Origin of the sequence: uncultured Microbulbifer sp. (assembly GCF_947504145.1) — a bacterium.
GTDB lineage: Bacteria > Pseudomonadota > Gammaproteobacteria > Pseudomonadales > Cellvibrionaceae > Microbulbifer.
In genome coordinates this window covers 230,686-288,356 of record NZ_CANNGQ010000005.1, presented here as the reverse complement: position 1 = coordinate 288,356, position 57,671 = coordinate 230,686, and the positions used below count along the sequence as shown (strand labels likewise).

Annotated in this window: 46 protein-coding genes and 2 pseudogenes (2 of these 48 only partly in view); 24 read left to right on the top strand and 24 right to left on the bottom strand. The window is 52.8% G+C overall.

The window, feature by feature from the left end; translation table 11 throughout:
• Positions 1-1,038, top strand: the 3' portion of a protein-coding gene (gene selD / locus Q1A74_RS16985; RefSeq protein ID WP_299599132.1) for a selenide, water dikinase SelD. It extends 24 nt beyond the left edge of the window; only the last 1,038 of its 1,062 coding nucleotides appear in the window; its start codon lies beyond the left edge, outside the window; its stop codon occupies positions 1,036-1,038.
• Positions 1,035-2,144, top strand: coding sequence for a tRNA 2-selenouridine(34) synthase MnmH (gene mnmH / locus Q1A74_RS16980; protein ID WP_299599130.1), 1,110 nt, complete (start codon positions 1,035-1,037; stop codon positions 2,142-2,144). Before selD ends, mnmH begins: the two co-directional genes overlap by 4 nt.
• A 658-nt stretch (positions 2,145-2,802) precedes the next feature.
• Here the strand turns inward: mnmH and sucD are convergent.
• The 9 genes from sucD to sdhC form a co-directional block, all read right to left on the bottom strand.
• A complete protein-coding gene (sucD, locus tag Q1A74_RS16975) occupies positions 2,803-3,675 on the bottom strand; it encodes a succinate--CoA ligase subunit alpha (RefSeq protein WP_299599127.1) in 873 nt (290 codons plus the stop codon).
• Positions 3,676-3,677: 2 nt separating this feature from the next.
• The gene (sucC, locus tag Q1A74_RS16970; RefSeq protein WP_299599125.1) at positions 3,678-4,844 is read right to left on the bottom strand and encodes an ADP-forming succinate--CoA ligase subunit beta; all 1,167 of its coding nucleotides are present in this window, start codon (positions 4,842-4,844) and stop codon (positions 3,678-3,680) included.
• Between the two features lie 153 nt (positions 4,845-4,997).
• Positions 4,998-6,440, bottom strand: a complete 1,443-nt coding sequence (gene lpdA / locus Q1A74_RS16965; protein ID WP_299599122.1) for a dihydrolipoyl dehydrogenase — start codon at positions 6,438-6,440, stop codon at positions 4,998-5,000.
• A 173-nt stretch (positions 6,441-6,613) separates the two neighbouring features.
• The gene (gene odhB, locus Q1A74_RS16960; protein WP_299599120.1) at positions 6,614-7,813 is read right to left on the bottom strand and encodes a 2-oxoglutarate dehydrogenase complex dihydrolipoyllysine-residue succinyltransferase; all 1,200 of its coding nucleotides are present in this window, start codon (positions 7,811-7,813) and stop codon (positions 6,614-6,616) included.
• Between the two features lie 43 nt (positions 7,814-7,856).
• On the bottom strand, positions 7,857-10,682 hold the full coding sequence (locus tag Q1A74_RS16955; protein WP_299599117.1) for a 2-oxoglutarate dehydrogenase E1 component: 2,826 nt from the start codon (positions 10,680-10,682) through the stop codon (positions 7,857-7,859).
• 189 nt (positions 10,683-10,871) lie between these two features.
• Positions 10,872-11,576, bottom strand: a complete 705-nt coding sequence (locus tag Q1A74_RS16950; protein ID WP_299599114.1) for a succinate dehydrogenase iron-sulfur subunit — start codon at positions 11,574-11,576, stop codon at positions 10,872-10,874.
• An 18-nt stretch (positions 11,577-11,594) separates the two neighbouring features.
• On the bottom strand, positions 11,595-13,367 hold the full coding sequence (gene sdhA, locus Q1A74_RS16945) for a succinate dehydrogenase flavoprotein subunit (protein ID WP_299599111.1): 1,773 nt from the start codon (positions 13,365-13,367) through the stop codon (positions 11,595-11,597).
• A 3-nt stretch (positions 13,368-13,370) separates the two neighbouring features.
• The gene (gene sdhD / locus Q1A74_RS16940) at positions 13,371-13,739 is read right to left on the bottom strand and encodes a succinate dehydrogenase, hydrophobic membrane anchor protein (protein ID WP_105101608.1); all 369 of its coding nucleotides are present in this window, start codon (positions 13,737-13,739) and stop codon (positions 13,371-13,373) included.
• Positions 13,733-14,107, bottom strand: coding sequence for a succinate dehydrogenase, cytochrome b556 subunit (gene sdhC, locus Q1A74_RS16935; RefSeq protein ID WP_299599097.1), 375 nt, complete (start codon positions 14,105-14,107; stop codon positions 13,733-13,735). Before sdhC ends, sdhD begins: the two co-directional genes overlap by 7 nt.
• A 659-nt stretch (positions 14,108-14,766) precedes the next feature.
• On the opposite strand from sdhC, the gene gltA reads away from it, so the two are divergent.
• From gltA to Q1A74_RS16885, 11 genes and pseudogenes are all read left to right on the top strand, one after another.
• Positions 14,767-16,056 carry a citrate synthase gene (gltA, locus tag Q1A74_RS16930; RefSeq protein WP_299599094.1) on the top strand — a complete coding sequence of 430 codons (1,290 nt, stop codon included), beginning with the start codon at positions 14,767-14,769 and terminating at the stop codon, positions 16,054-16,056.
• A 449-nt stretch (positions 16,057-16,505) separates the two neighbouring features.
• The gene (locus tag Q1A74_RS16925) at positions 16,506-17,015 is read left to right on the top strand and encodes a hemerythrin domain-containing protein (RefSeq protein ID WP_299599091.1); all 510 of its coding nucleotides are present in this window, start codon (positions 16,506-16,508) and stop codon (positions 17,013-17,015) included.
• Positions 17,016-17,216: 201 nt separating this feature from the next.
• Complete coding sequence (locus tag Q1A74_RS16920) at positions 17,217-19,235, top strand: FAD-dependent oxidoreductase (protein ID WP_299599089.1); 2,019 nt, start codon at positions 17,217-17,219, stop codon at positions 19,233-19,235.
• Positions 19,236-20,579: a cytochrome c3 family protein gene (locus tag Q1A74_RS16915; protein ID WP_299599086.1), complete on the top strand. Its 1,344-nt coding sequence runs from the start codon at positions 19,236-19,238 to the stop codon at positions 20,577-20,579.
• 20 nt (positions 20,580-20,599) lie between these two features.
• Positions 20,600-21,148: a DUF3365 domain-containing protein gene (locus tag Q1A74_RS16910; protein WP_299599083.1), complete on the top strand. Its 549-nt coding sequence runs from the start codon at positions 20,600-20,602 to the stop codon at positions 21,146-21,148.
• 227 nt (positions 21,149-21,375) lie between these two features.
• A pseudogene (locus Q1A74_RS18440) lies at positions 21,376-21,528 on the top strand (DUF6538 domain-containing protein); the annotation flags it as partial.
• A gap of 81 nt (positions 21,529-21,609) precedes the next feature.
• The gene (locus tag Q1A74_RS16905; RefSeq protein WP_299599080.1) at positions 21,610-22,626 is read left to right on the top strand and encodes a tyrosine-type recombinase/integrase; all 1,017 of its coding nucleotides are present in this window, start codon (positions 21,610-21,612) and stop codon (positions 22,624-22,626) included.
• 1,062 nt (positions 22,627-23,688) lie between these two features.
• Positions 23,689-23,955 carry a hypothetical protein gene (locus tag Q1A74_RS16900; RefSeq protein ID WP_299599077.1) on the top strand — a complete coding sequence of 89 codons (267 nt, stop codon included), beginning with the start codon at positions 23,689-23,691 and terminating at the stop codon, positions 23,953-23,955.
• A 73-nt stretch (positions 23,956-24,028) separates the two neighbouring features.
• Positions 24,029-25,417 carry a DUF6161 domain-containing protein gene (locus Q1A74_RS16895; protein WP_299599075.1) on the top strand — a complete coding sequence of 463 codons (1,389 nt, stop codon included), beginning with the start codon at positions 24,029-24,031 and terminating at the stop codon, positions 25,415-25,417.
• 75 nt (positions 25,418-25,492) lie between these two features.
• Positions 25,493-26,331: pseudogene (locus tag Q1A74_RS16890) on the top strand (endonuclease).
• Between the two features lie 176 nt (positions 26,332-26,507).
• Positions 26,508-27,314 (top strand): hypothetical protein, encoded by an 807-nt coding sequence (locus Q1A74_RS16885; RefSeq protein WP_299599069.1) that lies wholly within the window; start codon positions 26,508-26,510, stop codon positions 27,312-27,314.
• Between the two features lie 402 nt (positions 27,315-27,716).
• On the opposite strand, the gene Q1A74_RS16880 is transcribed toward Q1A74_RS16885, so the two are convergent.
• Entirely contained in the window at positions 27,717-28,259 is a 543-nt protein-coding gene (locus Q1A74_RS16880; RefSeq protein WP_299599066.1) for a recombinase family protein, read from the bottom strand.
• A 683-nt stretch (positions 28,260-28,942) separates the two neighbouring features.
• Between Q1A74_RS16880 and Q1A74_RS16875 the strand changes: the two genes are divergently transcribed.
• Positions 28,943-29,350: a hypothetical protein gene (locus tag Q1A74_RS16875; protein ID WP_299599063.1), complete on the top strand. Its 408-nt coding sequence runs from the start codon at positions 28,943-28,945 to the stop codon at positions 29,348-29,350.
• Positions 29,351-29,545: 195 nt separating this feature from the next.
• Here Q1A74_RS16875 and Q1A74_RS16870 read toward each other — a convergent pair whose 3' ends face one another.
• The 5 genes from Q1A74_RS16870 to Q1A74_RS16850 form a co-directional block, all read right to left on the bottom strand.
• Positions 29,546-30,964 (bottom strand): hypothetical protein, encoded by a 1,419-nt coding sequence (locus Q1A74_RS16870; RefSeq protein ID WP_299599061.1) that lies wholly within the window; start codon positions 30,962-30,964, stop codon positions 29,546-29,548.
• 592 nt (positions 30,965-31,556) lie between these two features.
• Positions 31,557-32,009 (bottom strand): hypothetical protein, encoded by a 453-nt coding sequence (locus tag Q1A74_RS16865; RefSeq protein ID WP_299599058.1) that lies wholly within the window; start codon positions 32,007-32,009, stop codon positions 31,557-31,559.
• Positions 32,010-32,097: 88 nt separating this feature from the next.
• The gene (locus Q1A74_RS16860) at positions 32,098-32,433 is read right to left on the bottom strand and encodes a hypothetical protein (RefSeq protein ID WP_299599055.1); all 336 of its coding nucleotides are present in this window, start codon (positions 32,431-32,433) and stop codon (positions 32,098-32,100) included.
• A 24-nt stretch (positions 32,434-32,457) separates the two neighbouring features.
• Positions 32,458-32,763 carry a hypothetical protein gene (locus Q1A74_RS16855; RefSeq protein WP_299599052.1) on the bottom strand — a complete coding sequence of 102 codons (306 nt, stop codon included), beginning with the start codon at positions 32,761-32,763 and terminating at the stop codon, positions 32,458-32,460.
• Positions 32,738-32,977: a hypothetical protein gene (locus tag Q1A74_RS16850; RefSeq protein WP_299599049.1), complete on the bottom strand. Its 240-nt coding sequence runs from the start codon at positions 32,975-32,977 to the stop codon at positions 32,738-32,740. The genes Q1A74_RS16855 and Q1A74_RS16850 overlap by 26 nt, the downstream gene beginning before the upstream one ends.
• A gap of 1,726 nt (positions 32,978-34,703) precedes the next feature.
• Between Q1A74_RS16850 and Q1A74_RS16845 the strand changes: the two genes are divergently transcribed.
• Both Q1A74_RS16845 and Q1A74_RS16840 read left to right on the top strand, forming a co-directional pair.
• Positions 34,704-35,048 carry a hypothetical protein gene (locus tag Q1A74_RS16845; RefSeq protein WP_299599046.1) on the top strand — a complete coding sequence of 115 codons (345 nt, stop codon included), beginning with the start codon at positions 34,704-34,706 and terminating at the stop codon, positions 35,046-35,048.
• On the top strand, positions 35,049-35,534 hold the full coding sequence (locus Q1A74_RS16840) for a hypothetical protein (RefSeq protein ID WP_299599043.1): 486 nt from the start codon (positions 35,049-35,051) through the stop codon (positions 35,532-35,534).
• Between the two features lie 78 nt (positions 35,535-35,612).
• Here Q1A74_RS16840 and Q1A74_RS16835 read toward each other — a convergent pair whose 3' ends face one another.
• From Q1A74_RS16835 to Q1A74_RS16825, 3 genes are all read right to left on the bottom strand, one after another.
• Positions 35,613-36,266, bottom strand: a complete 654-nt coding sequence (locus Q1A74_RS16835; RefSeq protein ID WP_299599038.1) for an SOS response-associated peptidase family protein — start codon at positions 36,264-36,266, stop codon at positions 35,613-35,615.
• Between the two features lie 226 nt (positions 36,267-36,492).
• A complete protein-coding gene (locus Q1A74_RS16830) occupies positions 36,493-38,061 on the bottom strand; it encodes a glycosyl hydrolase family 18 protein (RefSeq protein WP_299599035.1) in 1,569 nt (522 codons plus the stop codon).
• A 92-nt stretch (positions 38,062-38,153) separates the two neighbouring features.
• On the bottom strand, positions 38,154-41,024 hold the full coding sequence (locus Q1A74_RS16825; protein ID WP_299599032.1) for a glycosyl hydrolase family 18 protein: 2,871 nt from the start codon (positions 41,022-41,024) through the stop codon (positions 38,154-38,156).
• A 782-nt stretch (positions 41,025-41,806) separates the two neighbouring features.
• On the opposite strand from Q1A74_RS16825, the gene chaB reads away from it, so the two are divergent.
• Positions 41,807-42,037 (top strand): putative cation transport regulator ChaB, encoded by a 231-nt coding sequence (gene chaB / locus Q1A74_RS16820; protein WP_299599029.1) that lies wholly within the window; start codon positions 41,807-41,809, stop codon positions 42,035-42,037.
• A gap of 87 nt (positions 42,038-42,124) precedes the next feature.
• Positions 42,125-42,391 (top strand): glycine zipper domain-containing protein, encoded by a 267-nt coding sequence (locus Q1A74_RS16815; RefSeq protein WP_299599026.1) that lies wholly within the window; start codon positions 42,125-42,127, stop codon positions 42,389-42,391.
• 40 nt (positions 42,392-42,431) lie between these two features.
• Here the strand turns inward: Q1A74_RS16815 and Q1A74_RS16810 are convergent, their stop codons facing one another.
• Positions 42,432-42,647, bottom strand: coding sequence for a DUF3820 family protein (locus Q1A74_RS16810; protein WP_367275422.1), 216 nt, complete (start codon positions 42,645-42,647; stop codon positions 42,432-42,434).
• Between the two features lie 208 nt (positions 42,648-42,855).
• Here Q1A74_RS16810 and Q1A74_RS16805 point away from each other — a divergent pair, with 208 nt between their 5' ends.
• The 3 genes from Q1A74_RS16805 (at position 42,856) to Q1A74_RS16795 (ending at position 47,584) form a co-directional block, all read left to right on the top strand.
• Entirely contained in the window at positions 42,856-45,156 is a 2,301-nt protein-coding gene (locus tag Q1A74_RS16805; RefSeq protein WP_299599023.1) for a S46 family peptidase, read from the top strand.
• A gap of 175 nt (positions 45,157-45,331) precedes the next feature.
• Complete coding sequence (locus tag Q1A74_RS16800) at positions 45,332-47,107, top strand: IlvD/Edd family dehydratase (protein WP_299599020.1); 1,776 nt, start codon at positions 45,332-45,334, stop codon at positions 47,105-47,107.
• A gap of 279 nt (positions 47,108-47,386) precedes the next feature.
• Positions 47,387-47,584 (top strand): hypothetical protein, encoded by a 198-nt coding sequence (locus tag Q1A74_RS16795; protein WP_299599018.1) that lies wholly within the window; start codon positions 47,387-47,389, stop codon positions 47,582-47,584.
• A gap of 103 nt (positions 47,585-47,687) precedes the next feature.
• Here Q1A74_RS16795 and Q1A74_RS16790 read toward each other — a convergent pair whose 3' ends face one another.
• The 3 genes from Q1A74_RS16790 to dcd are packed head-to-tail and all read right to left on the bottom strand — an operon-like array spanning position 47,688 to position 49,670.
• On the bottom strand, positions 47,688-47,873 hold the full coding sequence (locus tag Q1A74_RS16790) for a hypothetical protein (protein WP_299599015.1): 186 nt from the start codon (positions 47,871-47,873) through the stop codon (positions 47,688-47,690).
• 9 nt (positions 47,874-47,882) lie between these two features.
• Positions 47,883-49,079 carry an NAD(P)/FAD-dependent oxidoreductase gene (locus tag Q1A74_RS16785; protein ID WP_299599012.1) on the bottom strand — a complete coding sequence of 399 codons (1,197 nt, stop codon included), beginning with the start codon at positions 49,077-49,079 and terminating at the stop codon, positions 47,883-47,885.
• A 21-nt stretch (positions 49,080-49,100) separates the two neighbouring features.
• Entirely contained in the window at positions 49,101-49,670 is a 570-nt protein-coding gene (gene dcd, locus Q1A74_RS16780; protein WP_299599009.1) for a dCTP deaminase, read from the bottom strand.
• Between the two features lie 196 nt (positions 49,671-49,866).
• On the opposite strand from dcd, the gene imuA reads away from it, so the two are divergent.
• Genes imuA through Q1A74_RS16765 form a run of 3 tightly spaced genes read left to right on the top strand, consistent with a single transcriptional unit; the run spans position 49,867 to position 55,285 of the window.
• Positions 49,867-50,604: a translesion DNA synthesis-associated protein ImuA gene (gene imuA / locus Q1A74_RS16775; RefSeq protein ID WP_299599006.1), complete on the top strand. Its 738-nt coding sequence runs from the start codon at positions 49,867-49,869 to the stop codon at positions 50,602-50,604.
• 41 nt (positions 50,605-50,645) lie between these two features.
• Entirely contained in the window at positions 50,646-52,151 is a 1,506-nt protein-coding gene (locus Q1A74_RS16770) for a DNA polymerase Y family protein (protein WP_299599002.1), read from the top strand.
• A 32-nt stretch (positions 52,152-52,183) separates the two neighbouring features.
• The gene (locus Q1A74_RS16765; protein WP_299598999.1) at positions 52,184-55,285 is read left to right on the top strand and encodes an error-prone DNA polymerase; all 3,102 of its coding nucleotides are present in this window, start codon (positions 52,184-52,186) and stop codon (positions 55,283-55,285) included.
• A gap of 23 nt (positions 55,286-55,308) precedes the next feature.
• On the opposite strand, the gene Q1A74_RS16760 is transcribed toward Q1A74_RS16765, so the two are convergent.
• Together Q1A74_RS16760 and Q1A74_RS16755 are read right to left on the bottom strand one after the other, a co-directional pair.
• Positions 55,309-56,508: a pyridoxal phosphate-dependent aminotransferase gene (locus tag Q1A74_RS16760; RefSeq protein WP_299598996.1), complete on the bottom strand. Its 1,200-nt coding sequence runs from the start codon at positions 56,506-56,508 to the stop codon at positions 55,309-55,311.
• On the bottom strand, positions 56,505-57,671 hold the 3' portion of the coding sequence (locus Q1A74_RS16755; RefSeq protein ID WP_299598993.1) for an amidase. It continues 288 nt past the right edge of the window; the window shows 1,167 of its 1,455 coding nt (coding positions 289-1,455); its start codon lies beyond the right edge, outside the window; the stop codon is at positions 56,505-56,507. The genes Q1A74_RS16760 and Q1A74_RS16755 overlap by 4 nt, the downstream gene beginning before the upstream one ends.

The following is a 57,671-nucleotide window of genomic DNA, read 5'->3' as shown; positions in this document are numbered from 1 at the left end:
CCCGTCCGCCTCACCCAATACAGTCATGGAGCTGGCTGCGGCTGCAAGATCTCCCCCGCGGTACTGGACCAAATCCTCACCGACAGCGGTAGCCCACTGGCAGACCCGAAACTCTGGGTAGGCAATAGCACCCGGGACGATGCCGCGGTATATGCACTGGACGAATCACGCGGTGTGGTTTCCACCACCGACTTTTTCATGCCGATCGTCGACGACCCCTTTGACTTCGGCCGGATTGCCGCCACCAACGCCATCAGTGATATCTACGCCATGGGCGCCGACCCACTGATGGCCATTGCAATACTGGGCTGGCCAGTCAATCTATTGGCCCCGGAGGTGGCGCGAGAAGTCATTCGCGGTGGACGTACCGCCTGTAGTGACGCTGGCATTCCCCTCGCCGGGGGACACTCTATCGACGCCCCGGAACCCATTTTCGGGCTGGCGGTGACCGGGGTGGTAGAGCGGCAGTACATGAAACGAAATGACACCGCCACCGAGGGCTGCAAGCTGTATCTCACCAAACCGCTGGGTATAGGTGTGCTTACCACCGCAGAAAAACAGGGTAAGCTCCATGCCAACGATGTCGGGATCGCCAGAGACCTGATGTGCACACTGAACAAACCTGGCACTCGTTTTTCCCGCCTTTCCGCAGTCAAAGCCATGACCGACGTCACGGGCTTCGGCCTGCTTGGCCACCTTGTCGAAATGGCCGATGGCAGCGGGCTCACCGCAAGACTCTGTTTTGAGGTGGTGCCGCGTATCGCTGGTATCGAATCCTACTTGGAGCAAGGCTGTATCCCCGGTGGCACTGGCCGCAACTTTGATAGTTACGGCCACCGGGTACAGGTGGAATCTGAGCGCCAGAAACAGCTTCTCGCCGATCCGCAAACCAGTGGCGGGTTACTTGTCGCGGTCGCCCCCGAAGGAGAAAACGAATTCCTTGCCGCCGCCAATGAGGAAGGTTTAACCCTGCACGCTATCGGCGAACTGGTCGCCAGAGGGAATCAGAAAGACGGGCCCGCGGTTATCGTGTCATGAAGACCCGCTCTACTCACCGGCCCGACACCGCCGATTATCGCGAAATTTTTCTTAGTGGCCGGCCACTGATCGATACGCGCGCACCGGTGGAGTTTGGCAAAGGGTCCTTCCCCAGGGCCGTGAACTTACCGCTGATGACCGACAGCGAGCGCCAGCAAGTAGGTACCTGCTACAAACAGAGAGGACAACAGGCAGCCATTGACCTCGGCCACCAGCTGGTAAGTGGGGACACCAAAGCAGTCCGTGTAGATGCATGGGCGCAGTTCGCAAAAGCCAACCCGGAAGGGTACCTTTTTTGCTTTCGCGGAGGACTGCGTTCACTGATCAGCCAACAATGGCTGAGGGAAGCTGGTGTTCACTACCCCCGAGTTTCGGGTGGATACAAATCAATGCGCAATTTCCTGATCGAGGAGATTGAATGCGCGGTACGCGACTGTCAATTTACTCTCATCGGAGGCATGACCGGTACCGGAAAAACCGAAGCACTTGTGCAACTGGACAATGCGATTGATCTGGAGGGCCACGCCAATCACCGAGGCTCAAGCTTCGGCAAGCGGGCGACCGCACAACCACCCCAGATCGGATTTGAGAACGCACTGGCAATTGACATTTTGAAGCAGCGTGCAGCAGGTCAGCAAAGTTTTGTACTGGAAGATGAAAGCCGTCTTATTGGAAGGTGTTCAGTACCACTGATACTGCACAAAGCCATGCCTACCTACCCCATGGTATGGCTCGAAGATGACCTGAACAATCGTGTAGAGAGAATACTTAAGGACTACGTTGTAGACCTTTGTCACGAGTTCTCCGACATATTTGGAATTGAAGAAGGTACACAGAAATTTTCCAACAACCTCCTCCAAAACCTGGAAAAAATATCCAGGCGACTTGGGGGAGTGCGATACCAGAAACTGCACACCATCATGAAAAACGCGCTGGAGAGGCAACAATCTTGTGGCGAGGTACACCTCCACCGCGAATGGATAAGTGCCCTACTCAGTGAGTATTACGATCCGATGTATGACTACCAACTGAAACAGAATTCAGGCCGTATTTTGTTTCGAGGCAATCAGAGGGACGTTGTAGATTTTCTGAGCACCAAGCGCTGACAAGATGAAAGTACCAGGTCACGCAGTCAACCCGACCACCTCGCATAAGCCAACGCTAAAAGTCGTATCCAAACATCTGAATATCTTTTCGATAAATTGCTGCGACCTTGTTCGCCAGGTCACCGGAATAATACTGCTTGTATGAAGTTTCAGCGGAAGTAACGTTCCGGCTTACCATCTCTTTTTCGGGCAAACCGAGCTTCTTAAAAATATATCCGGTATCGGCTTAAATTGTATCGAGCACTTGTAGGTATCAGAGGCATTTTTGCAACACCCCTGTAAAAAAGCTGCATTGAAATGCTTTTAGCATCCAGACGGCTAGGCTTGCCGGGTACAGTTTTCACGATTCAGTCTCCCTTCTGACTATCTCGACTTTCCATTCAAATTGAAACTGCGTACTGCCAGTCAAATACACGGATGTGCAATCGCCCCACAATAAGGCCCGAACAAAACCTTCCCATTGGGTTCGAAGACGGTATTAAAATTACACTGGCAGGACACACGTTAGAATACGTGCCTGCCGAATTTATCAGCAAACGCACATCGAGGCAATCGAGAGAAATACCGGCGCTCAACAAATACAGCCGAAACCTCCAGGGGGCAGGCATAAAAAAAGCTGCCCGAAGGCAGCTTTTTTTATGCGCGAAAGTAACAGCCATTACCAGCCGGTTACTTCCTTCAGTGCATTACCGATTTCCGCCAGGGAGCGGACGGTTTTCACACCAGCGTCTTCCAGCGCAGCAAACTTCTCGTCCGCTGTACCTTTACCACCAGAAATGATGGCACCGGCGTGGCCCATACGCTTTCCGGGAGGCGCAGTTACGCCCGCGATGTAGGAGACCACCGGCTTGGTGACGTTTTCCTTGATGTACGCAGCCGCTTCTTCTTCCGCGGAACCGCCGATCTCACCGATCATTACGATCGCTTCGGTCTGCGGGTCGTTCTGGAACATTTCCAGAATATCGATGAAGTTGGAGCCCGGGATAGGGTCGCCGCCGATGCCCACACAGGTGGACTGGCCGAAGCCGTGGTCGGTAGTCTGCTTTACGGCTTCGTAAGTCAGAGTACCAGAGCGGGAAACGATGCCCACTTTGCCCGGCTTGTGAATGTGACCTGGCATGATGCCGATTTTGCACTCACCGGGAGTGATCACGCCCGGGCAGTTCGGGCCGATCAGGCGCACGCCCAGCTCGTCGCACTTAACCTTGGCATCCAGCATATCCATGGTAGGAATGCCTTCGGTGATGCACACGATCAGCTTGATGCCGCCGTTCGCCGCTTCCAGGATAGAGTCCTTACAGAAAGGCGCCGGAACGTAGATTACAGACGCTTCTGCGCCAGTAGCCTCTACGGCTTCTTTCACGGTATCGAATACCGGCAGGCCCAGGTGAGTCTGGCCGCCTTTGCCCGGCGTTACACCACCGACCATTTTTGTACCGTACTCAATCGCTTGCTCGGAGTGGAAAGTGCCCTGAGAGCCGGTGAAGCCCTGACAGATGACTTTGGTATCTTTGTTAATCAGTACTGACATGATTATTTACCCTCCGCAGCTTTAACCACTTGCTCTGCAGCATCGGTCAGGCTGGTTGCAGCGATGATGTTCAGGCCGCTTTCGCTCAGAACCTTGGTACCCAGCTCTGCATTGTTACCTTCCAGACGCACTACAACCGGCACTTTTACGCCGACTTCTTTTACTGCGCCGATGACGCCTTCAGCGATCATGTCACAGCGCACGATACCACCGAAGATGTTGATCAGAACGGCTTTGACGTTTTCGTCGGACAGGATGATTTTGAACGCTTCAACAACACGCTCTTTGGTTGCGCCGCCACCAACGTCCAGGAAGTTGGCCGGGCTGCCGCCGTGCAGATTGACGATGTCCATAGTACCCATGGCCAGGCCAGCGCCATTTACCATGCAGCCGATGTTGCCATCCAGCGCTACGTAGTTAAGGTCCCACTTGGCTGCGTGTGCTTCGCGCTCGTCTTCCTGAGACGGGTCGTGCATTTCACGCAGGTCTGGGTGACGGTACAGCGCGTTGCTGTCGATCACGATCTTGGCGTCCAGGCAGTGCAGGTTCTTCTCTGGAGTGATTACCAGCGGGTTGATTTCCAGCAGGGCCAGATCTTTTTCTTCAAACATTTTCGCCAGACCCAGGAAGATCTTGGTGAACTGCTTGATCTGATCGCCTTCGAGGCCCAGTTTGAACGCCAGCTCGCGGCCCTGGTAAGGCTGTGCGCCTACCAGCGGATCAACGGTGGCTTTCAGAATTTTTTCCGGAGTCTCTTCCGCAACTTTCTCGATCTCAACACCGCCTTCGGTGGAGGCCATGAAAACGATGCGACGGGTAGAACGGTCAACAACCGCGCCCAGGTACAGTTCCTGGTCGATGTCGGTGCAGGTTTCTACCAGGATGCGGGAAACCGGCTGGCCGTTTTCGTCTGTCTGATAAGTTACCAGGTTGTTACCCAGCCACTTTTTCGCGAATTCTTCAATTTCCGCTTTGGAGTCTACCAGCTTAACGCCGCCCGCTTTACCGCGGCCGCCAGCGTGTACCTGGGCCTTAACAACCCACTTGTCTCCGCCGATTTCGTCTGCTGCCGCTGCTGCTGCTGCCGGGGTTTCCGCTGCGATGCCTTTGGAAACCGGCAATCCGTATGCTGCAAACAGTTGTTTGCCCTGATACTCATGCAAGTTCATAGTCAATACCAATTCACATTTGAAATGTGTTTACCAATTGCAGATTACTCTGCACCTTTATACAAAAGCCTGACAATGCGTCGTTACAAATCAGGCTTCTGAAATGAAAGCGGGGCGAAAACCTTATGGCTTCGCCCCGACATTGCGAGTCGCTTACTTGCGCTTCTTACGGTTCGCCATATGGATGGCGTGACCGTTAACGGCAAGAGCCGCTTCCTTGACTGCTTCCGAGAAGGTCGGGTGACCGAATACAGTCATACCGATATCTTCTGCGCTGGAACCGAATTCCATCGCGATCGCTACCTGCTGCACCAGATCGGAGGCGCTTGGGCCAACGATGTGGGCACCCAGTACACGATCGGTTTCGGCGTGGGCGATCATTTTCACCATACCGCCGGATTCGTTCGCCGCTACCGCACGGCCAACGGCCAGGAACGGGAAAACGCCTACATTGTAGGGCTCCCCATCAGCCTTCACCTGCTCTTCGGTGCGGCCAACGGAAGCAATTTCCGGGTGGGTGTAGATGACGTTCGGGATCACGTCGTAGTTCATCATCGGCTTCTGGCCAGCGATACGCTCGGCAACCACTACGCCTTCTTCAGACGCTTTGTGGGCCAGCATCGGGCCGCGCACCACGTCACCGATCGCCCAGACGCCCGGTGCAGAAGTCATGCACAGGTCGTTGACGTAGATGAAGCCACGCTCGTCCAGCTTTACACCGGCATCTTCAGACAGCAGGCCTTCTGTGTACGGGCGACGGCCCACACTGACGATCAGCTTGTCGAAGGTTTCCTGATGCTCTTTACCGTCTTTGTCCTGATAGGTAACGACAACTTCTTTGCCTTTTACTTCGCTGCCGGTCACGCGGCAGGACAGGCGAATGTCGAGGCCCTGTTTCTTCAGGATTTTCTGGGATTCTTTAGCGATTTGCTGATCCATCACGGCGAGGAAGCTATCCAGCGCTTCCAGAACCACAACGTCAGAGCCCAGGCGATTCCAGACGGAACCCAGCTCAAGGCCGATCACACCAGCACCAATCACGCCGAGGCGCTTGGGCACTTCGGAGAACTCCAGCGCACCGGTGGAATCAACGATGACCTTGTTGTCAACGGGCGCCGGCGGAATGTTTACCGGTACGGAGCCAGAGGCCAGGATCACATTATCTGCTTCATAAGTCGCGGTTTTACCATCTTTGTCGGTAACTTCCACTTTCTTACCAGAGAGCAGCTTGCCGGTACCCTGAATAGAGGTGACTTTGTTCGCCATGAACAGGCCGGAAATACCGCCGGACATCTGCTTCACAACGCCGTCTTTGCGCTCGATCATTTTTTTCACGTCGATCTTTACCTTGCCGGTATCGATGCCGTGTACGTCGAGAGAGTCTTTTGCTTCGTGGTATTTCCAGGAGCTATCCAGCAGCGCCTTGGATGGGATACAGCCCACGTTCAGGCAGGTACCGCCATTCACGGTCTTGCCTTCTTTACTTACCCATTTTTCAACGCAGGCAGTTTTCAGACCCAGCTGCGCTGCACGAATTGCGGCCACATAACCACCGGGGCCGGAGCCGATTACGATTACGTCAAATTTTTCTGACATGGTCTGTTCCAAATTTGAGTGGATTCAACGTATGCGAATTCTTATCCGCATAACCGGGGATCTTCCCGGCATTCCCTGAGACGGTCTTGCTGCCGTTGATGCCAGCGCGAACGGCTGGCTCATTTGTTCAGGCAACCGCGCTAAGCGGCCACCTGATCTCCAAATTACTCTGCTTACACTTCCAACAGGATACGTGCAGGATCTTCGATCATTTCTTTGATCGCCACCAGGAAGCCAACCGCTTCCTTACCGTCGATCAGGCGGTGATCGTAAGACAGCGCCAGGTACATCATCGGCAGGATTTCCACCTTGCCGTCGACCGCCATCGGGCGTTCCTGAATCTTGTGCATACCCAGAATGGCCGTTTGCGGCGGATTCAGGATCGGCGTGGACAACAGGGAGCCAAACACACCACCGTTGGTGATGGTGAAGGTGCCGCCGGTCATCTCATCGATCGACAATTTTCCGTCGCGGGCACGCAGACCCAGGTCGCGGATATTGTTTTCCAGATCTGCCAGGCCCATGTTTTCCGCATTACGCAGAATCGGTACAACCAGGCCTTTCGGCGAGGAAACCGCCACACCGATGTCCTGATACCCGTGATACACGATATCGTTACCGTCGATGGAAGCGTTTACCGCGGAGTAACGCTTCAGCGCTTCTACCGCCGCTTTCACGAAGAAGCCCATAAAGCCCAGGCGGGTACCGTTGTGGGTTTTCTCGAACAGGTCTTTGTAGTTCTTACGCAGGTCCATGACCGGCTTCATGTTCACTTCGTTGAAGGTAGTGAGCATGGCGGTGGACTGAGACGCATCGAGCAGACGCTCGGCGATGCGCTTGCGCATGCGGGTCATGGGTACACGCTTTTCAACGCGCTCACCCGGCGCAACCGCAACTTCTGCGGCTGCGCCTGGTGCCGCCGCTGCGGCTGGCGCGGAGCCGGCTTTCATCACGTCTTCTTTCAGAACGCGACCGCCTTTACCAGAACCTTCAACACCGGCCAGGTCTACACCTTTTTCTGCCGCCATTTTTTTGGCAGATGGCATGGCGATCTTCTCACCGCCGGCAGCAGGCGCTTCGGCTTTTTCTTCCGCGGCCGGTGCTGCGTCAGAAGAGTCGCCCGCGCTACCGCCGGCACCTTCTTCAAACTTGGCAATGACTTCGTTGGAGAGAATGGTTTCACCCTCCCCTTTAATAATTTCACTAATGGCGCCGTCAGCGGGTGCAACGACTTCCAGCACCACTTTGTCGGTTTCAATATCCACGATCAGTTCATCGCGGGACACGGCTTCACCCGGTTGTTTGTGCCAGGTGGCGATAGTGCCATCCTGAACAGATTCCGGGAAAGTTGGCGCTTTAATCTCGATGGTCATTTTTCCTGTTTCCTGAGATTGCTCTTCGTTGTGTACTGCTGCCTTATTTGACAGTCAGCGCCTCATTGATGAACGTATTCTGTTCTTCCAAGTGGGTGGCCATATAGCCCGCCGCAGGTGCAGCAGAAGCTGCGCGACCGACATATTCCAGATCCAACTTGGGGTGTGCTTCATTCAGCAGACGACGCAGGTGATGCTGGCTGGAGTACCAGGCGCCCTGGTTCATGGGCTCTTCCTGACACCAGGCCACGCTCTTCACATTCTTGAATGCGGAAACCGCAGCCAGGAACTCGTCATCCGGGAACGGATACAACTGTTCGATGCGTACCAGGGCCACGTCGTCCTGCTCGCGCTCCATACGCGCTTCCAGCAGATGGTAGTAGACCTTGCCGGAACAGAGGATCAAGCGCTTCACCTTGGCGGGGTCAACACCGTCGTCCTGAATCACATTGTGGAATGTGCCCTTGGCCAGCTCGTCCAGGCTGGAGGTAGCCAGCTTGTGACGCAGAATCCATTTCGGGCTCATGATCACCAGCGGACGACGCATGGGGCGAACCGCCTGACGGCGCAGCAGGTGGAAGATCTGTGCCGGTGTGGTGGCATTACACACCTGGATGTTGTGCTCGGCACACAGCTGCATGAAACGCTCGAGACGCGCGGAGGAGTGCTCCGGGCCCTGGCCTTCGTAGCCGTGTGGCAACAACATCACCAGGCCACACATACGGCCCCACTTGTGCTCGCCGGAAGTGATGAACTGGTCGATCACCACCTGGGCGCCATTGGCGAAGTCGCCAAACTGGGCTTCCCAAACCACCAGGGATTTCGGCGTGGTCGTGGCGTAGCCGTATTCGAACGCCAGCACAGCTTCTTCAGACAGCAGTGAGTCGTATATATCAAACGCCGGCTGGCCTTCGAACATGTGCTGCAGGGGCACATAACTCTGGCCATCTTTCTGGCTGTGCAGAACCGCGTGGCGGTGCGAGAAGGTACCGCGGCCAACGTCTTCGCCGGTAAAGCGGACCATAAAGCCCTCTTCCAGCAAAGTACCGTAGGCCAGGGTTTCTGCCATGCCCCAGTTCAGGGGTAAGCCGCCGCCGGCCATCTTGCGACGATCGTCGTAAATTTTAGACACCTGACGCTGCAGCACCACACCATCGGGCACGGTGGTCATGCGGGTAGCAACATCTTTCAGCTTCTTCATGGGGAAGCTGGTGTCGCCCTCGGCGGTCCACTCGTGGTTCAGATAAGGGCGCCAGTCCACAAACATGGATTCGTCGGGCTTCTTCACCAGACCGGTGGCCACGTCTTCACCGCGATCCAATTTGTCGCGGTAGTCGTTGGCCAGCTTGTCGGCCTCGGTCTTGCTCACCACACCTTCAGCGATCAGACGATCAGCGTACAGGGTACGGGTGGTTTTGTGCTTACGGATGGTCTGGTACATCAGTGGCTGGGTACCGGACGGATCATCGGTCTCGTTGTGACCGCGACGGCGGTAACACACCAGGTCGATGACGATGTCTTTCTTGAACTCATAGCGGTAATCCACCGCCAGCAGGCCCGCGAGTACAACCGCTTCGGGGTCGTCGCCGTTTACATGCAGAACCGGGGCGTCGATCATCTTCGCCACGTCGGTGCAGTATTCGGTAGAGCGGGCATCTTCGCGCTTGCTGGTAGTGAAACCCACCTGGTTGTTCAGCACCAGGTGAATGGAGCCACCGGTGTAGTAGCCGCGGGTCTGGGACATCTGCAGGGTTTCCTGCACCACGCCCTGGCCGGCAAAGGCCGCGTCGCCGTGGATATTGATCGGCATTACCTTCTCGCCGGTGCTATCGCCTCGGCGGTCCTGACGGGCGCGCACGGAGCCCACCACTACCGGCGCACAGATTTCCAGGTGCGAGGGGTTGAAGGCCAGTGCCAGATGCACTTCACCGCCGGGCGTCATCACGTTGGAAGAGAAGCCCTGGTGGTATTTCACATCACCGGAAGTATCGAGAGTTTTCTTACCCTCGAACTCTTCGAACAGGTCGGCCGGATTTTTACCCAGAATATTGACCAGGGTGTTCAGGCGGCCGCGGTGCGCCATACCGATCACAATTTCTTTGACCGCATAGGTGCCGGAGCGACGGATCAGCGCATCCATCAGTGGGATCAGGCTCTCACCACCTTCCACGCCAAAACGCTTGGTACCCGGATATTTGGAATCCAGGTGGCGCTCCAGGCCTTCAGCGGCGGACAGGCGCTGCAGAATTTCAGTGCGAACTTCGTTGCCGAAATTGGGCTTGGACTGGCTGCGCTCCAGGCGCTGCTGGAACCAGTGCTGCTCGTCCAGGTTGGACAGGTGCATGATCTCTGCACCCAGATTGCGGCAGTAGGTGTTTTCCAGGCCTTCTACGATTTCGCGCAGGGTCGCTTCGCCGTTGCCGAAAAACAGGTCGCCGGTCTGAAAGGTGGTGTCGAAGTCACCTTCGGTCAGGCCGTGATAGTTCAGCTGCAGATCAGGCACCTGCTCACGGGCCATGATACCCAGCGGGTCCAGCGTGGCTTTTTTGTGTCCGCGGTGGCGGTAGGAATTGATCAGCTGCAGAACTTTGATCTGCTTGCGCTCGTGCTCTACATTCACAGAGCCGGCGCCGGGGGCGGAGAGAGGGCGGGTACGGTTCTTCGCCAACAGCTCGAAGTGCTGGCGAATGGCGGCATGGGAGACATCGCCGCCATTTACCCGCGGCAGGCTGTCAAAGTAGCTGCGCCATTCTTCCGGTACACCACTGGGGTCGTGCAGATAGGTCTCGTACAGATCTTCCACGTACCCGGCGTTGCCACCAGAGATATGTGAAGTCCGCCAGAGCGCCTCCATAGTGCTTTCGTGCATTAATGCCTACCTCAATTGACGGCGCACACCCTTGATCTTGCGCCGCTCTTTCCTGTCATTTCACTCACAAAAGGGGAGGTGCTAAAAAGACACCTCCCCTTTTTCGGATAAGCCTGACACCTGCGCTGCTGTCGACTTAATTGTGATTATTTTTGATGGGAACCCGCCGCTCCCTGTTGGGATCTTCCCCTACACGGCGCGGGTTATCAGCATATTGCGGATATGGCCGATTGCCCGCGTAGGATTCAAACCTTTCGGACAAACGTTCACACAGTTCTGAATACCGTGGCAGCGGAACACGCTGAACGGATCATCCAGATTGCTCAGGCGCTCATCGGTGGCGGTATCGCGGCTGTCTGCCAGGAAGCGATACGCTTGCAGCAGGCCGGCCGGGCCGATGAACTTGTCTGGGTTCCACCAGAAGGACGGGCAAGACGTGGAACAGCAGGCGCAGAGAATACACTCGTACAGGCCATCCAGTTTTTCGCGCTCTTCCGGAGACTGCAGGCGCTCGATGGCCGGAGCCGGCGTGCTGTTCTGCAGATACGGTTCAATTTTCTTGTACTGGTCGTAGAACTGCTCCATATCCACCACCAGGTCACGAATGACCGGCAGTCCGGGCAGCGGACGCAGTACCAGCTTGCCTTTCGGCGCCGCTTCAGAGATCGGCATGATACAGGCAAGACCGTTCTTACCGGAAATATTCATACCGTCTGAGCCGCAGACGCCTTCACGGCAGGAGCGGCGGAACGAGAGGCTGGAATCCTGAGCCTTCAACAGCTCCAGTACATCCAGCACCATCAGGTCCTTGCCCTGGATATCCAGTTCGTAATCCTGCATATACGGCGCAGAATCAGATTCCGGGTTGTAACGGTAGATGCTTACTTTCAACATGTTGCTTCCGCTCCCGAATTAGTAAGTACGCGCTTTCGGCTCGAAGGTGTCGACGGTTTTCGGTGCGAAGTTAACCGCACGCTTGCCGACACGCTTTTCAGCCGGGAAGTACATGGAGTGGCACAGCCAGTTTTCGTCGTCACGCTCCTGATAGTCTTCGCGGGCGTGAGCGCCGCGACTCTCAGTGCGGACTTCTGCGGCAATGGCCGTGGCTTCGGCAACTTCCAGCAGGTTCTGCAATTCCAGTGCTTCGATACGCGCGGTGTTGAACGCTTTGGACTTGTCATCCAGGCGGACATTGCTAATGCGCTCGCGCAGGCTTTCCAGCTTTTTCACGCCTTCGGCCATATAGTCGCCGCGACGGAATACACCAAAGTGGTTCTGCATAACGTTCTGCAGTTCAGTACGCAGCCCGGCTGCACCTTCACCATCATTGGTGGTCTCGATACGATTCAGGCGAGACATGGCCGCTTCGATATCGGATTCCGACGCTTCGCGGTTCTCAACACCTTCACGCAGGGCCTTTTCAATAAACAGGCCAGATGCGCGCCCGAACACCACCAGGTCCAGCAGTGAGTTACCGCCGAGACGGTTGGCGCCGTGTACAGATACACAGGCAACCTCACCACAAGCGTACAGGCCGTCAATGACCTGATCATTGCCGGAGGCGTCCTGAGTCAGGGCCTGACCGTGCACATTGGTAGGAATACCACCCATCATATAGTGACAGGTCGGAACAACCGGGATTGGAGTGTGGACCGGGTCCACGTGGGCAAAGGTCTTGGCCAGCTCACAGATACCCGGCAGACGGCTGTGTAGCAGCTCTTCACCCAGGTGATCCAGCTTCAGGTAGACGTGATCGCCATTCTCACCCGCGCCGCGGCCATCGAGAATCTCCAGAACCATGGAACGCGCAACCACATCGCGGCCAGCCAGGTCTTTGGCGTTGGGTGCATAGCGTTCCATGAAACGCTCACCGTCTTTATTGATCAGGTAGCCACCTTCACCGCGACACCCCTCGGTGACCAGCGTCCCCGCACCGTAAATACCGGTGGGGTGGAACTGCCACATCTCCATATCCTGCACCGGCACACCGGCACGCAGCGCCATGCCAACACCGTCACCGGTATTGATATGCGCATTGGTGGTGGATGCGAAGATACGACCCGCACCGCCAGTGGCAAATACCGTGGCCTTGGATTTGATGAAGACGACTTCGCCGTCTTCAATACAGATGGCGATAACACCGACAACCGCACCATCCTGGTTCTTCACCAGGTCTACCGCGAACCATTCGTTCAGGAATACGGTGTTGTGCTTGACGTTGTTCTGATAAAGGGTGTGCAGCAGGGCGTGACCAGTACGGTCCGCAGCAGCACAGGTACGCGCCGCCTGGCCACCACGGCCATAGTCCTTGGACTGGCCGCCGAACGGACGCTGATAGATGCGCCCTTCTTTTGTGCGGGAGAACGGCAGGCCCATGTGTTCCAGCTCGAACACAGCCTCCGGACCAACGGAACACATGTACTCGATCGCGTCCTGGTCACCGATATAGTCGGAACCTTTGACCGTGTCGTACATGTGCCAGCGCCAATCATCATTGGGATCGTCACTGGCGATCGCACAGGTGATACCGCCCTGGGCGGACACCGTGTGCGAACGGGTCGGGAATACTTTGGTGATCACCGCAGTCTTGAAACCGGACTGGGCCATCTGCAGGGCCGCGCGCATACCCGCGCCGCCGCCGCCAATTACGATACCGTCAAAGGTTATTGTTCGCATATTCGACATGACTTACACACCCCACAGAATTTCAATGCCCCACACCGCGTAAAACACGGCGACTGCACCCAGCAGCACTTCAACCAGGATGCGCAAAACAGTTGCTTTGCCGCCCATCATGCGGTTGGTGAGGTAGTCGGTTACCACGGACCAGAGACCGATCCAGGCATGCGCGATCGTGGAGATCAGAGCCACCAGGCTGAATACGCGTACCCAGCGCTGTTCAAACAGCGCGGACCAGCTGGCGTAGCCAAAATCTTTGGAGAGAAAAATGAAACCCACTATAAAGAGGGTGTAAGCCACCAGCACCACGGCACTGACGCGCTGAATGAACCAGTCGTACAGACCACTGCGGCCGAAACCAGTAACTGCCTTTACCATACCAGAACCCCCGCCAGCAGAATGAGAATGACTGAAAGCACGAGCACGATTACCGCACCGCGGCGACCACCTTCCAGGCTCTCACCCAGACCGATATCCATCAGCAGGTGACGCACACCCGCGATCAGGTGGTATATAAGTGCAGCCAGCGAGGCCCACAAAACCAGTTTGGCCGGCACACTTGTAAAGAAGTCGGCTACTTTGCGGAAACCCTGCTCGGACTCCAGACTGGAATCCAACATGCACAATAGAAGTGCGACCACAGCGAAGAGCACCACACCGGAGACCCGATGCAGAATAGAAACCAACGCTGGCGCAGGGAGCTTGATAGTAGAAATGTCTAAATTGACAGGTCTGTTCTTGTTCACAGGAAAAACACCTTGTTGCCCTGAAAGACGGGGCGCCCGTTAGTTCTATGTTTACCGGGCGAGCTTGCTGTTCACTTTATGCGCAACCTGTCGAGGTCTTGTACAAAGTGGCCTTACCAAGGCGCAAGCCGCGCGGATTATAGGCATTCAAATTTCAAAACACAACGAACGGAAAGCCTCAGAAGTCGGCTTTGTATCAGTTGCAAACCGCGCCACACACCAGACCAAGGTATGAAATGCGATTTTCCGCCCGATTGTTGCCAGCCCAAATTTACACGCCAAAAACCCTCTCCTGACAGGCAATATCCCTGCCACCTTTACGGCGCGCGGAAGATCCTGCGGCGGGCAAATTGGTCAACCAATTCGATTTGGTTTGACAATTTGAGGCGCGGCACTTAAGTTTGGCCGCGCTCAAAAGCCCGCTAGCCCCATATCCGCGTCCGGATACAGCCAATGAAGGCTCTCCGAACCCGCAGAATCCGGCACTTTCCGGGTTTTGCCTGTGCACAGAAACCACCTGGATAACGCCTTCTCATAAAAAGGTGATCACAGGTGAGCGCGGAGCGTGCCCCTACCCGGGCCGTGAAATCACTAATTTCATTCAGTGATTTGTGTGGAAATAAGAAAGCTGGCGAAAGAATAGTTTTTAGGAGTCCACAATGTCCGACAAGAAAGCTCAACTCACGGTCGACGGTATCGACGCCCCCTACGACCTGCCGGTTTACTCTGGCACTGCCGGCCCCGACGTTGTTGACGTCAGCAGCCTGGCAAGCAAAGGCCTGTTTACCTACGACCCGGGCTTTATGTCCACCGCCTCCTGCGAATCCAAGATTACCTATATCGATGGCGCCAAAGGCGTACTGCTGCACCGCGGCTACCCCATCGAGCAACTGGCAGAAAAATCTGACTACCTTGAAACCTGCTACCTGCTGATGAACGGCGAACTGCCGAACGCAGAGCAGAAGAAGGAATACGTCAACAGCATCATGAACCACACCATGGTGCATGAGTCTCTGGTTAACTTCTTCAAGGGTTTCCGTTACGACGCGCACCCGATGGCGATGATGTGCGGTGTAGTAGGCGCCCTCGCCTCCTTCTACCACGACTCCCTGGACATCACCGATCCGGAACACCGCAAGATCTCTGCGGATCGCCTGATCGCCAAGATGCCGACCCTGGCCGCCATGTGCTACAAGCACAGCAAAGGCCAGCCGTTCATGTACCCGGACAACAGCCTCAGCTACTCCGAGAACTTCCTGCACATGATGTTCGGCAACCCCTGTGAACCGAGCAAGATCGACCCGGTTGTGGCCAAGGCCATGGACGTGATCTTCCTGCTACACGCGGACCACGAGCAGAACGCTTCTACTTCTACCGTGCGTCTCGCCGGCTCCTCCGGTGCCAACCCCTTCGCCTGTATCTCCTCCGGTATTGCCACCCTGTGGGGCCCGGCACACGGCGGTGCCAACGAAGCGGTTCTGAACATGCTGGAAGAGATCGGCGACGAGAGCCGTATCGACGAGTATGTTGCCAAAGCCAAAGACAAGAACGATCCGTTCCGCCTGATGGGCTTCGGCCACCGCGTATACAAAAACTTCGACCCGCGCTCCCGCGTAATGCAGGGCATCTGCGACGAAGTGCTGGGTGCCATGGGTGCCGAAAACGATCCGCTGCTGCGCATCGCCAAGAAACTGGAAAAGATCGCCCTGGAGGACGAGTACTTCGTTGAGAAGAAACTCTACCCGAACGTGGACTTCTACTCCGGTATCATCATGAAGGCCATCGGTATTCCTACCGATATGTTCACCGTGATCTTCGCGACCGGCCGTACCGCAGGCTGGATCGCGCACTGGAACGAGATGATTTCCAATCCGTACAAGATTGGCCGTCCGCGTCAGCTGTACACCGGCTACACCCCGCGCGACTATGTTTCTGTGAACGATCGCTAAGCGATTATCCCAGATATAAAAAAACCCGGCTTCTGCCGGGTTTTTTTATGCGCGGAGGCCCGTCACATCGACGCAACTGGAGTTTTGAATACCTGGCGCAGAGATCTTCGCGCGAACACCCTGCCCGCAGGAGGGCACCCCTGACCACAACGACCCACCAACCAGAACATCCGTACCAACAAACACCCTCCAAAAACAACGCCCCTTCAATTTTCCAGAAGTGCTCACCTCATTTTTTCAAGTTGACGTGGATAGCTGGTCATATTTTCCTGTGGCGCTATTCTCCCCCGAAGAAAAGTGTGACAAAATCCCCAAAAATAACAATAACAAGGAATTATGTTTTAAAAACATGGTTTAAATCCCGCAATGGCGCGGCAAAATTCCTACCCCGTATTATCTGTAAAACCGCTACAACAAGATTCAGATAAGTCCCATAAAAGGCTCAGACTATGTTCCGCATTTTTTCCGGTAAATCTCGCAGCAATGCGTCATCCGGCAAGCAAGGCTCCCGAGACGCCGGTCCAGATCGCTCGATCAGCTACGACCCGACATTGATCAACACTCTAAAAGGCGATCACAAAGACCTGATCAACATCTACCAGCGAATCTGGTCCGAAGGTTATGAACAGCAGGATTTCCGCAAAATTGCCGAGCTTCTGAAAGCCTTCAAGTCCACTTTTCAGGCGCATCTCATCAAAGAGAATGTCAGTTTTTACGTGTACCTGGAGCAGTCCTTACACGAAGACGCACACACCCTGCAGATAGTGAAAGACTTCCGCACCGACATGAATGATATCGCCAACGCGGTAGTACAGTTCTGCAAGCGCTACTCCCGGGAAATATTTACCGGCCAGATGCTGATGGATTTCAAACAGGATTACGAAAAGATTGGCGAGGCATTGACCAGAAGAGTCTCACTGGAAGAGCGGGAGCTCTACACGCTTTATCGCTATTCCTGATGTGATCTGGGCTACTACTGGTAAAAAGTGGGGAGTAGTAGCAATCAGTACGCCGGAGTTTTGTACTCCGAAATGACTTTGCTCAGTAACTTCTGGGTGACCCCAAGAATTTCGACAATAAGAATAAAACGAAAACAGGCTTGATGATGACTCGAGGGAATATCCGCACTGCGGATGAACAGATGTACTCGGGGGGATTGCATGAGTGAAACTGCGATTGAGAAACAGCAGCTTTCGCTGCATTCCCGGAATTCTCAGACAGCGGCAGAGTATCCCGTTTATGTAGTAATTGGCGCGGGCCCTGTTGGTGTCCGCTGCGCAGAAAAGTTACTGGAATACACCAGTGACGCGCAGATCGTATTGATTGGGGCCGAAGATGAGCCTCCATACAACCGGGTTAGGCTCTCCCAGTATCTTTCGAGAGAGCTCTCACTCGAAGAACTCGCCAACCCCGTGCGCAGGCAGTCCAGCGACCGATTCGTAGAGTTCCACAACCGCCGCATCATCGATATTGATCGAAAAGCGCGGATTGTATTCGATGATTCTGGAGCGCCACAGCCATACACAAAGCTGATCCTGGCAACCGGCTCCCGCCCAACGGTTCCCGATCTTCCGGGCGCTAATCTCGATCGTATCATCCCATTCCGCAATCTCCGCAATGCGCGCGACCTCACTGAACTCCGCGACCGCAGCCAGACTATTCTGGTGGCCGGTGCGGGCGCATTGGGACTGGAAGCGGCAGCGGCCCTGAAGACTCAAAAAAACCGGGTCATACTGCTTGCAAGAGCAGGCCTACTCAGCGGAAAACTCAGCGAAACCACAGAAAAATATCTGACATCCGCACTGACTGCTCTTCAGGTCGAGCTGAAAACAGGTGTGCACATAGAAGCATTTTTCGGCGAAGAATCCGTTGAACATGTTCTCTTCTCAAGTGGAGAGACGCTCAATGTGGACGCCGTTGTATTGTGTACCGGCATCAGCCCTGAAGTCAGCCTGGGGCGTGATTGCGGGCTAAACACAGGCCGTGGCATCCAGGTTTCCGCCTTTATGGAGACCAGTGACCCGGATATCTATGCCATTGGCGAGTGCGCGGAACACGACGAGCGTGTGTACCAGCTGGTACGGCCAGGGTTTGAACAGGCAGACATATGCAGCCGACATATTTGCCGCGGCACAAAGAATGCCACTGCAATCCCGTACCAGGGCAGTCGCACGGATATTGAGCTCAAAATATCTCATATCCCCTGTGCACTGCTCGGAAATACAGAGCCTCACGGGTCCAACGATACCATCGCATACCGTTACGAGAATCGCTTTAAAGGCCTGTGCCGTGAGCTGTACCTCCAGGACGGCAAGCTTGTCGGTGCCAGTATTGTGGGCACCTGGAATGAACGCACTCGGATCGACAAGGCGATCACCGACGAGGAGCGCATTACAGAAAAGGCGTTAAAGCAGTTTGAACAGGAAGGTTTTCTCTGGCAAGCCCAGGAGCAGCAGGGCATCAAGCAACAACCAGATAGCTATCTGGTGTGCCAGTGCAATGGCGTCAGCAAGGGAGAGATTTGTACAGCGATTGGCAATGGTAAACGCTCACTCCACGACCTGGAGATGGAGACACAGGCCGGGTCCGTATGCGGAAGCTGCCGCCCGATCATGGCGGAACTGCTCGACACCCCGGCTCCCAACCTGGTAATGCGACACGCGACCAGTATCCTGGTGATATCGATACTGTCACTGGTACTGATTGCCATCGCCGTTCTACTGCCCGCACCAAACGCCAGCACAAGCGTGCAGGTCAACTGGTATCTCAAAAGCCTCTGGTACGACAATTTCTGGAAACAGGTGAGTGGCTACACTCTGCTTGTACTCTGCCTGCTGACCGCCAGCCTCAGCCTTCGAAAACGCTGGAAAAAAAGCAGTCTCGGTCACCTCGACCACTGGCGCTACTTCCACAGTATTGTTGGGTGCGCCGCGCTGGTTGTCCTGATTGTACATACCGGGTTTCGTCTGGGCGAAAACCTCAACCTTGTATTAATGCTGGTTTTTCTCGCCGCAACCTCTACCGGCTCACTGGTTGGTGTTTTTATGGCTCGCAACCACCACTGGACGGATCTGAAACTTCGCGAGCATCGAAAGTGGTGGTCCAGAATCCATTACGCTTTATTGTGGGCACTGCCAGTACTCATTTTCTTTCATATCCTCGCCGTGTATTACTTCTAGATGAATAATTACAAATTTAAATTCTGGCACTATGGCCTGATACTGACTCTGTGCGCGGCTGGACTGATTACCTATAACCTGGAAGCGTCAGACAAATCTTACTTTCTTGGCGGAGAAGCTACGCATGGTCACCACCAGCTAGAGCTCGCCTGTACTACTTGCCACGGTGACGGGTTTGCCGGAGAGGCATTCATCCAGCAGGCCTGTGTTGGCTGCCATAGTGAAGAGCTGGAAGATGCGAACGATAGCCACCCGCGCACAAAATTTCTCGATCCCAGAAATGCCAATTTATTGAAACAATTGGATGCGCGGCAATGCGTAGCCTGTCATACAGAGCACAAACCCGAAATCACGCATGACATGGGGGTTACCCTCGCGTCGGATTTTTGTGTTCACTGTCATAGCGATATTGCTGAAAACCGCCCGAATCACGCTGAATTCACCTTCGACAGCTGTGCCAGCGCTGGTTGCCACAACTACCACGACAACCGCTACCTGCACGAAGAATTCCTGGCCGCACGGATCGGGGCCTCTGACTTGGTGGCCAACGGGCAATTGCCGGTACGCAACCTGGTGGCGCGCTGGAAGCAGGCCAATCCACAGCGCCATAGCCTGAGCAGAAATGATGCGGATATGACATTTCCTGGCGTCCCAGAAGACACGTCTGCAGGCATTATCCAGCAGTGGGCCACAAGCACGCACGCACAGACCGATACCAACTGCAGCGGTTGCCATGTGGATGAGAAAATGACATTCACAAGTGCTGAAATCGTCGAGCTATGTGGGAGCTGCCACGTGGATCAGCGTGAAAACTTCACGCAAGGCAAACATGGCTTGCGCCTGTCGCCGGCAACACCAGAGACATTCCGCAAAATCACCGGCGCTATGACGCCCGCAGAAGCCGTGATTCCAATGAAGGAAACCTCAGGCAAACCCTTGAGCTGCACCAGCTGCCACTACGCGCATGAAACAGACACTCGTTACGCCGCCGTCGAAGCTTGCCTTGGTTGCCACAATGATGAGCACAGTCTCGCATACCGCTCATCGGCACACTTTAAAGCCTGGCAAGCCGACAGTGAAACTGGTGTGAGCTGTGCCAATTGTCATATGCCACGGGAGACCCACGGAGACAGGGTTGTGATCAACCACAATCAGAATCACAACCTGCGCCCCAATGAAAAAATGTTGCCCGTATGTCTCAACTGCCACGGTGTTGAATTTTCCGTATCCGCGCTGGCGGATGAGCAGCTACTAGAAAACAACTTCAGTCAATCGGTAACCAACCGACACGATACGTTTCGACTGATCCGGGAACGAATAACCAAGAAAACATCCAGCAAGTAGTCCCATCAGGAGGGGAAATCATGCGAAAGAGTGCCTTTATATTTGCTGCAATAGCAGCACTCGCCGGTTGTGGAGAAAAGTCGGGTATCGAACCTGAGCGAATGGCAGACGCCATTTTTTCAGTGATTGAGGCGGACAGGGCCAGCTATACAAACTTTGTCGTCAACCGCCTGGCAAACGAAGAACAGGTCATCAAAGCCGATGAGCACTGGAAGGACAACAAGGCGCTGCCGCTACCCGCACAGATGATGCGGATGGGCGCAGAGCGTGTTGCTGAGCAGGAAGCCGGTTTCAATTACGCACTGCTATCCCAGTGGGCCATCAACAAACAGAACAAACCGCGTACCGATCTGGAGCAGCAGGGTCTGCAGTTTATTAACGATAATCCCGGTAAAAACTTCTACGGCACCGAAACTCTGGGTGATACGGAGTATTTCACGGCCATTTATCCCGACGTAGCGGTATCCCCCGCTTGCGTCAGCTGCCACAACGAACACGTAGACAGCCCGCGCACAGATTTCGAACTGGGTGAAACCATGGGCGGGGTTGTCATTCGCTTCCCAATGTAATCATCCACGGTGTTCACGCACCCCAATTAAAAAAGCCCCGGATGTCCCGGGGCTTTTTTGTTGCTAACGCCGAATTAGTTACGGCAGATTGTGTACATGGCTACCCACCGGTCCGGAGAAAATTCCTCCGTCGTGCATGTCCCAGTTAATGGAGGAGGACTCTACCGGGCTACAAGCAAGTGTTTTCAATGGGTTCAACTAACCCTTAAAGCTTGGAAACATAAACAATGCCGCAAAAATTTCCATACCTACTCAAAAGAAATGGCAACTATTCGTTCCGTTACATCTTCCCAACGCATGTACAGAAAGCCCTTCCCCATCTCCCCCGCGAAGTAAGGCGTACACTCCGCACTGAGAGCCATTCTGAGGCTGTATCTCTTGCAAGTAGAGCAATCCCACTCACCCAACAGCTAAAGCGATACAGGGACGTACAAAGCTTGTCTACATTCAGTGAAGCGCTAATGTCATTTGATTTCTATGCCCCCTCCTCCTTGGTATCAACACCACAAAAACCACAAGTAGAAACTCTCAACAGTCCTGCCCCCATCCTGTCCGAAGCGTTCGAGCAGTTTGCCAAGTGGAGACAATGGAAACCTAAGGCTGAAGCAGGGTTTCGTAAGATGTTTGAAGATATTCTTCACTTCACTGGGGACAAACCAGTCAATGTTATTTCCAGAAGGGATATAAAAAATACTCTAAACAAGATTGCCCTACTCCCTCGTCGTAATAATCTGAAGTATGGCAATACCCATGTATCACAGTTGGCAAAGCTGGACGTTCCCGAGGATGAAAGAATATCCAGCAAAACGGTAAAGGGCTATCTGGCACTGCTACAGGGACTATTCAGCACGTTCTTAACTAATGAGCTGGAAATATTGACGGAATCACCAACTAACAAAGTTAAATGGGAAACTGACGTTGTACGCTATGCGTGCATCTCTAACGCACTGATCAAAGAATTATTACAAACAGCAGAATCTAAGCCTGAATGGTTCACTTGGTTTCTCAGGATAGCAGTGTATTCTGGTGCAAGACGCTCAGAGATAGCTCAATTGAAGGCGTCTGATTTTAAATTAGACCCAGACAGTAACAGGTACTATTTCATCATCCACACAGGTAAGACAGCAGCCGCAAGACGCTGTGTACCAGTGCACCCCAGATTGATTGAATATGGCCTTATGGAGTGGATAGAGGGCGTTGAAGGTGAACTATTCCCAATCCCAGCCAAACACCCATTCAGGGCAACGGATATATTCAGGCGTATGGTGCGGGAACACAGAAACGATACAGGCGAAAAGATCAGCCTTCACTCTGTAAGACACACATTCATCACTAAATCTCGTAGTGCTGGCATCTCTGAAGTGTTGATTCAACAGGTTGTAGGGCATGAAAAACGGGGAGCTGGGATCACTGACCGTTATACGCACACATTCCCGCTTTCAGCAGTGTTACCGGCGGTGGATTGCATTAAGTATTGAGTGCATGAGTAAGGGCGGGTTTCCCCGCCCACCTCTATCAACTAGTAGTCTCAGAGGCTACCGTTACAAGTGCAGTCAGGAAGTGGCCAAGCCTTTTTCCCCCTCTGCCTTGCATAGAGCCTTTCGCCGCTTTTAGTGGTGATGAATGCAACAAAACGAACGTTGCAGCTTTCCCCACAATGGGGACAGATAAATGGAGTACGCATCGCGCAAAATCTCCTCAATTCAAAATGATGATGAGAGATAGCTGCGCCAAGCAGAAACTAATTGCGACTGAGGCGACGAAATGGACAACTATGCTGGCAAATCCGACAAACTGTTTGACAGTCTGGTAAAATATTGCCAATACTATCCGCGCAAAATCCGCTTCCGCATTCACAAGTAGCACCTGCTAGGTTTAGCTACTTTTGTTCGTTGGAGCACCCGAAAGCCCTTTTGAAGCTGGTACCTTCATTTGGGCTTTCTTCTTTCCAACTGGCCAGAAGTACTGCCTGTCTCACCAACTAGTAGTTAAGCTCTCCGCAAACCGCTAGATATAGTGGTGACCCTTCGGTTACGAACCAAGATAATGCGGTTGAAGGGGTAATTCAAGGCGGATAACTGCGGGGTTACCTGTGGATAATTTGTGGGTATGCGCGACTGTAAGTGAGCACTTCGCCTGTAGACCTAGAAATTACTTAGGTGACCTGATATTTATACAGCAAAAGAATAGGGAAGCCGTTTTTACTATTTTTTTTAATTCTGAACAATAGTCTCATAGCTGTTTTGCATAACACTTCCGACCCGTTTGTTTTACGATCTTTACGGTCATTTATTAATCAGTCGCCCGGCCAACATACCCCGCTCAAGCGCTACTCCGCTCACAAACTACTGTATGTTTACACACCCCTAACACGACGCTACAATCGTGACGCTGTTCACATTTTCGAGCAGAGCCAACTCAGCCCGAATAGGTGGCCGATGTATGGGTATTGAGGTTCTCGTACTGATTGCATAGTACGTTAAGTAGCCAGCCCCCCCTATTCCTCTGAGATATTCAGTTATCTAACGAGGAAATTTCCCATGCCGTTCTACATTGTTAACCGCAACCCGAACCCCGCAACACTGACCAAGCCGGCTCATCACGAAGTTCATGACATAGGTCAAGATCAATTTCCGGGGTTGCTCGCCACTCTCAGAGACTGCCTTCCGTTACAAAACAATTGGCTTCATCTGGGATTTCATCTCAATTGTCAGTCAGCAGTAGAAGAAGCCATGAAGCGCCCCGAGCTCACTGGCAAGGCCGCTAATGGTTGCTATTACTGCGCCAATGGCTGCCACACAATGTAAAACAACCTGCCGCAAAAGGATTTGCGGATTTTTCTTTTAAAATTATTCAAAGTGGACAGAGAATTTCCCCAGCATGACTAACACTGAAGACAATATAAGTGAAGTAGAGAACGGGCCCTACGAAAGCCAAGAAACACTAACTCTCCCACTGGGTGAAAACAACTTTGAAATCAGGTTTGATTCTGCGCACCAGTTACAGGACTTTTATGATCGTGAAATTAAATTCTGGAGCTGGATAACGAGACTCGAGCACAACACTAATGCACAGGTTCTGGGCAATTTTCTTTACTCAAAAATAGTGTTGCCAATAATTGAGCCGATAAAAAAGATTGCTAAGCAGTGGGCTGAACTTGAGTACGATGCACGAGACACGCAAGTAGAGTCGCTTAAAAATGTCTTGGATCATGTAAATTTCCCATTTTCAAACAGATTGGTTGGGAAATACATCAACGAACACCATCAATCTGAACCATTGATTTGCATTCACATTCTTCATCTTTGCTGCGCAATAAAAGAGGGTAGTTACAATACCGCAACGACGCAGATAATGCATGCTTATAGCGACATATCAGTAACTCCCCCGAACGGCAGGTTTATAGGTCACCGAAAAGCATATTTCGATACCATCCCCTACAGCCAGAAGGCAAATAGAATTTTAGAAAGGATTGAAATTTTTGGCAGCGATGAAAACCTTGAAGGATTAGTCAAAGAGGCAAAACATACAAGAAATGAAATAGATAATATTTATTTCACTAGTACGGAAAGACAAAAAGCTTTTGTCGATTGGCAATCACAGAAAGAAATACAATACGATCAGTGGACAATAAAAGAGAAGCGAAAAGCAAAGCGATTGGGACTGAAAGTAATTCGAAAAATTCTAAACACCAAAAACGAATACCTAAAAGAGTGCTCAGAAATATTCGAAGATAGTCAACGAACAGTAGAGACAGCCAGAGACACTTACCTATCACAGGTGGAGCTAGATGCAGCTGTAACATATTGGAACACAAAGAAAACCGAACATAAATCATCCAAACAAACTTGGCTTGGATCAATTATTGTTTTACTAGTGATATTGGGCCTGTCTCCGCTACTATCATCTCTACTTTTTGAACAAGAGGATTTTCCAAAAGATGATTTGATCCTTCATGCATTCCAACCCGCCGTATTATTTTCTTCGTTTTTATTTATTTCTATCATCAGCTATTTAGTGAAAATTGCTTCCAAACAATATAGCACTCACACTCACTTATACTTGGAGGCAGTGGAAAGACAGACAATGCTTAAAACATACCTAGCCTTAATGAATGAAGGCAAGCTTAGTGAACAGGAAGATAGAAAAGTTGCTCTTGACTCACTATTTCGTTCCGCCCAAACAGGAATAGTTGCAGATCATGGCGGAATCTCACCTATCGAGTCCATTGTAAAAATTATAGAAAAGCAAGTTAAGCCGGCTCCATAGGGGCTCGAGATCTTCCCCATGGCTATGTAACTAGCAGCCACAATTGATGCCTACAATATAATCAAATTTCATAAGATGACTCATTACATCACGCGCTTAAAGATTGTTTCGCTTCTTACCCTAATACCCACGCTTTGCCTTGCCCATGGTGGCGGCCTCAATGCTGACGGTTGTCATAATGAACGCAAGACAGGGGGTTACCATTGCCATCGTGCCTCCGCGAAACAAGTTGGAGCAGTCGCGAAAGCTCCAACACCATCCAAAAAAGCTATCTCTACATTTTCACAAGCAAAACTAGCTCTGTCCGATCAAGTCTATAAAGAAGGTTTTACACAAGTAGCGTTCTACTCTGACTGCAACTACTCTCGGCAAGGAAAGAAGTTAATTCCAGATTGGGCAAGCTGTGGTTACAAGCCACGCAAAAATTCAAATCGAGGTTCTCGCATTGAGTGGGAACACGTTGTACCAGCCTGGGTTATTGGCCATCAGAGACAATGCTGGCAGAGCGGTGGAAGAAAAAACTGCAGCAGAAGCGATGACTTGTTTAGGATGGCTGAAGCTGATATGCATAATCTTGTTCCCACAATCGGGGAGATCAATGGAGACAGATCTAACTACAGATTCGCGGAAATTGGTGGTGGCTTCACTCAGTATGGCACTGTCAATTTCAAAGTGGATTTCAAGCAACACGCAGTAGAGCCGCCAGCCAGTAGAAAAGGTGAAATTGCTCGTGCATATTTTACATGAGTGAGACGTACGGACTGAACCTTTCTGACAGTCAACGTCGATTACTCGAAGCTTGGAACAAGATGGACCCGGTAGATATTTGGGAGTGTGAGAGAGACCGGAGAATTGCCAGTATTCAAGGAAACGCGAATCGATTTGTATTTAAAGAATGTAAAAATAAGTTTTAGCAATGCGCCAAATGTAGAAAAGTTTCTATCTAATCTAAAGTCTGAGCATTGGAAGTTAGATGCCAAGATCAAAGTATCGGATAGCCTCAATCTATAGACGACTATTCTGCAATCAAACTCTTTCGAAAAATAATGGTGAGCAAATGCCATCCTGGCCATCCACTAACGAAATGCCAATGTCTGAACTCATGGAACGTGAAATCATAATTTTAAGGAACTCCTACGACCATCTTAATGACCTTCTCAATCACTCACTTTTAGAAGTGCAAGGACCGTTTGGTAGACAGCACGTAATTTTTCATAGTCATGTTCATCGAAAGCTATTTTTCATATTGCTGGTGGATTTTCTATCCAAAACCGATAAGCGCGGCCCTGTTGGAAATATCAGTTTTCTGGAGGGCCTGAAGGATATTACTGAAAAACCTTTGTTTTCTACAGATAGATCAGAGTCACCTCTATGCGAGTCCGTACTTGGCTTTATTCAGTGGCTTAGACAAACAGTAGAAATAGAAATTTGGCTTCCATCTATCGGAGAAAACATAGCTTTAAAAGTACAGAGACTTACCTACTTGAAAATGTGCGGTGACATTTCTAAACATAATTATTTAAGATCTATTGGCGTAGTCAGCAATTTGCAAGAAGCATTGCTGGTGGCTGGAATTTCAGTCACTCAATCTCAAGCACTTTTAGTTCTCCGAGATTTTCAGGATAGATTTGACGAAGATATTCTAATCTACTTAGCAAGCCATATTTGCGAGATGCTCAATAAGATTTGCTGGGGAATTTACAAATATATACTTCCGGAATTCAACAGAAGCTATCAACCTAAACCTGTAGGTTTTTTGGGGAACGCATATCAAGTGCCACCATCTATATCTTCAGAGTATGCAATTGATTGTTACTGGTCCCTAATGAACGACATTAGACGTGGGCCTATTTTTGAGGAATTTGAAACCTCTTCTGGCTTCAAGGAATATTATTGAGTACCCGAAAGTGGAAAGGTCCCCGCATAAACCTCTTCTCTCTGGGCATTAACAAACGAGATACAGCTAACCGCTCTACTATGGCGGTATCTATAAAGGCTCATTAGAAGTTTCACCAAATTTTATAATTGATACCTTTATCTATCGCCCCTTTACTGGGGCTTTTTTATTTAAAATATCTCTATGATCCTCAAGGTATTAAGCACACTCCCCCTCCGCCCTCAGACGCTCCCTAACGATTTTGAAATATCGTATGAGGCCTTCTGTAAAGCCTTTAGAATCGTCTGAAACTGTCTCCCAATACCTCACTCTACAGTTTTTCAATCACCCCTTAGAAGCCCTTACAGGCACAAAAAAGGCCAGCGTAAAGCCAGCCCTTGATAGTGATGTGAGACAGTGAAATTAGTTAGCGTCGAGAATCCTATAAACACTGGCTCTACCAATCTTCAACTGTTTAGCAATAGCTGTAGCCCCTAAACCCTCTGATTTGAGCTGTAACACCTTCTGGGCGTCGATAGAGACAGGTCTTCCCATATGAGTCCCCTTGGCCTTAGCTACCTCTCTACCTTCTCTGGTGCGCTCTGCAATACGCTTTCTTTCCATCTCAGCTACAGCCGCTATCGTCGTATAAACCAAACGGCCTACATCTGAGTTCACATCTACTTTCAAATCTTCGAGGTGTAATCCAACACCCTTAGCTTGGAGGGCATCGGCAATCTTCAAGGCATCGATGGTGTTTCTGGCGAGCCTATCAAGTTTGGTGCAACAGACAAGATCACCTTCCCTCGCATAATCAATACAAGCCTGTAGTTGGTCACGGTTGTTAGTACTCTTCCCGCTCACTTTTTCAGCGAAGATCTTCTCACAGCCTAATGCTTTCAGTTGGTCTACCTGCAATTGGTATTCCTGTGAATCACTAGAACATCTTGCATATCCAATCTTCATAACTTTCCCCAAATCCGTCTCGTAAGATATGCAAACATTATAAGACGTACCGGAATGAGCAATCAAGACTTTTGAGACATCCAAACATCAGTATTTATAGGGCTTTGAATGTGTATCACTAGTTACAACTTTTGAGACAAATAGGCAGGATAAAAATCAACCAAAAACAGGCGATAACAGATAAATATCAACTTCACATGTAAGTACATCTGTATACCCGCCACCCGTAGCGCCACGTACTCTCCCGGCCATCGACCACGAATCATCCTGATCGTCTTCCCTGTTATTTCATAGGGTGTTATTGCTTTAAGCCCCTATTCTTGGGGGCTTCGAGAATTTGGGGTGATTTTTCATCATGGAGGGCTGTACCCGATAGGTCGAAGTGTTAAATCACCCCCCAATGATCTCAAGCAACAGTGCATCGGATTCCAACTTTTGAGGGTTCTCTCAAACTTAGATATGGCGGGGCCTCTAGCCATTTTCGTCTGTATATGGTGAGAGGGAGTAATAGTGTTTATCTCAATTTTTCTGATGCTACCCTTATACCATATTGCCCACATGCTGTTCGTTCCGAGCAATTTCGCTCAGATCCTATGTTTAATATAGTGCGCTAGTGCAATTGTTTGGTCAGTCCTTCGCCTACACGCTATTGTTACCGGTATTCGATGACCTTGGTGCACGAGATGGTAGAGACAGACTTCACTAAAGCTTATAGAAATTACATTGAAGAGGCTTCAGCTCTTGCGACTTCGCGGATTGATCCGGGAGAAAAAAGTATTAAGAGAGAAACAACTCTTAATGAGGCCCAGTCATTAGATATTTGCTCACATATTCATGATCTGGCAATGGAACTTTCAAGTGATCACGCAGTTATTGCGGTAGATAATGCGGTTTCCAAACTTGATCCCAGTTTACAAAGACAGCTCCTAATGGAATTAAGATTTTTCAATTCTTTAGTCGAAAAAACACCTGAAGACGTTGTTACTGTATCCAGCAGTCTAGAAGATTTACTCAAAGAGTTCTTACCTGAGTGGGTAGTTACAAGGTTTAAAATTCTTCTGGAGATACTTAGTCTCGGGAAAGTAGCTTGATGCTCTGGCGACAGAATATTGTTAGCGCATACATTAAAATGCATAGACTAACTGACTATCACTGAATAGCTGTGATAGTGAGCGTTAGAAAAGTTTAGATAAACCTACTAATCCAATCTCACCATATACAGACAAAAAAGGCTATAGCCCATACACTGCGGGGCCTGAGAGAACCCCGTCTTAGATAGAGTTATACTATTTAATATCTACCAGCTTATCAGGATACTTGAACTCCATGCCCAATCGCATAGAAATAGCTTGTCTATAGATGTCCGCAGCAAGTTCAGCATAGGGCGCCGGCACCATCACCGCATCATGAATTCCCAGAGCCAAAACTCCCTCATCCATTAGAGCTGCTTTAACATCAATCAAGATGTCACTCTCAATACGATTCAGTTCTTTCCAGCTATCTCCATCATTCAAAAACCAGGTGTCAGCCAAGATAGAGTTACGGTCATATAGTGCACTGATCACCATCTCGAGAGTTACACCGGGGATTGAATTTAGGGCTTCACTAATTATCTTCTCGTTAGCTTCCTTCAATGCCTGATCTACCCTCTTGCGCCTATCCTGTGGACTTGTGAGAGACTTTCTGACGCTATTTACACAACCAGCCTTACTTTTAGCTTTCACATTAAACAGACGTAGGAAGATGGACTTGGCTAGCGCCCTATGATAAGAGTTATTTGGATCGAGTAAGGAACAGTGATAGACAGACTCAGTGAAGGCAGTTATATCTATACCTGCTAGTGCGTACGCAATCAGTGGGTGCGTAGAGACGATGTCTACTGTAACCACAGGATGGCCCGAGATAAGCATAGTTTCCCGCTTCCAACTTTCAGTGTTCTCCCAAACAGCGCCATATTCCCGGCCATCATCTACACACTTTCCTGAGGCAAACTGCCGCTGTACAAATCTATCTGTTAAAGGCAGCTCTTCTCCATCAAGGATTATGCTAGCTTCCTTGCTCATCGTGTTTGCTCTATCTACCTGAAAGCCGCGCATAGATTTGGCTTTATTTGGAGGAGCAATACATCGATTGCCGTCTTTGTCTTTGTAAATAACGGGTGGAGGATTATCTGGGATAAACTCAGGCACCAATATACCTTCTAGTTTATCCATAAAGCTCTCTGACAGACGTATCTTCGAAGTGAGGTTATCCCCGTCTGCTACCCACACACCTTCCTTAAAATCGAATACAGAAGCCTGTGAGATCGTGTGCACCACTTCCCGCAAGATTGCTCCACTAATACCTAGAATATAATGCTGTTCCGTTCCTGATTTATTTGCATTGTTGTCTAAGGACACACGAACGCTCTCTCCCCGCGTCTGAGTCTGGGTGTAGTAGCAGTTTATGAACAGTTGGAGAATTGCTCTCTTGCGTTTGCCCTTGAGGCTTATACCAGATTCGCCTGCAATCAAGTCCAATACGTCAGAGTAGAATTGTGAGCCTTTGATAGACCACCTCACCATCCAGCGGGCGTAGTCCTCATTAAACCAGTACTGGGCTCTAGCTTCTTTGTTGGTTAGCTGGACCGGTTCAGACTTCTTTTTTTGGGGGCGGAATCCCTTACTTTCTTTAGTTGTTATTTCTTGTTGGGTATTTTCTGTCATTTATTTCCTCCATGCTCGTGGACTTGGTATATTCTTTTTCGATCAGATCATTAATAAGCTGTGACATAGTTGCGTCTCTGTCGAATTTAAGTTTGTCAATTTTCGAAAAGTTTGATTGGCGTACGTACAAGGTCACCCTTGTCACTTTTTCACTGTTTCGCATTCAATGTTCTTTCTCCTCCTTTTTCAGTTAATTTCCACAGACGACAAAAAACCCAGCGACTTTCGAGGCTGGGCTATTGGGCATACATGCAAATGTCAGCAGCACTGCGGCTGCTTGGTTTAACTTACGTAAGTGTCTGCTATATGTTCACCAATAGTTTGTGTCTGCGTTTATGTATTCGCCAACATGATTACATATAAACCAATAACGCATGTTTAAATAATATATCGCGAATACTCTTCCATCATACCATGGTTCGCGAATCTGGAATACCGGAGAGCCTGATTTTAATAGGGGGGGACAAGCTTCTTATTTCATAACAAATAAGCACTGTCAGATTGTTCACGCTGCCTCACACACGTAATCACCTTAGGTAGTGTTCACGCTCTTCTGCAGCCCCTGTAAATACAAGGTCTTCAAGAGCAATTTTCACTGACTTAGGCTCATCGATTTCTTAAGTTTACTCACCATGGCTGGGCTCATTTCACACCTGCTGGCTATCACAGAGTTGCGTACACCATTCTCGATCAGCTCCAAGGCCTTCTCCTTCCGCTTGAACCAATCCTCGGTTGAAGCTTTTGTGGCGGCCTCAGAGCGAACTAGAAGCTTGCCATAGTTATCTATGCTTGTGCCTAGATGGGCCAGCCAATGGGTAACAATCGGGCTACTAGCACCAGCTGCCACTAACTGATAACCGTACGGCTCGTCAGTGTTGAACTTTCCATTTTTGATGAATTTACACAGTCCGTCTTTTCCCGCTACGGTGATGTAATAACGGTTTGCTGTGGTGGCACACTTACCAGTACGAATTAGGCTAAGTGGCGTATCGTCATTGTCTCTAACAAGGTAGTACAGAGTTTCGCTTTCTCCATTCACGTTCATTTATTTCCCCTCTTAATATTTTCAAATAAAAAACCCGCACAAATGGCGGGTCTATATCGGTTATTTTCAAATCTAACACTCTCGTTGGTTATCGATTGAACTCTTCCAGATGCTTTAAGATTCGTTGCGACTTGCTCGATAGGCCATCCATTGACTTGTCCATTTTGTCTTTACGTGCTTGATCGAGCTTATTTCTGAGCTGTCGCACCTCAGCTAGAAGAAGCTTTTCTTCACCATCTGATTTGCTTGTGTCTTCGGCTGTATTACCGTTAAGCTCGGTAAGATATTTTTCGATTCGGGCCGACTTAGTAAGGTTGCCACCACCGCTACTGGCTGTGGATTTCTCGATCTCTGAGATATCGTGGCCCATCTTAGCTAATAGTTCTTTTTGTCGCTCGGTAAGTTTCTTTTTGGGGTTAGTCATATTTATTTTTCCTTCTGTTGTTAATCAATTAGGGGCTGAGAAGAGGTTTTCGATGTCTTCTGTAGACAGCCATTTTTCGTCTTCTTTCTCTCGCTCTTCTCGCTGCTTAGCATACTGCTCTGTCAAGCTATCGAAATCGGCTCGGATAAACTCTTTAAAGCGATCCACTGTACTAGCGACTGCCGATTTTGATACTACGTTCACGTGGAGGTCTTTGCCCTCAATCTTGCGAGCAGTGACGATAGAATTCTCATCTTGAGCGAGTGCAGTAATAGCATCCTTGTTTTCTTTGGTAATCTTGAACTCATGTTGCTGCACCAGTCGAACCATCTGCCCCCCCAGCTGAGCGTTTGTGTTTACCCTCACCTAAGGTAACAGTCTGGCTAAGCTTAAAGTTCACCCACTGGCCGCCATTAAGTAAGTTGGTGAATGTCAGGCAGAACGACTTATATATGCCCTCCGTGGTGCCGTTCTCTTTCAAATACTCGTTGAAATAATCCAGTGTGTTTAGATTGGTAGTATGGATTGGAATCGGATTCGACATAATATATTCCTCTTATTTAGATAAATTAATCGCTTCCTTTTAAAAACGATAAAAAGCCCCTCTGACCAAAGGAAGCGAGTAAAAATCAGAGAGAGCTATGGGGTTAGTTATTGGTGGTGGTATTACTTGCTGTGGATTGCGGGCGGTTTTCTCTCCACCATAGAAGCAGGCTATACGCTTCGCCTAGGCCTAGCTGGAATTCCTCAGCTAATTTCTCACAGGTAGTTAATGGTTTCTTTTTCAAGTATTTGACCACTTGAGTGTATTTTGATGGTTTCAGACGCTACCTCCTAAATAATGGTTATTAATAAAATGGGTTGCGCCTTCCCGGTGACTGGAAAAGGAAATGAAAAGAGTCGACTCAGGAAGGCGGCTTACTGCCCACTCCTGCACCCAACGTAAAGGGGGTTATTACGCTGCTACTGGATGCAAAGAAGAAAAGATTTGATTAGTCGCCAGTGGTTAAGCGGCGCTACTACCGCAACATGATTTATTCATATGGAGAATGTTCAGACAATTCGGACGACCGCAGCTCATTGTGATGTATTGGTGATCCTGCAGATTGCCGCCACTCCAGACGTTGTAGACATGTCGACGCAATGTCTTCCGGTCTCCGCATATCTGAAACTGTTTCAACGCGTCAGGGTGTGTAATACAACCGTTTGGCTGCTCAACGATGTCGGCGAGAATAGGTTCCAGTTTTTGTTTTACGCACTGGATGTGATCGATGGGCTTTAAGCTCTCGGTATCAAAGATATTCATTGATTATTTTCCTCCAATGAAAAATCCCAGACGTACAGATGTGCACTCTGGGGGAATGTATATGGGCTAATTGTATGAGTGGCCTTCAGGCAGCGTGTAGTAATGCTGTGGCTGCGTTAGGCGATTCGGTAATGGGTTGGTGTGGGGAAAGCTTAGGGGAGGCTCTCAGATAGACAGGGGCTGTCTAAATACTAGTGTTGCAAATGGGTTTGGTAGTGCGAATGAGAATAATTTCATATGCTTCTATGGAGACTATAGTCGTTTTCTTGCTGTTTTGTCAAGCACTTTCTCAAGCACTAATCATGCCAATAAGTAAAAATGGCCCACAGCCTTAGTGCTGCAACGACACCGGTCGGTCACAAATAATTCAAGGGGCTATTGACTTTTCAGCAAAGAAAGGGAATTTGCGCACCAATATCCGACTTCGGGTTGATCGTGGGCTGGCGGTATGGCTGGCCTTTTTTACCTCGCCCAGCCCGCCTGGATGGCTCTGTAGTGTTTTACCTTCTCTCGAATCCCCCCCTGAGCCTCCTACCACGCCCAACGTTCCAATGAGAGCTAGTCATCCTTTGCAGCTCAATAGGGACTACTTCGTAATAATACGCGGTTGATATAGGGGTGATACGCCGGATTCGGAGTGGTTCGCCATCTATCGTTATTCTGCGCCACGGTGTAGCCCTTCCCCTCGCGTCGAGAATGGCCAGGTGTAGAGCCCTCCGTAGCCCTAAATTTTTTCCGTACCAATATGTATGGCAGCCACCGATAAGTGGGCAAATCGAGAATTGACCACCCTCAAGAGAGGCGATCAGCTTTAGGCCATCAATCTGCAATCTACGGTCTGGCAATCTGCCCCCAAATACTGTATGCATACACAGTTATATACCAATGGTGACAATCAGCCAACAGCTGGTACTATCGAGTCAACTAATAACAAACCAAAGGATTGCACCCGGAAACCTAAGCCATGCCAAACCGAATGTTGTTTAAATTATTTGCAATCCCTGCAGCCCTACTGGCTGGCTCAATTGCTTCTATGTATGTATTGGGCAATCTAATACCTTCCCATTTCGAAGGTATCTCGATGTTTTCCAAGATGTCAGAACAAAGCTTGAGTGCAGCCCCTTGGGCAGGAGCCCTTCTGCTACTTGGAGCCATTGCCTTCTTTTGGGTTAGCTTCGCCAGATTGCGGAAGTGGCAGAATGGTAAAGCGACTTGTTGCTCACAATGTGGCGGCATGGTTGACCAAAAGTTTGGTAAATACGGCCCGTATTTAAATTGTTTGGCTTGCGGAAAGAACGAGAGCAATTGAATGACAGAAGAAGTTAGCGAGCTGACAAAAGCCTTATTGGCAGTAATCCCAGTGTTGTCAGGGGGTCTAATCGGCATTGCAGGTAGTTTTGGTGTTAGTTACTTTCAGCAACGTCAAAAGAAATCAGAAACACTGAAAAAGAAGGCTGAAGAGGCACTTCAGCATCTCTATAGATGTATTATCTGGCTGCACAATTACAGGCATCAATGCTTGATTGATGGAGAGATCAAAATTGCAAATTTTCCGCCTTTAGACACAGCTGAAGCAATTGTAGCTCTCTATTTTCCAGAGGCTGAATCTGAGCTTGATGAATTTACGAAAAAACATTCCGAGGTTGCCTCGGTAGCAATAGGTCTTGGCGGAGAAAGAATAGCACAGGGGGAAATACCTAAGGATCATTCTGAGCGATGGAGCATGGCGTTTAGCAGCTTGAAACCTTCGTTTAATGCGCTTAAAGCCAAGATTCGCGAGCTGTCACTAAAGTGATATAAGTTAAGGAATAATCTCCTATTCTCATTTCAACAATTCGAAGCCTAAGCATACCTTTTGTGTAACGATGGATTTCTAACCCACTCGCTCTTTATCCCCCGAATACTCCGTAGAAGTTGCTCGTTTCACAGGCTGCACCATCAAAGGTTCTTCACCATGAACGATATCTGGGTGAAGAAAGGGCTCAAATAGCGTGGTGTCTTCACGTCCAGAAAGCCACTCTTCGATAAAGCTCGGATCTTGTGGAGCAATCATCGGGAATGATTTTTCGTGGTATTTTTTAGTGGCGGGATGGGCCCCTAATGTGATGATTGAACAACTTAACGTGTCCCCCCAAGTCTTATACAGTCCACAAAAGAAGAATGGAGAATGGTTCTCTCCCCAGCTGAATTCGACTGGGTTCTTTCCGCTCTGAGATTCAACCCAAGCAGTGGCGGGAATTAGACAGCGAGACCTGCGGTACTCTGGCCGCTGTCCCAGCTTTTTCCAGTTGCTGTTGATCGACCAATATTTTTTGTGAGGCTTCCAACTATTACCATCACGTTCTAGGTATAAGTGCCATATGGCGTTTTCAATCTCGGGCTGATCGTGGCGCGCGGTGACAATACTGACCTCAGAAGTAGGCCTAGCACGTCGCTTGAAAATCATATTTTGAGGATGATGTACGCCGTATTCCTCTAAGAACCTCTCTATCCCGGCATCATCATTTACGTCAAAGACACTGCACATTACTGCGCCCCTATTCCGTTATTCCCATCCATCCCCCCACAGGTAAATCTAATACCGAGCTGGTCATTTAGTGTTCAATGTGGAGTTTTGGATCTTGCCATAAAGATAGCCATAAACTCTGCCATAAAGTTGCTTTGATGGAAAAACGAGGGCATCATTCGACACCCCCATTGAAAACACTTCTCTTCGAGTAACTTTAAAAATTATTTATTTATCAGTTACTTAGTTACGGCAGATTGTGTACATGGCTACCCACCGGTCCGGAGAAAATTCCTCCGTCGTGCATGTCCCAGTTAATGGACCAGGTCATTGCTCCATTGAAGGTCGGATAGGCCTGTGACGGCGTCAGCGTGTCGCAGTTCAGCTGTTGGGTCAGGCAGTCCAGTGCGCGGTTGATATCCGCAGGCGTGGCGTGCCCACTACCCGCTGCACTTGGACCTGATGGCAGTGCCAGGCCCACCTGATCCGGGCGCAACCCTTCAAAGAATCCTGCATTGCCGTAGCCCAGGGGGAAGCCTTCAATCAGCATCAGTGCGGACGATACCATCATGTCTACCGTACCAGCGCCGTACGCCTGCCCGCGGTAGGGGGTTGCGAGGCCGCCGTTGTTATAGAGCTGTACATGCAACAGGTCGAGGTCGTCACGCAGCTGGTCGATCATCGGCAGATAAGCGCCCCAGATACCGGTGTAGGAAACGTAACCACCCTGCACGTAAGGGTGCTCAGGAGCCATCGACAGGTACATGCCCGGATAGCGCTGCTTCAATTGCTTGACCGCATCTACCATGTTCTGAATCACCGGTGCCCCGTGCATTACACCCGCGCCGGATTCCAGATCGATATCAATACCGTCAAAACCGTACTCGTCGATCATCGCCGCGGTGCTGTTGACGAAGTTGGTGACGTTTTCTTCGGTGTTCAGGGTCACGGTGCCCTTCTCACCACCGTAAGAAGCGATCGCGATTTTACCCGCCGCCCGCTTGGCCGCGACATCGTCGATAAACTGCTGCTTGTCGAGGCCCGGATCCAGGTTGAATGCGATATTACCGTTGCCCGCGTCATCCACAAAGGCCACCACGATCACATCCCATACATCGGACACTTCGCTGATGCGGTAAAGACCGGAACCGTTGTCGAAGTTGTGCCAGTAACCCACCAGGGCGTGTTTTGGCAGCAAACCGCTGTTCCCGCCGGACGAGCTGCCGCCAGAAGAACTGCTGGAACTGGACGAGGACGTGGAACCGCCACTCGACGAGCTGCTGGAAGAGGAGCTGCCACAGCTGCCGACCTGGCTCCAGGCATCTTCCCAGTGTGCGCCTTCACCCGGTGCATACGCCCAGGCCGCATTGGAGGAACACCAGCCGGCAATATTGCACTGGAATTCCTGATCGACGTTCTGCACCAGCTGGCCTGCGGCGTAACTGGTACCGGCTACGTATTGCAGTGAAGTACAGGAGCCGCCACCGGAGCCGCCGCTCGAGCTGGAGGACGATGAGCTGGAAGAGCTAGAGCTGGAGCTAGAAGAACTCGAGGAGGAACTTGAAGACGAGCTCGATGAAGAGCTGCCATCGCAGGCACCATCGTATTTCCAGTGCGCCCAGGTGCCGGAGTGGGTTACCGGGTCGTTATTCTGGGTCCAGTAATTTGCAGTGTAGGCGTTGCCCAGGTGCTGAACCGAATTGCCGCCCACATAAATGCCACTGGCCTCCCAGTCCGGACGCGCGCTGCAGTCCACTGCCGCGGCTTCGAACGAGAAGAGCCCGAGGGCAAGCAGGCTTACTATTTGTCTTTTCATAACATTTCCCTGATTTATTTTTAGGATGTTGTTAAATGAACGTCGAAAAGAACAGAGGGCGCCGTGGCGCCCTCTGTTTACTGCTTTAACACTTAGTTACAAGTCGCTTCGCCGATCTCTTCCCAATCAGAAGACACGCCCGGCTCGCTCTGGGTCCACCACTTGGCGCGGTAGCGATTGCCGTTGTGGTTCACCTCGTCACCACCGTTGTAGGCAGTGCTGGCATTCCAGGGCACTTCCACGTCGCTGATGAGTTTCCAGTCACCGGCACTGAAGCCCGGCTGTTGTTGGGTCCAGTACTTGGCTTCCCATACCAGACCGTCAAAGCTCACCTGATCGCCACCGAGGTAGGTACCGGCTGCCCAAGCTGGGTAGTTGCCCGCGTTCGGATCCGTCATGTCGCAACCACCGCTGCCACCGGAATTAGTGACGGTCACGGTCACGTCTGCACTGGCGCTGTCGAGGCCATCGCTTACGGTTACGGTGAGGGTAAAGTTGGTGTCGGCTTCAACCTGCGGAGCGGTAATAGTGATGGTCTCGCCACTGCCGTTGACCATGCCACTCCAGGTGTAGGTCAGCGCATCACCGTCGGCATCGCTACCGGTTGCGGTGATGGAGGTGCTGGCACCTTCCTGTACAGAAACCTGTGCAGGTACGGAGACTTCCGGTGGTGTATTGGCATCCGGCGGCAGCAGGAAGATGCTGACCTGATCCGGCGTATCATCACTGAGTGCGCCATCGTTTACGTTCAGCTCAAACACCAGCTCCTGCTCTGCGGTAACTTCTGCAGCGGAGAAGCTCGGGCTTACGGCAGAGGCATCACTCAGGGTTACGCTGGTGCCGGATACCTGGGTCCAGGCGTAGGTCAGTGCCTCGCCTTCCGGGTCGCTGGACGCGCTGCCGTTCAGGGAAACCGTAGCCGGGGTGATAACGATCTGATCCGCGCCCGCATCGGCACTGGGTGCCTGGTTCGGCTGATCAGCCAGTACCGTCACCGCAACTTGATCGGTATCACTGGCGTTGCTGTCGTCGGCAACGGTCAGTGCAAAGACCAGGGTTTCGTCTGCGCTAACAGACGGTGCGGTAAAGCTTGCGGAAGCGCTGTTGGCATTTTGCAGAGTCACACTGGTACCGGATACCTGAGTCCAGCTGTAGGTCAGCGGGTCATTATCCAGATCGTTGGAGCTGCTGCCATCGAGGCTGACGCTGGCACCACTGTCGACAGACTGGTCGCCACCGGCGCGCGCGGTCGGCGTGCGGTTGTTGTTGCCGTCACCGTGGCCGAGGCTTTCATGCATGGCGTTCATGATGTCGCCATTGTCCGCATCGATCTCCCAGGAGAACAGGCCCGCCAGGTTGTTGGACTGCACGTAGGCACCTTTGGCCATGACAGAGCGCTGGTTGTCGTAGGTAATCAGGTCACCAGTGCTCGGCTTGAACATATAGGCCGCTTCGGCGGTTTCGTCGTAGTACTCTTCCCACTCACCAGTTGCCAGACGGCCAACAATATCGCGGTAATCCACTACGCCATCTTCCCAGGTGCCGCTGACCATACCGGTTGCGGTACCGGTCATGTGGTCGTTACCAGTCCAGCCGGAAACTCCGGTCCAGCCGCGACCGTACATGGCAGCGCCAACCACCAGCTTACCGGGATCAACGCCCAGGCCCAGCAGATTCTGAATGCCGTTATGGGTGGTGTAGTCGGTATCCGGACGCCAGCTCGGCGCATACATGGCCGTCTGGTGACCCAAGACTTCGTTGCTCCAGCCGCCGTAGAAGTCGTAGGTCATTACGAATATGTAATCCATGTACTGCTGTACATTTGCGTAGTCCACATCTTCGATTTTGTCGGAGCCGGCACCGATTGCAGAAGTAAGTTCGTACTCACGACCGGTTTCCTGCTCGAGGCCGTCGAGCATGGCGCGCAGGTCGCGCATCAACAGACGATAGGTTTCGCCGTCGATGGCCGGATCGCCCAGGCTGGTGTTGGCACCCTGGCCACCGGGGTATTCCCAATCGATGTCCACACCGTCGAAGAATTTCCAGGTGCGCATGAATTCTTCAACAGAGTCCACAAAGGTTTGACGCTTGGCGGCATCGTCAAAGAAATAGAAGGGGTCAGACAGGGTCCAACCACCGATTGAGGGAAGGATTTTCAGGTCCGGATAGGCTTGCTTCAGCGCCATCAGCTGGCCGAAGTTGCCCTTGTAGGGGTCGGAAAAGGACTGGTCCGCCTGGGACTTCTGCAGAGCCGCAAACGGGTCGTGAATGGAGACCTTAAAGTCTTCACGACCGGAACAGGAACGCTGCAGGGCCTGGAAAGAACCTTCGATTTCTTTCAGGCTGTCATTGATGCCATCGCCACCACAGATGGGGATAAACCCGTAGATCAGGTGGGTCAGGTTGTAAGAAGGCATCATGTCGACGGAGAATTTACGGCCGTAAACGCCCCACTCCACAAAGTAAGTGCCCACCACAGAATTGCTGCTGTTGGTGTACGGCTGGTTATTTTCACCGGCAGTTACGGTGATGGGGTCCAGGTGGCTGCCGTCGGTGTCGGCAACCACAATGTCTTTGGCCGCTGAAGTGGCACAGCCGTCGTCATTACACAGTGCCACCTGCAGTGAATACTGGCCGCCCTCGGCAACCTGCAGGGTCGCGCTGCCAGTCTGGGTGCCGCCGCCGCTGACGGATTGTTCCAGTACGACTTCGCCGTTGAGCAGGTACTGAGCCGTGGTGGCGGGGTCGCCGGACCATTTGGACCAGGCTACGGGGACTTCCGCGTAATCGTTGATGGTGACCAGCTGCTCGTAAGCAGTGGCCGCTTCATCCACCTCGATGATGGCAAAGCTGGTTTCCATCCAGTCGATAGTGGGCGCGCCGGGCGCGGCGAGAACGGGGGAACTGGCGAGACCGAGTGCTAACAGCGCACGGCGCCAATGGCTTGGAGTGAGCCCTTTCATTGATTGTCACCTTGTCTTTATCTTTATGGGTAAGGATCTATCAACGAAGGCAGCTAATTGCGGTATCCGTCAAACCTCGACGTACTTCGCTGCCCTCGATGGAGCGGCATTCAACTACATCTTTATGCCGGTACTTCTTGTCTGTTACTGGGAACAGGTACCTCTGGGTGCCCGCCTGAGGCTCGGGCAAATGACATCGCTGTCATTTTTAATAAAAACATGACAGCGGTGTCATTACTTTTTCACAATACCCCGCTCTCCCATGATTTGACCAGCCCCCTGAGGCAGTCTTGAGAGGTGAGTCACATGGACCAGTGTGTTTCTGGCGCTTAATTCACGCTTTTGTAGTGTGGTGCAGGTAAGAAAAGTCTGGATAAAGGTTTGAATAAAGGTCTGCATATAAGAAAAGCGGCCGATAAAATCGACCGCTTCGCCCCATTTTCCCAATCAAGCTGACTGAAACTTCCCGCTCTTTCACTCGCTGAAATCAATCAATTTCAGATCAGTGGTTACCCGCTGTGGGTCTATTTACGGTCATGTTCAGTCTCGGTTACGGACCGCTTCTTCTTGGCACTCCACCTCGTCTCGCGATGGGGGAGTCTTCCCGGGACTGTTACCAGTATAGGATCGCCCTACCCCTTCCCAAACTTTTTTCTCATGCCTTACCTCCACCTTTATCTCCCACCTTTTAGGTAGCCGCGCGGGGCGCCGCTGGCGTCATTACCGGTAGCTACAGGGCAATCCTACACTCGCCACAAACCCACCCCATGGGAGTACCTACCATGCCCTACGACAGCCGCTCTGATTTACCCAGCAATGTGAAAGGTGTACTGCCACCACACGCTCAGGATATTTACCAGTCGGCCTTCAATAGTGCCTGGGATCAATACGAGGATCCGGAAGACCGGAATGGCGACAAAAGCCGAGAGGAGATTTCCCACGCAGTAGCCTGGTCCGCGGTCAAAGAGCAGTACGAGAAAGGCGACGACGACCAGTGGCATAAAAAACACTGACCGAAGTTGAACAACAAAGGTGGGGAGCCGACCGGGCCCACCATACACTCCATCAGCGATATCCGAGCAAACGCGAACGGAGTTTTTATGCAGTTCCAGACAATCAAACGTGCCGGTTTGGCTTCCGCCCTGGCGCTCTCCCTGACAACCGCCGGCTGCGCCAACATGAGCGATACCGATCGCCGTGTGGGTACCGGCATTGGTATTGGCGCGGTAACCGGCGCCCTGATTTCCGGTAATCCTGGCGGTACTGCAGTAGGTGCTGCACTCGGTGGTGCCGGTGGTTGGCTGTATGACCGCAACCAGAAAAGGCACTACTACTATGACAGCCGTGGCCGCCGGGTTTACCGGTAAGCTTCAGGCGAACGTCACAACACAATGAGCCCTGCGGGGCTCATTGTTTTTTCAGTGGCTTTACCAGCCCCTCCAACCCTTCAATTTTAATTTCCAATGTCACCGCCATCAGATGCCCCAACCGCCCCTTGGGGAATTCCTTTTTGGCGAACCACAGCAGATACTCCTCCGGCAGATCAATCAGCACCCGGCCCGCGTACTTGCCAAATGGCATCTCGGTACGGGCTATATCCACCAGATCCTGCTTTTCCAACATCGCCTGTCCCCATCACTCAATTTATTTGCGCTGCAGATTCTACACTGGGAGAGACTTACCCCAGAGAGACATCCGCTGATCGCACACATCATTTTTGCGCCAGGGGTTCTGTGGCAGTATCGGCATTCCGGCCGCAATTGCGGCCGCTTATATTTTGACCAGCGGGAAGATCCCCGGGGCATGATTCTTTATAAATAGAGTTGAAGGAATGACTGTGAACAACATCAAGCTCACACATAAATTCGGGCTGGCACTTACCATTGCCCTGCTCACCGCCTGCGGCAAACCCGCGGACAAGACCGAATCCCAGGCAAGTGCAACCGATACCAGCACACCCGCAGCCGCAGCACAAACTGATACCGTCTCCACGGAAGGTATGTGGATGCCACGCCAGCTGCCAGAAATCGGCCAGAAGCTGGAAAGCCTGGGCCTGAAGCTGGACCCGAAAACCATGACGGATCTTACCCAGTTTCCGATGAATGCCGTGGTCAGCCTCGGCGGTTGCTCCGCTTCTTTCGTCTCCCCCCAGGGCCTGGTAGCCACCAACCACCACTGTGCCTACGGCTCGATTTCCTACAACTCCACCGAAGACAACGACCTGCTGGCCAACGGCTTCCTCGCCAAGACTCTGGACGAAGAGCTTCCCGCGGCCCCCGGTTCGCGCATTTATGTCACCGTCGATATGAATGAAGTCACCGACAAAATCAAAAGCAAGCTCAACGACGAGATGGACGGCGCCGCCCGTTTCAAAGCCATCGAAGATGCGGAAAAAGCACTGGTCGCCGACTGCGAATCCGACCCCGGCCACCGCTGTGAGGTCTACAGTTACTACGGTGGCGCCAGCTACTACCTGATCAAGCAGCTGGCCATTCGCGATGTCCGCCTGGTACACGCGCCGGCATCTTCCATCGGCAAGTTCGGTGGCGATATCGACAACTGGATGTGGCCGCGCCACACCGGCGACTACTCCTTCCTGCGCGCTTATGTGAGCCCGGACGGCAAGCCTGCCGACTTTTCCAAAGACAACGTACCCTACAAGCCCAAACACCATCTGAAAGTGGCCACCAAAGGTCCGCAGGAAGGTGACTTCGTTATGGTCTCCGGCTACCCCGGCCGCACCAACCGTTACCGCACCGCCGAAGAAGTGAGCAACAACTTCACCTGGTACTACCCCACCATGCAAAAAGTATTGGCGGAATGGTCCGAGGTGATCGGCAGCGCTACCGAGAACAACAAAGACGCCGCACTGAAATACGCAAGCCAGATTGCCGGCCTGAACAACTACGCGAAGAACTTTACCGGCATGATGGAAGGCTACGACCGCAGCGACCTCTTGCAGCGCAAACAACAGCTGGAGAAAAGCCTGCAGGCCTGGATTGAAGCCAACCCGGAAGCCAGTAAAAAGTACGCCTCGGTCATTAGCGATCTACAAAAGCTGATTACCGAGCAGCAATCTACTCAGGAGCGCGACCTGCTGCTGGGCTATATGAACCGCTCTTCCATGCTGAGTGCCGCCCAGCGCCTTTACCGCCTGAGCCTGGAAAAACAGAAACCAGACATGGAACGCGAGCCCGGCTACCAGGACCGCGACATGACCCGTTTCAGCGAAAGCATGAAGCGCATCGAGCGCAACTTCGAGCCGACGGTTGACCAGGCCGTGTGGACTTACTTTATTGAGCGCTACAACGCCCTGCCGCAAGACAAGCACCTGGAGAGCTTCGACAACATCTTTGACGGTGCACTGAGCGGCGAAGCACTTCAGCAAAAACTGGATGCGATGTATGAAAACACCGGCCTCACCGAAACGGAAAACCGTCTCGCATGGATGGAGAAATCCCCGGAGGACTTCCGCAACAGCGACGATCCGTTTATCCAGCTGGCAGTAGCCACCTACGACGACCGCCTGGCCATCGAGCAGCATGATAAAACCGTCGCTGGCCAGTTTTCCGAACTGCGCCCGCAGTACATGGACCTGCTGATTGCCTACTACCAAGAGCAGGGCAAACCAGTTTACCCGGATGCCAACAGTTCCCTGCGCCTGACCTACGGCCTGGTCAAGGGCTACAAGCCACCCGCCGGCACTATCAAGGGCCCGGCCGATGGTAACGACGGCAATGACCGCTTTGTGCCCTTCACCACCTTGCGCGGTATCGAGGCAAAATACACCGGAAAAGACCCCTTTGATGCACCGCAGGCCCTGCTGGATGCCATTAAAAATGAAGACTATGGTCGCTTTTACGACAAGGAACTTAACTCGGTCCCGGTAAACTTCCTCACCACCGTCGACATTACCGGTGGTAACTCAGGCTCCGCCACCATGAACGACAAGGGCGAATTTATCGGCCTGGTGTTTGACGGCACCTACGACAGTATCAATGCAGACTGGGACTTCAACGACAACACCAGAGCCATCCATGTGGATGTGGCCTATATGTTGTGGGTGATGGAGAAGGTGGACCACGCGGATAATCTTCTGGAAGAAATGGGGGTTGCCGCGCCCAAACAGTAAGCAACCTACTCGACAATACACAAGCCGGCATTTATTGCCGGCTTTTTTTTGCGGTATCGTTAGCTTCGCACCTCACAGCGCCACCATCTCATACCGATACGGGCAGGGAGCAATAAGACCTGTATGAAACGTCTTATGCTAAACGCACCTTCTGGACTCAGCGAGCAAAGCCATTATGGGTAAAAAGCCACACCAACTCCGCAGCCGCCTCTGGTTCAATGATCCCCGAGAACCCGGAATGACCGCGCTCTACCTGGAGCGCTACCTCAATTACGGCCTGACCCTGGAAGAACTGCAGTCCGATCGTCCCATCATCGGCATCGCACAGACCGGCTCCGATCTGGTGCCGTGCAACCGCATCCATATGCAACTGGCGGAACGGGTCAAACAGGGTATCCGCGACGGAGGCGGCATTCCGCTGGAATTCCCCGTCCACCCGATTCAGGAAACCGGTCGCCGGCCCACCGCGGCGCTGGACCGCAACCTGCAGTGCCTGTCATTGATCGAGGTACTGCACGGTTATCCGTTGGATGGGGTCGTGCTCACCACGGGCTGTGATAAAACCACACCGGCGCTGCTGATGGGTGCCGCCAGTGTCAACCTGCCGGCCATTGCCCTGTCCGGTGGCCCCATGCTGAACGGCGACTACCTCGGCCGTTGTGTGGGTTCTGGCAGCGTGATCTGGGAAGCACGCAAGCAGCTGGCCAGTGGCGAAATCGACACCGAAGAATTCATGCAACTGGCTGCAAGCTCAGCCCCGTCCGCCGGTCACTGCAATACCATGGGCACCGCGCTGACCATGAACTGCCTCGCGGAAGCGCTGGGTATGATGCTGCCCGGCGGTGCCTCAATTCCCGCGCCCTATCGCGAGCGCGCGCAGATGGCCTACCGCACCGGCCGGCGCGCAGTAGAAATAGTCTGGGAAGACCTGACACCGGAAAAGGTGCTCACTCGCGAGGCCTTCGAGAATGCCATCGCCGTGTGTTCGGCCATTGGAGGCTCCACCAATGCGCCCATTCATATCAACGCCATCGCCGCACACGCTGGTGTCAGCATCACCCTCGATGACTGGCAGCGCTGCGGTCAGAAGGTGCCACAACTGGCCAACTGCCAGCCGGTGGGTGAATATCTGGCGGAAGAATTTCATCGTGCCGGCGGCCTACCAGCACTTATGGGGCAACTTATCCAGGGCGGTTTTCTGCGCACAGATGCACAGACCGTCAGTGGTAGCAGTACCGGTGAGAATTGTCGCAATGTAAAAATTTTCCGCCCGGAAGTTATCCGCCCGATCGAAGCCCCCGTTACCGCAGAAGCCGGTCTGATGGTACTGTCGGGCAACCTGTTCGATTCCGCGGTTATGAAAATTTCTGCCATTACAGAACCGTTCCGCAAACGCTACCTCAGCAACGCCCAAACACCCAATGTGATGATTGGACGCGCCGTGGTTTTCGATGGCCCTGAACACTATCATGCGGAAATCGACAACCCGGCGCTGGGTATTGATGAAGAATCCATTCTGGTCATGCGTGGTGCTGGGCCCAAAGGCTATCCAGGCTCTGCAGAAGTCACCAACATGCAGCCACCCGCCGCACTGTTGGCCCGAGGAGTACAGTCATTGCCGACAATAGGGGATGGACGCCAGAGCGGTACATCCGGCTCCCCATCCATTCTCAATGCCTCCCCTGAAGCAGCCGACGGCGGCGGCCTGGCCTGGCTGTGTACCGGTGACCGCATTTGCATCGACCTGAACAATCGCACAGTGAATGCGCTCGTCACCGATGAAGAGTGGCGGAAGCGCAAACAGGAAATGCAGTTCACGCCTGTAGAGAGCCAGACATGGTGGCAAGCGCTGTACCGACGGGAAGTATCTAATCTCGACAGTGGTGCGGTATTCGATTCCATGACGGACTACCACAACATCATCGCCAAGACACCGCGCCACTCCCATTGATACCCCAGCCTCAAGATCTACAAAAAAAACCGGCTTATGCCGGTTTTTTTCATTCAACAACCCGTTCGGTCAACGCTCTTCAACAGCGATGCACCGGGAAAGCTGGTCGAATAAAAAGAGTATTTGGCGACAAATCTCAAATAACAAAAAATTTTTCTAAAAATGAAACAAATATCCTGTTTTATAGTCGCAGAAAAAGTCGACCATGCGATTTGACAGTCGCCATCGAATGGCCGCAACATGAAACGTTCAATATCATTGAGAACTGGGAGTCACCATATGGATATTTTGAAAAAACTGAGTATTGTCGCGTTTACAGTACTATTCGCACTGGGTATGGCCGCTTGTGAAAAGCAGTCCGGTGCCGAAGAAGCAGGCGAAAAAGTTGACGACACTGTCACAGAAATGGGCAATGCGGTCGAAGATGCCTGTGAAGATGTGAAAGAAAAAGCCGGTGCAGAAGACCAGGATTGCTAATGCTCTGATCTGTGGCGCCGGGCATGAGATACTGCATGCCCGGGGTTTCCTGTACCGATTACAGGCGAAGGATTAAGGAGAGAAGACTCGAGAGAACTGCAAGTCAGAGCAGCTTGGTTTTGGTTTTTCCACAGCGTTGGCAGCGGTACTCGGTAACCAACTTCCCCTGCTTGACATCAAACTTGCGCTCGGTGACCACTACCCACTTGTGGAAGCCATCGCGACACAGGCTTTTCCCTTTGTGCTTTTCCCACGCCGTTTTCTTCTTGAATGGCAGTACATCACCCATACTCTTCCCTCACACTTCTGTGCCGGCCGCGTGCGCGGAAGCCCAGGCCCACTGAAAATTAAACCCACCGAGCCAGCCGGTCACATCAAGCACCTCACCGATAAAATACAGGCCGGGCTGCTTCTGGCTTTCCATACTGCGCGACGATATCTCGTTCGTATCCACCCCACCCAGAGTGACCTCCGCGGTGCGATAACCTTCAGTGCCTTCCGGGGTTAATGTCCAGGTCTGCAATTTGCTTCCCAGTTCCCGCAGCGCACTTTCGTGGTACTGCTTCAGCGGTTTGCTCTCCAGCCCGTTTAGCTGCAGGAAAAACTGCACCAACTTTTTGCTCCAGAGCTCAGCCAGTACCGTGCGCAGGTGGCTTTCGGGTTTATGAACTTTCTGCTCGGTCAGCCACTCGCCAAGATCCAACCCCGGGGTGAGATCAAACGCAACTGCGTCCCCTTCCCGCCAGTGACTGGAGATCTGCAACACCGCTGGCCCACTCAACCCCTTGTGGGTAAACAGCATCTGCTCGTGAAAACTGCCCTCACCGCAATCCGCCGTCACCGCCAGAGAAGTGCCGGGTAGTTCGGCCTGCCGTTTCAGTGCGCGCTTGTTGAGTGTAAATGGCACCAGCGCCGCACGGGTGGGAATAAGGTTGTGGCCGAACTGGCGGGCAATGTCATAACCAAACCCTGTCGCACCCATGGTGGGAATCGACAGGCCACCGGTGGCAATCACCAGAGATTCACAGACCACCTTGCCGAGTGAGGTGTGCACCTCAAAACCCTTAGGTTGCAGAGGCTCTATGCGCTGGATATCGCAGCGAGTGCGGATTTGGGCTTTCGCGGTGCGGCACTCCGCAAGCAGCAGGTCGACAATATCCCGGGACTTGTTATCACAGAACAGCTGCCCGAGAGTTTTCTCGTGGTAAGGAATTCCGTGCTTCTCTACGAGGGCGATAAAGTCCCACTGCGTGTAGCGGGCCAGGGCGGATTTACAGAAATGCGGGTTTTCGCTGTAGAAGTTGTCCGGCGCCGTGTACAGATTGGTGAAATTGCAGCGGCCGCCGCCGGACATCAGAATTTTCTTGCCAACCTTGTTGGCGTGGTCCAGCACCAGCGCGCTGCGGCCACGCTTTCCCGCCACCGCCGCGCACATCAGGCCGGCGGCGCCGGCGCCGATGATCAACACATCGGCCTGGGTGGGAAAGTCGGTCATAGGTAACTGTCAGGTAGGTTATCAGGTCTTCGGCAAGGTCACGCCGCGCTGGCCCTGATACTTACCGCCGCGGTCCTTGTAAGACACATCGCAGATTTCATCGGACTCAAAGAACAACATCTGTGCGATGCCTTCATTCGCGTAGATCTTTGCCGGCAGGTTGGTGGTATTGGAGAATTCCAGGGTCACATGGCCTTCCCACTCCGGCTCCAGCGGGGTCACATTCACGATGATACCGCAGCGGGCGTAGGTGGATTTGCCCAGGCAGATGGTCAGTACCGAGCGCGGGATACGAAAGTATTCAACCGTGCGCGCGAGGGCAAACGAGTTGGGCGGAATCACACAGTAGTCGCCAGTCACATCCACAAAGCTGTCTTCATCGAACGCCTTGGGATCTACGGTAGCGGAGTGCACATTGGTGAAGATCTTGAACTCATTGGCGCAACGCACATCGTAGCCGTAGCTGGAGGTGCCGTAGGAGATCAACCGGTCACCGGATACACCGTGACGAACCTGCCCCGGCTCGAAGGGCTCGATCATGCCCTCATTCTCTGCCATACGGCGAATCCACTTATCGGATTTGATGCTCACCCTGCCCCCTTGTCTGCTCAATTCTGGCGCTCATTTAAAGAGGCCGAATCATAGCGGGTTTGACCTGCTCAAAAAAGTGTCAATGAATTTGGTACGGGCTTGCCGGTACTGGATGACTACTGTATAAATTACCAGTAGACACTGTATACGCATACAGCAAAACCCTGCCAGACCACCCGTGCGGAGCAAGACAATCGTGAACAGCGCTGAAAACTTTTTACAAAACAAGCAGTTAGGTAAACAAGCCAGCAGCGAGCCCGCACAGCCTGGGCCAATACAGTCGCAACCGCTGCAGCAATTGCTGACACGGCCAGATATCTGGCAACTGGCCAGTGGCCAGCGTCGCCCCCGCACCGGGGTCAGTACCGGTTACCGCGGGCTGGATGCTCTGCTGACCAGTCACGGCTGGCCCCGCGCGGCCACCACGGAGTTGTTGATCGATAAGGCCGGTATCGGCGAGATGTCATTGATCATCCCCACACTGGCAGAACTGACCCGCCAGGGACGCATGGTGATTCTGGTCAACCCACCGCACATTCCCTACGCCCCGGCATTGGCACAGGCCGGTGTGCAACTGGAGAAACTACTGATTCTGCACCCCCGGGGCCAACGGGATCAGCTGTGGGCTGCGGAGCAGTCCCTGCAGTCCGGAGCCTGTGGCGCGCTGATCCAGTGGCAGGGCAAGGAGACTCCGGCCGACAAGGAGCTGCGCCGCCTGCAACTGGCCGCCCGCGATGGCGACTGCCTGCACTTCCACTTCCGCCCCGGCTCCTGCGCGCAAGCCCCATCCCCGGCAGCGCTGCGCTTACAGCTGCAGAGCGATGGCGAGCAGCTGGCACTGCACCTGTTAAAGCAACTGAGTGGCAAATCTGGCCAGCGCCTGCACTTGGCGCGCAACCCGAACCTGGTACGCCGGGATCAACCACTCCACTGACTCTGGAGAGAATGGAGAAGACGGCACAGCGAGGAAAAACGATGCTCTGGCTCTGTATTCAACTACCCAAACTGCCCCTGGAAGCGCTGACCCGCGCCCACCGCGCCGGTGACCAGGCGGCCCTGGCCGTGGTCCAGAGCAGCCTGGTCATTGAAGCCAACCGAACGGCAAATACCCACAACGTAGAACCCGGGCTCAGTATCGCCACCGCCTGCGCTTACTGCACAGAACTGCAATTGCTGGAACGGGACCCGGAGCGGGAAGAACAGCTGCTTCAGCAACTGGCCCAGTGGGCCTACAGTTTTACCCCGGTGGTATCCCCGCGCAGCGCCGAGAGTGCACAGAACCAGGCAGACAGTAACTGCGCCTGCCTGTACCTGGAAATCAGCGGTAGCCTCAAGGCCCACCACGGCCTCGGCCCCCTGCTGCAACAGCTGGGCAAGGAGCTGCACAAGATGCGCATCAGCCACTCTATCGGGCTGGGCCACAGCCCCTCCGCCGCGCACCTGCTCAGCCAGTTGCCAGAGCACCGGCAGTGGCTGGCGGAAACCAAAACTGCTCCCACGCCCCAGCAGTGGCGGCAGTGGATCAGCTTCGCTCCCAGTAAACTAATGGACTGCAGCCACAACGCCATCACAAAGTTATATGCCTGCGGCATCAAACGCGTCAGCCAGTTGCTGGCGATTCCGCTGTCGGAAGTGGGCGCCCGCTTCGGACGCAGCTTTATCGACTATCTTGCCCGCCTGAACGGCACCCGCCCGGACCCGGTACCCAGTTACGAGCCACCTGCGGAATTTCACTGCGAACTGTTTTTCCCAAGCCCACTGGATAACAGCGAACAACTGCTGTTCCCCGCCGGGCGCCTGGTGCGCGAGCTGTGCCGACAGTTACAGCGCCGTCAACTGTATAGCCAACGGCTGTGCTGGGTGCTCGATTACGGCAGCCGTGGCAACCGGGAAGTGAACGTGGACATTTCCCGTCCATTACTGGATCCACAGCGTTTGATCGCGCTGACAAAACTGCAATTTGAACGCGTAGAACTGAAAGAGCCGGTGCAGGCACTCACCCTCAAGTGCCAACAGTTACAGCCCATTGAAAGTCATAACCTGCGGGAAGATTTTTTTGATGAGGGCAACAAGCAACATGAGAGCTATCAGCTGATCGACAAACTCAAAGCCCGGCTGGGACATCAGGCGCTCTCTGGCGTCACCCTTACAGAAAGCTACCTGCCGGAACAGGCCTGGCAAAATGCCGATAGCCTGACCCTGCAGAGCAAGGCCCGCAAGCACCAGCTCACCCCGGTTAACGCCACCCGCCCCAACTGGCTGCTACCGAGGCCAACCCCACTACAACAGCGCGACCACAAGCTGTTTTACGACGGCGAACTACAGCTGTTGCAGGGCCCGGAGCGCATCGACGGTTACTGGTGGCAACACCACCGCCACGCCCGCGATTACTACATCGCCCGCGGCGGCCAGGGCAGCCTCTACTGGGTGTACCAGGACCTCACATCGGAAACCTGGTTTCTGCATGGCGTTTACTCCTGAACTCAGCTTTACCCAACCCCCACACAACCAGCATGCAGTACGCAGAACTTTTCTGTCAGAGTAATTTTTCATTTCTGCAGGGGGCCTCGCACCCGCAGGAGTTGATCGCGACAGCCCACCAGCTCGGCTACCGCGCACTCGCTATTACCGATGAATGCTCCATGGCAGGTGTGGTGCGGGCACATGCGGAATTGGAAACGCTCAGCGCCCAAGGTAGTCCGTTGCAGCTGATCTGTGGCAGTTTCTTTCGCTTGAAGGAAGACAAGCAGGAACTGGTTTTACTGGCCCCAGACAAAAACGCCTATAGCGAAATTTGTGAATTGATTTCCATCGCCCGGCGGCGCACGGAAAAAGGCCAGTACCAGGTATTCCTTCAAGACATATTCCGGCTCTGCCAACACGCACTGTGCCTGTGGCTACCGGGCAGCACACCGTTGAAACTGCCCGCAGAGCTGAAACAACATTTTGCTGAGCGGCTCTACATTGCTCTGAACCTCCGCCTGCTACCCGGTGAAAACCTGCAACTGCGGAATTTACTGGCCTTTGCCGAGGCTCAGCAGCTTCCGGTGGTGGCCACCAATGCGGTACTGATGCACAGCCGTAGCCGCAAACCATTGCAGGATGTACTGAATGCGAATTACCACAACTGTACACTGGATCAGCTGGGTTACAGGCTTGAACAGAATGCAGAGCGTTATTTGCGCACGCTGCCTGAAATCGCTGCGCTTTACCCCCGCAGCGCAATAGACAACACGCTCAACATCACCAACCGCTGTACCTTCAGCCTGAAGGAACTGCAATACCAGTACCCTTCCGAAGCACTCGCGCCCGGCAAAAGCGCCAGCAACTACCTGCGTGAGCTGGTGAAAACCGGCACCGACCTGCGCTGGCCAAACGGCGCAGAACAGCATATTCGTGCGCAGATCGAATACGAGCTGGCGCTGATTGCCGAGCTGAAATACGAGCACTACTTTCTTACCATTTACGACATCGTACAGTTTGCCCGCAGCCAGCATATTCTCTATCAGGGCCGCGGCTCAGCCGCCAACTCCGTGGTGTGCTACTGCCTGTTCATTACCGAAATCGACCCGCATAAAATCGGCCTGCTGTTTGAACGCTTTATTTCCCGCGAGCGCAATGAGCCACCGGATATCGATGTGGATTTCGAGCACGAACGGCGCGAAGAAATCATCCAGTACATCTACCGGAAATACGGCCGCGAGCGGGCCGGACTGGCCGCAACCAAAATAACCTACCGGTTCAAAAGCGCCTTGCGGGATATAGGAAAGGCTCTGGGCCTGGGGGCTGCCACCATCGAGAGGGTTCAGGCCGGGCGTGCCTGGTGGGATACGCTGGACGATTTTCCACAACAAATGCAGAAGGCAGGTATCCCCCCCAACAGCAATGTCGGAAAAATGCTGCCAGTACTGCTGCAGCAGATCTACGGCTTTCCCCGACACCTTTCACAGCATGTGGGAGGGTTTGTCATTACCGAACAACGCCTCAGCCAACTGGTGCCTATCGAAAATGCGGCCATGGAAAACCGCACCATTGTGCAGTGGGACAAGGAGGATATCGAAGACCTGAAATTGATGAAGGTGGATATCCTGGCACTCGGAATGCTCACCGCATTGCGCAAGTCTCTCACCTATATCGCGCTCTACGGACGCAGGATAGGCCTCCGGGAAATCCCCGCGGACGACCCCGACGTGTACAACATGATCTGCAGGGCTGACACCGTCGGTGTCTTTCAGATCGAGTCCCGCGCACAGATGAGCATGCTGCCGCGCCTGCAGCCAAGAACCTTTTATGAACTGGTGATAGAAATTGCCATCGTGCGCCCCGGGCCGATTCAGGGCGGTATGGTGCACCCTTATCTGCGCCGCAAACAGAAACTCGAACCGGTCACCTACCCGCACGAAAACTTACGCCCGGTACTGGAGCGCACTCTGGGCGTCCCTATTTTTCAGGAGCAGGTAATCAAGCTCTCCATGGTAGCTGCGGGCTTTAGCGGCGGTGAGGCCGATGCCCTCAGGCGCGCCATGGCCAGCTGGGGCAAAAACGGCAATCTGATTCAGTTTCGGGAAAAACTGATCAATGGGATGCTCAAAAATGGTTACCAGCGCAACCTGGCAGAACAGCTGTTCGAGCAGATGAAAGGGTTTGGCTCCTACGGTTTCCCCGAATCCCACTCCGCAAGCTTTGGCCTGCTCGCGTATTTTTCGGCCTGGATCAAACACCATCACCCGGCGGCATTTTACTGCGGATTGCTGAACAGCCAGCCGATGGGATTCTATGCACCTGCACAACTGGTCTATGACGCACAGCGCCACAACGTGACCGTGCTCCCGGTTGACGTGCAATACAGTCGCTGGGATCACCGATTGGAGTTACAGCGTAATGAAAGCGCTATGGCAACGCCTGAGGCAACTCCCCAGGCAGCAGAAATTCGCCTGGGATTAAGACTGATAAAAGGCGTCACCGCGGATACCGCAGAGGTCATTCTGGCTGAGAGTTCCCAGAAAACCTTCGACAGCCTGGCAGACTTTACCCAGCGGGTTGATATTTCCGCTGAACAGCGCGCACTGCTGGCGCACGCAAACAGCTTCTACAGCCTCAGCGCGGACCGTTATCAAAATACCTGGAATGCCTTGAGCCATCAGCTCGACAACGCAGCACAAGCCCCCCATCAGCCGGAGGTCAACCAGCAGGACAACACCTACTCCGACTACCGAAGTACCGGCTTGAGTCTCGGTGAACATCCCATTGCCCTGCTGCGCAAACAGATACGCTTTCGCAAACTGCCCAGGGCGCGGGACCTGAATGGTTTCAGTGATGGACAGCCGGTAAAAGTTCTCGGCCTCACCACCTGCCGGCAAAGACCCGGAAGTGCTGCCGGCGTCATATTTCTGACTCTGGAAGACGAAACCGGGGTGATCAATGTGGTGTTGTGGAAGCAGGTTCAGGAAAGGTACCGCTCGGAAATCATCAGCGGCAAGATCATGGTGATAGAGGGGAAATTGCAGATAAGCCGAACCACCCGCGGGTCACCCTACTCCGTAATTCACCTGATTGGTAAAAAAATCGAGTGCATCACCTGGAAAGAGATACAGCATGTGCGTAACTTCCACTAAACGTGCAGGTCAGGTTCGTCGGATCAGCCAAAATCCTGCTTCTCCATCCACGGAATAATCCGTTCAAATGCCCGCTCGATATTTTCGATGGAAGTGGCATAACTGAAGCGCAGTGCATTGCGGCTGCTCTCCCCGAAGGTATCGCCGGCAATGGTGCACACACCGGTTTCCCGCAGTAATCGCAGCGCCACATTATTACCATTCACACCTTCAGGCAGCGCGGGAAACATATAAAACGCACCTTCCGGCACATACCCTTCCAGAAAGGGCGTGCGGTCCACCAGTTCAACCAGGCGGTTACGGCGTTTTCTGTAAGTATCCACCACGTCCGATACAAAACTGCGATCGCCCTTGAGCGCGGCAACACCACCCCATTGGCAGGGTGTATTCGCTACCGTTGTGGTAAACATGTGATAGCGGCGTAGCTTGCGAATCGCCCCCTGGCTTGCGATCAGCCAGCCCACGCGCATGCCCGCCATGCTGAAGGTTTTGGAAAAGCTACTCATTACCATCACATGGTCCAGATCCGAGCAGCAGGACAAGACGCTGGCATAATCCCGATCGTCGTAGATCAGATGGTCGTACACCTCATCGCTGATTACGTATATTCCGCGGTACGCGGCCTCCTGCACAATCATTTCCACCGTTTCGCGCGGGTATACGGTACCGGTGGGATTACTAGGGGAGTTGAGAATAATCGCGTGCGTGTTGGTATCAATTGCGTCGATCACCTCCTGCGGATCCAGTTGGTGATTATTCTCCGCGCGAGTGGGAATATATTTCACTTCCCCGCCATTCATCCGAATCAAAGGCGCGTACAACATGAATGAGGGATCGGGCACGATAAATTCACGCCCGGGTGCAGACACCGCAGTAAGCGCCAGGTACACCGCTTCAGTGGCACCGGTAGTGATCAGAATATTCTCCGGGCTGATCTCACGCCCGGACCGCTCTCCGTAATATTCCGCCAGTGCATCCAGTAATTCAGGCAATCCCGCATCCATGGTGTAACCGGTCTGGCCGGCATTCAGCGCATCCACGGTCGCCTGTACCACATGGGGCGGCGTCGGCGCATCGGGCTGGCCGATGGACAGATGAATGACATCCTCCATCGAAGCGGCCATGTTAACCATCTTGCGAATCCCCGGCACAGGGATGGTCAGCAGTGCGGGATTCCAGACCGGATCTTCCGACTCGTAAAAATCAAAATCCACTCGACTCATGGATCTACTCCCGCAATGGCACTCTCATCCGAGCTTTCAAAAAAGAGCCTGGGGCGCTTGTCGGTCAGTGGTGCGGCAAGTTGATAGGCCTGGGCCGCACGCAATACCGCGCGATCATCAAAACGCGCCCCCACAAGCTGCAAACCGATAGGCAGCCCGGCGCTGTCGAATCCACAGGGGACAGAGATCGCCGGTTGCCCGGTCATATTGAAGGGGTAGGTAAATGGTGTCCACGAAGGCCAGCGAGTGCTGGGCCAGTCTTCCGGCACTTCGCGTCCGGCGGTAAACGCAGTGATCGGCAGTGTCGGAGTCAGCAGTAAGTCATATTTTTTGTGGAAATTGGCCATCCGCTCGCACAGCGCCGCGCGCTCATTAACCGCTTCCAGATAGTCCAACATGGAAAGTTGCGCGGCCTTCTCGGAAACTGCCACCAGCTGCGGGTCCATCAGCGTGCGCTGCTTTTTACCGATATTACGCAGGGCATTGGCAGCGCCACCGTAAAACAGGTGGCCAAATGCGGCTAGAGGATCGTCAAAACCCGGGGCCACCTCAGTCACTTCAGCACCAAGGGATTGCAGAAGCTTGGCCGCTACGCGCACACTTTCCTCTATTTCACGTTCCACTTGCACATAACCGAGGGTCGCACTAAACGCGATATGCACACCACGCAGCAGGTCCTGGGGCTCCCCTTCGAGTGCCGCGAGGTAATCGATATTCCGGCGCGGAATCGCATTGGTGTCCCGGCAATCCGCTTCGGCCAGAACGTTCATCAGCAAGGCGCAGTCTGGGACCGTCCAGGTCATGGGCCCAGCGTGGGCGAGGGTACCAAAGGGGCTCGCCGGCCAGTGCGGAACCTCACCAAAGCTCGGCTTCAGGCCAACCAGTCCACTAAAGCCCGCAGGGATACGAATGGAGCCACCAGCGTCAGTACCCAGTGCCAGGGGCCCCATGCCCAACGGCACAGCCGCCGCACTGCCACCACTGGAACCGCCGGCAGTTTTATCCGGGTTCCAGGGGTTGCGGGTCACACCGTCTACCGGGTTATCAGTGACTCCTTTCCAACCGAACTCAGGCGTAGTGGTTTTACCCAGAGGCACCGCGCCGTTGCGGTTCAGCGCTGCAACACTCGGCGCTTCCTTCCCCAGAGTGGATTTTGGATCGAT

Bases quoted from the DNA above. Each gene is read 5' to 3' on its own strand.
- Q1A74_RS16760 (WP_299598996.1), bottom strand. From the start codon at position 56,508: ATGAGTCGAGTGGATTTTGATTTTTACGAGTCGGAAGATCCGGTCTGG.
- Q1A74_RS16815 (WP_299599026.1), top strand. From the start codon at position 42,125: ATGCAGTTCCAGACAATCAAACGTGCCGGTTTGGCTTCCGCCCTGGCG.
- Q1A74_RS16855 (WP_299599052.1), bottom strand. From the start codon at position 32,763: ATGGTTCGACTGGTGCAGCAACATGAGTTCAAGATTACCAAAGAAAAC.
- Q1A74_RS16880 (WP_299599066.1), bottom strand. From the start codon at position 28,259: ATGAAGATTGGATATGCAAGATGTTCTAGTGATTCACAGGAATACCAA.
- Q1A74_RS16900 (WP_299599077.1), top strand. From the start codon at position 23,689: ATGCCGTTCTACATTGTTAACCGCAACCCGAACCCCGCAACACTGACC.
- Q1A74_RS16920 (WP_299599089.1), top strand. From the start codon at position 17,217: ATGAGTGAAACTGCGATTGAGAAACAGCAGCTTTCGCTGCATTCCCGG.
- Q1A74_RS16805 (WP_299599023.1), top strand. From the start codon at position 42,856: ATGACTGTGAACAACATCAAGCTCACACATAAATTCGGGCTGGCACTT.
- Q1A74_RS16870 (WP_299599061.1), bottom strand. From the start codon at position 30,964: ATGACAGAAAATACCCAACAAGAAATAACAACTAAAGAAAGTAAGGGA.
- Q1A74_RS16875 (WP_299599063.1), top strand. From the start codon at position 28,943: ATGGTAGAGACAGACTTCACTAAAGCTTATAGAAATTACATTGAAGAG.
- gltA (WP_299599094.1), top strand. From the start codon at position 14,767: ATGTCCGACAAGAAAGCTCAACTCACGGTCGACGGTATCGACGCCCCC.
- Q1A74_RS16950 (WP_299599114.1), bottom strand. From the start codon at position 11,576: ATGTTGAAAGTAAGCATCTACCGTTACAACCCGGAATCTGATTCTGCG.
- lpdA (WP_299599122.1), bottom strand. From the start codon at position 6,440: ATGTCAGAAAAATTTGACGTAATCGTAATCGGCTCCGGCCCCGGTGGT.
- Q1A74_RS16865 (WP_299599058.1), bottom strand. From the start codon at position 32,009: ATGAACGTGAATGGAGAAAGCGAAACTCTGTACTACCTTGTTAGAGAC.
- sdhA (WP_299599111.1), bottom strand. From the start codon at position 13,367: ATGTCGAATATGCGAACAATAACCTTTGACGGTATCGTAATTGGCGGC.
- Q1A74_RS16770 (WP_299599002.1), top strand. From the start codon at position 50,646: ATGCTCTGGCTCTGTATTCAACTACCCAAACTGCCCCTGGAAGCGCTG.
- Q1A74_RS16895 (WP_299599075.1), top strand. From the start codon at position 24,029: ATGACTAACACTGAAGACAATATAAGTGAAGTAGAGAACGGGCCCTAC.
- Q1A74_RS16850 (WP_299599049.1), bottom strand. From the start codon at position 32,977: ATGTCGAATCCGATTCCAATCCATACTACCAATCTAAACACACTGGAT.
- Q1A74_RS16915 (WP_299599086.1), top strand. From the start codon at position 19,236: ATGAATAATTACAAATTTAAATTCTGGCACTATGGCCTGATACTGACT.
- Q1A74_RS16800 (WP_299599020.1), top strand. From the start codon at position 45,332: ATGGGTAAAAAGCCACACCAACTCCGCAGCCGCCTCTGGTTCAATGAT.
- chaB (WP_299599029.1), top strand. From the start codon at position 41,807: ATGCCCTACGACAGCCGCTCTGATTTACCCAGCAATGTGAAAGGTGTA.
- Q1A74_RS16910 (WP_299599083.1), top strand. From the start codon at position 20,600: ATGCGAAAGAGTGCCTTTATATTTGCTGCAATAGCAGCACTCGCCGGT.
- Q1A74_RS16765 (WP_299598999.1), top strand. From the start codon at position 52,184: ATGCAGTACGCAGAACTTTTCTGTCAGAGTAATTTTTCATTTCTGCAG.
- Q1A74_RS16925 (WP_299599091.1), top strand. From the start codon at position 16,506: ATGTTCCGCATTTTTTCCGGTAAATCTCGCAGCAATGCGTCATCCGGC.
- odhB (WP_299599120.1), bottom strand. From the start codon at position 7,813: ATGACCATCGAGATTAAAGCGCCAACTTTCCCGGAATCTGTTCAGGAT.
- sdhD (WP_105101608.1), bottom strand. From the start codon at position 13,739: ATGGTAAAGGCAGTTACTGGTTTCGGCCGCAGTGGTCTGTACGACTGG.
- Q1A74_RS16790 (WP_299599015.1), bottom strand. From the start codon at position 47,873: ATGGGTGATGTACTGCCATTCAAGAAGAAAACGGCGTGGGAAAAGCAC.
- Q1A74_RS16830 (WP_299599035.1), bottom strand. From the start codon at position 38,061: ATGAAAAGACAAATAGTAAGCCTGCTTGCCCTCGGGCTCTTCTCGTTC.
- sucD (WP_299599127.1), bottom strand. From the start codon at position 3,675: ATGTCAGTACTGATTAACAAAGATACCAAAGTCATCTGTCAGGGCTTC.
- Q1A74_RS16905 (WP_299599080.1), top strand. From the start codon at position 21,610: ATGTCATTTGATTTCTATGCCCCCTCCTCCTTGGTATCAACACCACAA.
- Q1A74_RS16785 (WP_299599012.1), bottom strand. From the start codon at position 49,079: ATGACCGACTTTCCCACCCAGGCCGATGTGTTGATCATCGGCGCCGGC.
- Q1A74_RS16825 (WP_299599032.1), bottom strand. From the start codon at position 41,024: ATGAAAGGGCTCACTCCAAGCCATTGGCGCCGTGCGCTGTTAGCACTC.
- Q1A74_RS16845 (WP_299599046.1), top strand. From the start codon at position 34,704: ATGCCAAACCGAATGTTGTTTAAATTATTTGCAATCCCTGCAGCCCTA.
- sucC (WP_299599125.1), bottom strand. From the start codon at position 4,844: ATGAACTTGCATGAGTATCAGGGCAAACAACTGTTTGCAGCATACGGA.
- Q1A74_RS16795 (WP_299599018.1), top strand. From the start codon at position 47,387: ATGGATATTTTGAAAAAACTGAGTATTGTCGCGTTTACAGTACTATTC.
- Q1A74_RS16885 (WP_299599069.1), top strand. From the start codon at position 26,508: ATGTCTGAACTCATGGAACGTGAAATCATAATTTTAAGGAACTCCTAC.
- Q1A74_RS16840 (WP_299599043.1), top strand. From the start codon at position 35,049: ATGACAGAAGAAGTTAGCGAGCTGACAAAAGCCTTATTGGCAGTAATC.
- Q1A74_RS16860 (WP_299599055.1), bottom strand. From the start codon at position 32,433: ATGACTAACCCCAAAAAGAAACTTACCGAGCGACAAAAAGAACTATTA.
- Q1A74_RS16955 (WP_299599117.1), bottom strand. From the start codon at position 10,682: ATGCACGAAAGCACTATGGAGGCGCTCTGGCGGACTTCACATATCTCT.
- mnmH (WP_299599130.1), top strand. From the start codon at position 1,035: ATGAAGACCCGCTCTACTCACCGGCCCGACACCGCCGATTATCGCGAA.
- Q1A74_RS16835 (WP_299599038.1), bottom strand. From the start codon at position 36,266: ATGTGCAGTGTCTTTGACGTAAATGATGATGCCGGGATAGAGAGGTTC.
- Q1A74_RS16810 (WP_367275422.1), bottom strand. From the start codon at position 42,647: ATGTTGGAAAAGCAGGATCTGGTGGATATAGCCCGTACCGAGATGCCA.